The following is a 57671-nucleotide window of genomic DNA, read 5'->3' on the forward strand; positions in this document are numbered from 1 at the left end:
ACAGGTCCGTCAATCTGAAGTCCGTTGTTATCTACGATAACTACGAGGTTATCAAGCTTGCGGAATCCAGCAAACATAGCTGCTTCCCAAACCTGTCCTTCTTCGATCTCACCATCACCAAGAAGTGTATATGTTCTGTATTCTTTATTATCAAGCTTTGCAGAAAGTGCCATACCACAAGCAACAGAAATTCCCTGTCCAAGAGATCCGCTACTCATATCAAGACCAGGTAAATACTGCATACTAGGATGTCCCTGAAGTCTTGAACCAAGCTTACGGAGTGTTGTAAGCTCCTCTACTGGGAAATATCCGCGCTGAGCCATTGCTGAATAAAGACCTGGTGCTGTGTGTCCCTTTGAAAGAACAAAACGGTCACGATCTGGATCCTGTGGCTTCTTTGGATCGATGTTCATCTCCTCAAAATACAGATATGTGAAAATATCTGCTGCTGACAGTGATCCACCTGGGTGTCCTGCACCTGCTGCATGAACCGCTGTAACAATGCCCTTGCGGACTTCGTTTGCAATTACCTGCAATTCTTTGTTTGTCATAATTCCTCCACTTCCTTTACTTTGTATCATACCTCTAAAATTACATATTTCTACTAAATGCATTTAAAATGTATCACACTTGAAAATATGAGTCTATCGTATTTTTTGCCGAACTTTTCCTAAATGATGCTAAATAAAGTTCTGCTCTCGCTTCGCTCGACAGAACAAAGTAGTACTCTAAGCTCGAAAAGACCTCGCTAAGAGATTACTTTTGACCATAATATGCATTGGCACCGTGCTTGCGGTAGTAGTGCTTGTCCTGAAGCTCCTGAGGAGCTGGCTTAACATCTGGATTAATGACTTCGCATCTGTATGCCATCTTAGCAACTTCCTCTGTGACAACGGCGTTGTGTACTGCTTCATGTGCATCCTTGCCCCAGGTAAATACACCGTGGTTCTTGCAAAGAACTGCAGGAACAGCCACAGGATCTTTTTCCATCCTGTTAAACTCGTTGACAATGAGGTGGCCTGTATTCTCTTCATAAGCTGACTCTATCTCATCCTTTGTAAGACATCTTACGCATGGAATCTCACCATAGAAATAATCTGCATGAGTTGTGCCATAGCAAGGAATGCTTCTTCCTGCCTGCGCCCAGCTTGTTGCATAGGATGAATGAGTGTGAACTACGCCGCCGACTTCCTTAAATGCCTTGTAGATCTCAACATGAGTTGGAGTATCTGATGAAGGATTGAGCTTTCCTTCTACCTTGTTACCATTAAGGTCCATAACAACCATATCATCCGGAGTCATTGTATCGTAGTCAACGCCGCTTGGCTTGATCACGAAAAGTCCACTCTCTCTATCAATGGCACTTACATTTCCCCAAGTAAAAGTAACAAGACCATACTTTGGAAGTAAGATATTCGCTTCATAAACTTTTTTCTTTAATTCTTCTAACATATTAAATACCTCGCTAAGTGATTACTTAATACTATCAACAGCTGCCTTCTCAATTGCAAGACCAGCGTTGTAATCCTTCATGAATTCATTAAATCCTGCTACATCTGCAGCTACAGGTTCACAAGTCTCAACCTTACCGCTTGCAAATACCTTGTCAGAAAGATATTTCTCTAAAGTCTCGCCCTCAGCCTTCTGCATCATATATCCAGCAAGAATTGCCTGTCCCCAAGGACCGCCCTCTCCAGCTGTCTCCATGAGCTTAATTGGTGTATCAAGAGCTGCTGCCATAACTCTGTCACCAACTCCTCTGATCTTGAAGAAACCACCCTGACCAAAGAAGAAATCAGCCTTAACATTTTCTTCCTTCATAAGAATATCATTACCAACCTTAAGCGCTCCAAGAGCTGTGTAAAGATGTGTTCTCATAAAGTTTGAAAGATTGAACTTAGCATCTGGTCTTCTTGCGAAAAGAGGTCTTCCTTCGTTGAAACCAGTAATACTCTCACCTGAGAAATAGTTATATGCAAGAAGTCCGCCGCAATCTGCGTCACCTTCCATTGCCTTTCTGTAAAGAGTTCCATAAAGTGTGTCATCATCAACATCCTTGCCGATGGCACCAGCAAATTCTCTAAAGAGGCCAACCCACGCATTAAGATCTGATGTACAGTTGTTGCAGTGAACCATTGCAACCTCTTCACCTGATGGTGTTGTAACAAGGTCAAGCTCTGGATAAGCCTTTGAAAGACTGTGCTCAAGAACTACCATTGAGAATACTGATGTACCAGCTGAGATATTACCTGTTCTAACGCCTACTGAGTTAGTAGCAACCATACCTGTGCCAGCATCACCTTCTGGAGGACATACTGGAATACCAGCCTTTAACTTTCCGCTAGGATCAAGCTTCTTGGCACCTTCTGCAGTAAGTTCGCCAGCTCTTGCACCAGCTGGAAGTGACTTAGGAAGGATGTCCTCAAGCTTCCATGAAAGGTTCTTGTCAGCAATAAGCTCGTCAAACTGCTGAACCATCTTCTGGTTGTAATCGCAAGTCTTTGAATCAATAGGGAACATTCCTGAAGCATCGCCTACGCCCAGAACCTTCTCCCCAGTAAGCTGCCAGTGAATGTAACCAGCAAGTGTTGTAAAGAAATCAACCTTAGAAACATGCTCTTCCTTATTAAGAATTGCCTGATACAAATGAGCAATGCTCCATCTCTGAGGAATATGATATCCAAAGAGATCAGTGAGCTTCTCAGAAGCTTCCTCTGTTATAGTGTTTCTCCATGTTCTAAATGGAGCAAGAAGTGTACCTTCCTTATCAAAAGCCATGTATCCATGCATCATAGCAGAAAATCCCATAGCTCCAACCGTCTCAAGTTCAACGCCATACTTAGCCTTTACATCCTCTGTAAGCTTAGCGTAGCAGTCCTGAAGGCCGCCCCAGATATCATCAAGTGTGTAAGTCCAGATACCATCCTCAAGTCTGTTCTCCCAACCATGAGAGCCAGAAGCGATTGGATTGTACTTTTCGTCTGTAAGAACCGCCTTGATTCTTGTTGAACCAAATTCGATTCCTAAAAATGTCTTTCCCTCAGCTATAAGCCCTTTAACTTCTCCCATAATAATCTCCATTTCCTCTCTTTTTATTTTCTTTTATCGAATCCCTAAGTATCACGTCCTCAGAAAATTCGTAAGTTGCATTAAACGTCACTTTCTGCTCATGTATGAGTCTTATCATATTCTGAGCAGCTTTTTCACCAAGCCTGTGCTTGGGATGAGGTATTGACGAGATCATAACTCCGTCAACGCCCATTCTCGCTATATCTGAATCATCCATTCCAATTACCGACATGTCATCAGGAAGTTTCAAGCCATCCTCCGACAGTATCTGCATCAGCATGCCAGCCACCTGATCGTTGTAGCAAAAGACAGCTGAACAGCCCTTAAGTCTTTCTTTTACCCTGGAAAGAGCTCTTGCTCCGTCCTTGATATCGATCGTGTCGATGAAGTTCACGTGGTCATAGGTGAAAGGAAGCCCAAACTCCGTCATAGCCCTAAGATACCCTCTGTATCTCTCGCGCCCCTGACCATCATCTAGCTTCAAGATACATCCTATATCTTTGTGCCCGGCATTTATCAGCGCCTTGACCGCCTTATAGGCACACTCTTCATCATTTATAGAAACGTGTGGAAGATCCAGCTCCGGATAGAAGCTGTTTATGAAAAGAACCTTTATCCCCCGATCAACTATCCTTTTGTACAAGTCCATGTTGGGATTTGGAAGTGCACTCTTTACCGGCTCCATGATGATACCGGCTATATCTTTTCTATCTAATACATCAAGGAGTATCTGTCTCTCCTTGTTGACCGTGTTGTTGGTAAAAGAGATCTGAATTGAATAACCTTTTTCACTAAGGGTACTCTCTATGCCCCTTATGGTGCTAGGAAAGATGTAATCATCAACGTAAGTTGTAACTACTGCCACAACTGACCTAAGACTGTCATCTGCCCTCTGATCAGCCACGTAAGTTCCGCTTCCCCTGCGGCTCTCCAAAAGGCCATCTCCAGCCATGACTTCAATAGCATGTCTAATGGTCTGCCTGCTAAGATCAAACATCTCGCACAGCTCATTCTCAGACGGAATCTTAGATCCAGGCTTAAGAGTTCCATTATCTATATTTGAATTTATCCATTCGATTACGCTCTCGTACTTAGCCAAAAGTTGTATTCTCCCCTAAAACTTGTATTATTTTTGCACTTTTGTCAGCAACTTACTAATCCAAGCATAATCATCATAAATTCACGAGTTTTTAAAATCAATCAGTAATATATACAAATTTATAAAGTTGTATATGTACAAATTTTCTTATTTGTCTTTTCCAAGTCCATCATTTCTGGAATAGAAAAAGAGATACTGCTGCATCACGCCGTTGTATGGCGCGTATCCTTCAAAATCAAAGCCCTTTGGATACTTGGTTTCAAGCACTCTGTTGATCCATACATCTTTTGGAAAAGCATCAAGCCTGTGATATCCAAACAAGATCTCGCAGTTAGCAACCTTAACTCCAACTCCAAAAAGCTTTAAAAGTTCTTCCATAAGCTCCTCATCAGATAGCTTATCCCAAGAAGAAAGATCCACTAGACCACTTGCCACATCTTCTGCTGCCTTTTTTACATACTTATCTCTGTAGCCTAGACTACAGCTACTAAGCTTATCAAGAGAAAGAGCTGCTAATTTCTCCGGTGTTGGAAAAGAATATATCTTTCCCACTCTTTCATCTTCTACTATAAGGTCTCCAGCCATGGCGCAGAGCTTCTCAATAGATGCCTTGATAGCAGGAATATTTTTTCTCTGAGAGATGATAAAAGAAATAAGCATCTCCCATGGGTCCTGTCTAAGAATCCTGATGCCCTTGCCATACTCAGATGCATTATATAAATAGATGTCCTTCTTTTTACTAATGCGTCCTCTGATGTCAGCATAGCTTAGCTCAAGGTCAAAATAGCTCTTCCAAAAGCCATCGAATTCTTTTTTATCACAGCTAAATTCGTACTCGCAATTTCCAAGCTCTTTTACAAATACATGCTTATCTAGTGCTGCCACGCTAAAAGTCCCTGCCTCTGTTTCACACTCATTGAACCTGAAACACTGACCACTTTCTGCAATTTTCTTTAGATCAAAATCATCTTTTATAGTAATTTTCATTTTGTTCTTCCTTTTTGGATATCCATTCCATCTACGTAGCCTCTGTCCCATAGCATGATGTTAAGCTTCTGAGCAAGCTCCACCGCAGGCTGGGTAAAATACTGGTTGGTCATGACAACGCCCACCATTCTGCCATAGTAATCTCTTCCGGCATATATCTCCTGAACCGCCTTGACTCCTATGGGCTTATCATAGCATTTGCACTGAAATGCGTATGTAATGCCATCCTTCTCTGCCAGAATGTCTGCCCCAAAGTCGCCACTGCCTTTCGTAACCTCAACCTCCAGAAAGCCATTGTCCTTTAAAAGGTCTGCGCAGTAGTATTCAAAGTCGTGCCCCTCCATCTCATCCATTGGAAGAGGGCGAAGTCTACGCCTTTTTATCAAAAGAAATATGATCATCGATAGCAGTATGGCTGCCACAATTATTGAAACTATTATCAGTTGTTCTTTCATTTTTGTACCTTTATCCTTGCAAAAGTGCTCTCAGCCCTTAATATTACTATAGTTATCTATTATAGGATATAGTATAATCGTGAAGATGTGTAGTAAAAATACATGTATTTACAGGGAGAAAATATGGAAAAGGTAAAGGAATTCTTAAAACGAAAAGACATCGAAATCTCACTTAAGCGCTACGGTATTGATGCGCTTGGAGCAATGGCTCAGGGACTTTTCTGCTCACTGCTCATTGGAACTATCATCGACACAGTCGGTAAACAGTTCAACATACCATTTTTATTAAGCACAGTAGCCACTATCGCCGGTAAAGAATACACCGTCGGCGGACTTGCATCTGCAATGAGCGGACCTGCCATGGCTACAGCTATTGGTTTTGCACTTAAGTGCCCACCACTTGTACTTTTTTCAATGATCACTGTTGGATTTGCTGCTAACGCCCTTGGCGGAGCAGGCGGTCCTCTGGCAGTTCTCTTTGTCGCTATTCTTGCAGCAGAATTTGGTAAGGCTGTGTCAAAAGAGACAAAGATAGATATCTTAGTTACTCCACTCGTTACTATCGCAACTGGAATATTCTTCTCTTGGCTGATCGCGCCTCCACTTGGACAGCTTGCAATGTGGCTCGGAGATGTCATTATGAAGGCAACAGAACTTCAGCCATTCTTCATGGGAATTGCTGTTTCAGTTCTTGTGGGCGTAGCCCTCACACTTCCAATCTCTTCTGCAGCTATCTGCGCAGCCTTTGGATTAGTAGGACTTGCTGGCGGAGCGGCTGTAGCAGGTTGCTGTGCTCAGATGGTTGGCTTTGCAGTTATCTCATTTAAGGAAAACAAATGGGGCGGCCTAGTATCACAGGGCCTTGGAACATCAATGCTCCAGATGGGTAATATCATCAAGAACCCTCGCATCTGGATCGCACCTACACTTGCTTCTGCAATCACTGGACCTATTGCAACATGTCTCTTTAAGCTTGAGATGAACGGAGCTCCTGTTTCATCAGGTATGGGTACTTGCGGACTTGTAGGCCCTATCGGTGTTTACACAGGATGGGTAAACGGCGTACTTGATGGTACTAAGAGTGCTATCACAGCCTTTGACTGGATCGGACTTCTTATGGTATGTATCATTCTTCCAGCAATCTTCTCACTTGTGATCAACGCAGGTGTCAAGAAGCTTGGCTGGGTAAAAGAAGGAGATATGGCACTCTGACACAAAGTACAAAATAAAGCACAGCGCTCAGCGCTGTGCTTTTTACTTCACTTTTTGCGTTCTCAAATACTCTTTTTGTTCTGCTGTTAGTCTATAACTTTCAATAGCCTTCTGTATTGTCTTATTGTGAACCCACTTATCAAGTTTCTTTTCCTGGATATAAGGCAAGGCCTTCTCATACTGCTTGGCTAACGCTGTTGCAAAGTACCATGCAATCATCATGTTTATGTAGTATTCGTCTGACTTTATTTTTGATACAGCTTTAAGATACTTAGGATCAAAGTCTTCATCAAGAAAATGCTGCATCAGCATTCCTATGGCGAATCTTATGGTATAAGTTTCTTTTGACTTCATCCACTTTTCTATGTACTTTAGGAGCTCATTCTTATGCTTCTTGAAAACTTTTGGAGACATCTGATCACAGGTTGCCCAGTTATTTACATAGGGGAGGAACTTTTCGAGCTCTTCTATACACTTATCAAAATCTTTAATCTCTGAGATAATAAAGGCTTGAAGCTGATTCTCATCAAAGTACTTGTGAGGAAGGTCATTCAAGAACTCTTCAATACCTTCTCTTTTCACAAGCTCTTTTGCATACTTCCTAAGTTCTGGTGTACGCACACCTATAGCCTCAAACCCATCAACACCAGGAATGAGTCCACTCTGAAAATCTCTATATTTCTTGTCTTGTAATTCGAATAGTTTAGATTGAATTTCCGTAGTCATATATTTCATCTCCAATGGTCTGTTTTCTACATTCTTTTAGTCAGTTATACTTTCTTTCGCACTGTTGATAAGACCGAGAAGGCCCGTCTCCTTAATAAGAGCTATACCCTGGAATTCATCTCCGAGGACAATCAGATTGTCGCCTGTTTTAATATCGAAGATCTTTCTTGCTTTGGCAGGAATGACGATCTGACCCTTATCTCCCACTTTGACCATTCCAAAGATATGTTTTCCTTTCGGCGGTATAGCATATCCCAGGTTGTCCGAATCATTCTTTTCATATGAGATAAGGTCGTCCATGGATACACCAAAGAGGTCAGCCAGCATCTTACATCTCTTTATGTCCGGCAGCGACTCTCCGGTCTCATATTTTGAAAGCGTCTGTCTGGATACGCCTATCTTCTCTGCAATTTCCTCCTGTGACAGGTTATTAAGCTTTCTTAATTCCATAAGATTGTCTGCAAAACTCATACTTTCTTCTCCTTTTTTATTCCCAGAACACACCACCTTATGAAAGGTATGCGGCTCATGATTTCATACAGAAGGTAGGAGCCTGCGAATGCTGCTATTGCAACCAACAGATATACGATGACAGGGGCAAGGAACGGACATAATGTATGCAGATACCATCCGCTGACCGCTATCATCAGATAATGGAATACGTAGAGGCCCCATGATTTTCGGCACATCCACTTTGAGAAAGCATTCGTGAAATTTCCCCATTTTTTCATGAAGGCAAGTATACCGAGAGTTCCAAACCATGCGTATACATTGCACATGATTGTGTCCAGAACTACGTGATCCGGATAAGGCTGACCTTTATATAAAATCACAAAGGCTATGCAGGATGCGAAGGCAAGGATGCTTAATAACAGCCAGTTTTTACCAAGTCGATCCATCACGACCTCATGGGACAATACAAAGTAGCCGATCATAAAGCCCAGTCCGTAGATACCGAATCTGTATACCACAATTATCGGTGTGTTAAGTATCTGCGCCGCTCCATATACGGGTATAACAAGAAGTATAAGTGTCAAAAGATTTGCTTTACCACAGATATTATAGAATCTGTCTTTTTCAATCCTTCTGATCAGTACCAGTATCAGGCTGAAGAGCCAAAGCATCTGAATGTACCACAGAGGGCCTGAGCCACTGACTGCCATTATCAGGAAAAGGATTGGCCCCGGTACGTTGTTCATGGAATTAAATGCACCAGACATCAGCATGTTGTAATAGCCAAGAATCCAGCCGAAAACCAGAAGGCCGATTGTTGATGGTACAAGATACTTTCTCGTCCTTACGCTGATAAATTCCTTTTCTGTTCGTTTAATTAGTTCATAGCGGGCTGACATGCCGGATACCACAAACAGAAGTAACATGAACCAAGGATATACAATGTACTGATATATATCCTGGGGCTGATGTTTACTGAAAGGTCCGATGATGCCATGTTGTGTTACGCCGTTGAATATGTAGATTACATGATAAATGACAACCAGCACTACTGTTATCCAGCGAATATTATCTAAGTACACCTTCCTCATATTTCTACCACCTTTGCCAAATATTTTAACATTTTTCTCAATCATAAAAAAGTAAGCTCCACCTGTCTACCAAGCGAAGCTTACATGTTTTGCTATTTTTTGTTAAATTTGGTTGCGAACGCATAGACCGTTGTAATCTTCTCACAAAGTGCTTTAGCACTTTGTGAGAAGAACAACGGTCTCAACATGGTCATCTTTGTCCAAACCAATAGATATGTCCTCCGTGATAAGAGGAAGTCTGAACTTAACCGACTTTATCCATTGCCCTTCCGGTGTCTTGTCCTCATAAATGTTAACCTCACTGATAATCTGTTCTATAAAGTCTCTTCTTTCCTGTTGATCCATCTTATCAATATACTTATCAATATAGATGATCGCCTTATAAACATTATCTACAGACATTTTATCAGCAATAACGGTCTTTCTTTTTGCTCTTGCATCCATGATAAGATTCTCGAGTTCTTCAATCTTATCATAAATCTTGTAAAGACTGTTCTCCAGGTCAGCTTTTCTTCTGGTGTAATGCTTATCATCAACATCAAGATTATCAATGTCATTTAAAATGACATCTCTCTTACTATTGCATTGTCTGAGCCTCTTACCTAGCGTCTCGATTTCCTTATCCAGCTCCGATACATCAACTTTTGTGTTAATAAGCTTTTTCAAATTTGACGCAACTTTCTTGTTCTGAACCATTTCGGATATAATCTCTAAAACTGCACTATCAAGGGTTTCCTCATTAACCTGCTTCTTGTAATCACACTTATATCCGCGGTCTTTACGCCGATGCTTGCATCCATAGTAATAAAAATGCTTGTAAAAAGAGCCGTCGTTTTTACGTTTAGTACATTTATTAGCATACATACCGGCACCACATATAGGGCATTTTACTATACCGGAAAGAAGATGTATTGTTTCATCCTCCACGCGGTTATGGCGCTTGTATTTCTCTGCATTTCCTTCACGAATGATCTGCGCCTGCTCCCATACTTCATCAGTTACAAGTGCCTCATGCTTGCCGTCAACAAGGATATAGTCATCATGGTTTACCAGATGATACTCATTTCTCGTACCATGGACTTTTTCCATCCTTCTTCTGCCATAAGCTATCTTTCCACAATAAACAGGATTCTTTATTATTCTTTTTATCAGCGCTGCATTAAAAAGCGGACTTTTCCCATTTTGCCTGGGCATCTTGTTTATTCCATGATTATCCAGATACCTGGCAATTCCTGATGCACCCATTCCATGATTTACATTAAGATCAAAAATAGTTCTAATAGCAACCGCTTCTTCCTCATTGATCACAAGAGCACCATCCACAAGCTTATAGCCATATGGTGCAAAGCCGCCATTCCATTTACCCTCACGGGCCTTCTGCATACGGCCTTCCATGGTCTGAACACGAATGTTCTCACGTTCAATCTCTGCCACAGCAGAAAGAACCGATATCATGAGCTTGCCTGCATCCTTTGAGGAATCGATTCCATCTTCTACACATATCAGATTAACATCATAATCCTGCATTGTTTGTAATGAGCTAAGCGTATCAGCTGCATTCCTTCCGAAGCGTGAAAGCTTAAATACAAGAACAAAAGAAACGTTATCTTTGCCAGATTTTATATCATCCATCATGCGACCAAATTCTATTCTGTTCTCAATGGATTTTCCTGAAATACCTGCATCCTCATATTCACCGGCAATCTCGTAGTCGTTATATTCACAGAAAGCTTTCATTTTGGCCTTTTGAGCATCAAGAGAATATCCATCTACCTGAATTGTGGTGGATACACGAGTGTAGAGATATACTTTAATCTTATCTTTTTTCTTCATTAACTCACCTTACCTATCACGGAAGCTTAAGCGCCGGATTCCCCAATAAAGACTGCACAACCGGTTTATATTTCTGAATTCCAAAATCTTCGACTATACTTGTTATTCTTGCTCCTGCATCTTTAGAAGAGGCTCCACAAAGGAATACTCTTTCATCCTTGGTCCCATAATCCAGTACTATAAACCTGTCATGAAAGATGCCTCCTGTCTTTTGAAGAGAAATCTTTAGGCCCGGGTATTCCTTGCAAAAATCCTTAAATTCGATGTTGTGCAACTTATTTACACCCACATTATCACTGAAAACCTTGATATCAACACCAGGCGCAGCATTCTTCAGTAATACCAGTGTGCGAAGCCCAATATAGTTATCCACAAGATATATCGTTTTCTTTGCCTGACCATAGATAGAAGAATATGCCACATCAGCACTGGAATACTTTGTATTAAACATGAGCCAGCCATTGTCTTCATCATTTACAAAGCTGTTCATCATGTCTGCCAGATCAGATTTAGTCACAACCTCACCAAGCTGATCCATAACATCAGACATCTGCTTCTCAACAGATCCGAGATCCATGCGGAGCTTCTTGATTTCAAAAGCGTTCTCAGAAGTCTGCATTGAAAGCTGCATAACCTCGCGTTGGCCGATAAGTCTTTGATTACTAATAATGCAATCCTTCATAATTTTAAAAGTACGCACAAGAGCCTTGCTTTGCTTCGTTGCAAGTTCACCCTTCAAAACTGTCATAAGCATATACAACCCTTGCTCTGTAAAGACATGAGGATTATATCTGCTCTTTGCACTGATATTTGCGGTCGGAAATTTCGTCCGCAAATCTTCCGTTTCTTCTTCAGTAAGTTCAAACATAAAATCCGAATCAAACTTAACTATATTATTACGCACCTGCTCATTGAATCGTTTATTACTATATCCATATATCTCAGCCAAATCAGTATCCAGCATCACCTTACGCCCTCTAATATCATACAGTCGCTCCCTTAAGTATTGCTCAGTAACCTCTATCACAGCTATCTCTGATTTTTCCAGTTCAGCATTTCTCAGTTCGTTTTTCGTCTTTTGAGCCATAATTGTCCTTTCACAATTTGCGGTCGAAAAAATCGTCCGCAAAACATATATTATTTTTTTCACTCTAAACGTCTCAACACACGGCCAATCCCAAGCCTGCGAATATTGGTGTTTTTATATTATTCAAGGTGATTTTTTTGCACCTTGAAGGCTCGACATTGTCAATGCGCTTGAAGTCGAAAAAATCGACATCAAGTTCAGATATTCTCCAGATCCTCCAGCTTTTTAAGAGTCTTCAGATACGCCAGAACTCTCTTTTGCTGTTCCTCTCCAAGCTCATGGTATTCAACAAGAATCTCTTTATCCTCGAAACTAACTTCCATATCAGTATGTCTGGTATAGTCATCATCTATGCCCTTACCGGTAAGGAGCTGCTCGGGTGTTATATCAAGAGCATTGCAGATATCCATTATCTTATCGGCAGATGGATTGGTCTTTTTGGTTTTCCAATCACTGACGGTACTTCTTGAAAGACCAACCATCTTACAGAATGATGCCTGTGAAATTTCTCTTTCCTTAAGTATTTGGAATATTCTCTCGCTTATAGTCATACATCCTCCGTATATACGAATATATTATAATTCGCCACTACGGTTATGATATCATCACGCAAAAGTATATTCAATGGAATTATTATCTTTCTCATTGAGCAGTTTCTGCACTTCTCTGATATAAACTCTGTACTGCTTTTTTATTTCCTTCTGAGTCAGGAACGCATCCGGATCAGGAAGATCTTCCAGTTTTACATCATCAGCATATTTTGCAAAAATTCCTGCAAGAAATTCTGCAAAGCCAGCCATTTCACCACTTTCATCCATAGTCACGACTTTGTTATTCAGCATGCACTTTCCTCCCCTAAGTGATAATTCCTATCTTCCTTGATCTTGATAGAGGCCTTAGAAGCAAACGGTTTCCAATTTACATTACTTGCTCGAAGCAGATCATAAACATAAATCTTATTAGGTCTCCCTAGCCCGATATGTCTTCTTAGAATCAGCTCATAGTGCTCCAGCTCTTTAAGTAGTTCATTTATCTTTTTATTTCCCAAATGCATAAGCCTCATCATCTCTTCGATAGTGAAATAGATAAATACACAGCCGTATTCATCTCGCCAGTCTTCTCCATTGATTCTTGAAAGGCACAACCTGTCAAGAAGAAGCATGTACAATATCTTTGCTTCACATGTCATTTCTTTAAAATTAGAATCCTCAAATAGCTTCTTAGGTAACCTGTAAAAAAGTCTCGTATCTTCATAAATCTCTCTAAAACTCTTATCTCCCATTTGTTTAATCCTTTCTTTTTTCAATTCTTAAAAATATAAATACTAGTTGCGTTATTTCGAATTCGGTATAATTTGCGCAAGCAGGGCATCGGTATATACCGGATGCATTTTTGCTTGTTGGGGAGTATGCCCCAAGCCCTCAGAACCTCGCTTTGCTCGGAGCAGTTAAAGCTATATTTTTGCAAGTTTCCGCATAATTCCTTTTAGCAATTGGCATAACTCCTCCTGGCCTTCCTGTATGTCTTTAATATCATTCAGGTAAATGCTGCCGGTTTCATTTGCTTTTTTTGCATATTGGTTGATGTTGTTGGAAGTTATCCGAAATAGTCTTATAACCTCATTTAGTTCGCTAAGGTCCAGACGTATCACATAACCATCGATAGCCATTTTTCGAATATAAGCTGACATATTTATAATGCCTGCTTCCTTCATCCTACTTTTTATCAGCTCCCTCTCGTTTGGCTTTAGCTTAATATAAATACCATCTACATATTCTTTCATTTATTCCTTCCTCCTCTCAGGCATAGAAAAAGCGCCATACCTACAGTCTTTTTCTGACTATAAGTCGGCGCCTATAAAAATGTTTTCAATTGGTAGTGTTCCTATCCTCATCCCATCCATATCTCCTGATAAGATAAGATTAGTTTAATTAATTTCAGTTTTGTTATACTCAGTCTTATTACGTTGTCTTTTAAACACTTCTAGACTTGTCCATTGGACATTTCCAGAATTCTGTTTTTCAGACTTCTAGCATGTCCATATCGGAACACAGTAGTCTGTTTTAGACACGCAGTACCAAGTTATCCACAATTACTATGGTCCCCTCATAAGCGTAAGTCCTCCCTTATTTTTGTTAGATTTCCATAAATAGATTTGGTGATTATTACAATGAAAAATCGGGAAATTTTGCCCCATAGTTCACCCATGAAATAGCTTTTTTAAGTGAAATAACAAATTCGAAATTCTTTTGAAGCAATAAAAAAAGCCCAAACCACAAGGAGTTTGAGCTTTTAATCAATTTCTATTAAATTACCTTTTTCCGATTTTTGGGTATAATAAGCACGTCTCTAATATAGAATATGTGTTTGTTTTTGTCAAATATTTCATGCTAGTAAGGTTTATATTTTTCTTTATCAACAGCAACATATAAATCAATGCCCATCTTTTTCTCAAAATATTCTTTAAGATCAAGATTAGTCTGCCATTTATCCGGATCATATGAGCCGTAGCGGCTTTTAACATCGTTCATTCTATCAACGATGTCCATAACGCCTTCAGCACCTGCAATTGCGTCGCAGAGCTGGATGAGCTTATCATAATCATCCTGCACTGTTTTTTTTAGGTTAACACGAATCATTTCTGTGTCTTCTTCAGAAGCATCGAAGTTTCCTACGTAAGCCTCTATTTTATCCTGATTAAAAGAATGGGTGAGACAGATTCTGGCAACATCCTCATAACCTAGAGATAACATGTATTTATATCCTTCTGATACATGTCTTAAGTGAAATACACCAAACTTCCTACCTATATCATGAAGTAGGCCTAAAACATAAGCTTTGTCAGCATCCATTCCGCAGTGCATGGCTATCTTTTCTGCACAATGGGCAGTTACTCTGCTATGATCTACCCACTTTCCCGGGTTATCTTTTTGGGCATCAAGCAATAGCCTTTCTGCCTCATCTCTTGTTGGATACTTTCTCAAAAACTTTTTGCACATATCAAAATGCATTCCGGAGCAATTGTTTTCTCTGGCAATCACGTTTTCTATCTCATGGATTTTATACCACTTGTGGTCATCTACTTCATTAGATTCTGCAAAAGGTGCTTTTTTTACATATACGATGAAGCCTATCATAATAAGCCCCTTGGGCTCAAAATAATAGCTTGATACATACTGCCATTTTGTTACTATCTGTCCCGTCTCTTCCTTAACTTCCCTTGCCACTGCTTCCTCTATAGTTTCGCCTTCGACCATATATCCCGATACTACAGTCCATTTGTCTTCAGAAATATAGTTTTGCTTAAGAAGCAGGATCTCATTATACTCATTGACAACCAACACTTCTACAACAGGAAGTGGATTATTTCCGTATATTCTTTTACAAGACGGGCATATCTTGCATTCATCATCACCAAGTTTTATATCCTCCAATGCATGTCCACATTCAGCACAGTACTTGAATTTCATAAACATCCTCCAAATTTGATAATAATAGGTCCACATAGCACATGATAAAGGATGCCCTTAGGGCAGAGTCAAGATCATTATCTACACAACCATGGCACATGATTCTTGAACAAAACTCATACATTAAAAACCTCGTTTGTATCAATACACTTCGCAAATCTGCCAGGCCACATCATTTCATTATAGTATTTGTATGTAGGCTCAGCATCCATGTAATCATTATCACTGGTTGAATTGCAGTCCTTAGGTATGATGACTTTGTAACCTCTCTCCATAGAATCCGGCATAAGGGAACTTATATAGCTTGATCGGATTGCCAAAAAGTTCCATATCTTCGCCGTTAGCAGTTCCATCAATTATCGACTGTGCTCCATTAATAAGCTGTTCAATAAGGTCTGGGCTTACAGGGAAGCTTCCGTGAGATGGATACACTATGTCGAAGCGGTCTTTAAATTCCAAAATATGTATAAGACTCTTAACATAATCATTTATATTTCTCTGATTGCCAAACATGTAAATATTTCCATCCTGAATTGCATCTCCGCCTATCAGGACTCTGTCATTTACATCCAGTATTGCTATGCTGCCTGGAGTATGTCCTGGATTATCAATTATTTCAAGCAGTCGATTTCCAAGATCAATGGTGTCCCCTTCTTTTACCGGCACTATTCGGTCCACAAGCTCTGCGCCTTTCATGCTCAGATTTTCTCGTTCATCAAGATTCATGTAAAATTTGTCAAAAGAGCTGTTTCCTGATATATGATCTCTATCAGCGTGAGTATTTAAAAGCTCCAAAGGAAGTTCTGTAAGGGATTTAGCTATTTCTTTTGCATCCGGAGTATTCATGCCCGAGTCTATAAGAAGCGCTTTTTTCTCCCCAATCAAAATGAAAAATCTGACCATCCCGTCTTCTATTCTGTATGTCTTTTCATCGATTTTAATTATGTCTGCCATAGGAAACTCCTTTCTTTTGAACATGTATTAAAGATATTTCAAAATATCATTAGGCGCATATGCATGATTGAATTCATCAAGTTTATAGCAAGGAATATGTGGTTCAAAGGCAAGATCAGCAAAATACTGTGCCTGCAATGCTTTCATGCCAAGATCTCTTGCTGCAAATAGCTCTTTCGAACCACCATCACCGACATACAGACATTCACCTGCTGTAACTCCAAGTTCATCCATAGCTCTTTTATAAATCTCAGGATCCGGTTTGGTGATTCTCTGCTCATAGGAGAGCATTGCCACATCCAAATATGGGAAAATAGCACTTTCTCTGATAGCCTTTGCTTCATCAGAATAACAGTTGCTAATAAGTCCTATTTTTAGCCCCTTGTCTTTAAGCGTCTGTAAAAGAGCTATTGTTTCCTTGGGAGTTCGCTCAAAAATCCCCTCGAGGGTCTTTCTGCGCTTACCTGCTATCAACGTAACCGCATCTTCACTGTAACAGTCAAGCATCTCAAGAGTTCTTTTTATGCCTTCCTCGATTGTACAATTACCACTACTCCTGTCATGCTCTGTGATGTGCCACGCCTTTTTATACTCATCGATTTGAAGATTCATATCGTGAGCCATGTCCTCACTAAAATATGTATCACCGGAAAACATAGAAACAAGAGTCTCAAACATGTCGAATATCACTGCTTTAGTCATAATTTTCCTCATTTTGTAAGCTTCTCTTTTATCTTTTCCTGTTCATCACTGCCAATGCCTATTGCAGAAAAATACCCCTCTATTGTCCCGTGGCTCTCTTCTATCATTTTCATAAAATAAATCATATTATTTTCATTAGGGATCACAATATTCATATCAAGATCAGGGAAGTTTTTATGTATAAGTTCAAAGCGCTCTTTATTGTTTTCCTTGGTTCTCATATAATCATATACGATATCACTCTTTCTGACACCGCAGAGCCACAAAATAAGTGCACTGTTGACACCTGTTCTGTCTTTTCCCGCAGAACAGTTAAACATAACTCCCCAATTAGCATTTGCTATTGTCTTGAACACTTTACTTATGTTTTCAGAATGTGCGATTTTGTAATAACTCTCCGGAACCGCTTCTACGCTCTCTGGGATACCACTGCCTTCAGGAATAGGAATATCGTAATACTCAAAGCCTTCTACCCCTGCAAGGCCATGGGGCTTTTTCTCTTTTTCATCCAAAGATCTGGTATCGATTATGGTTGTAATGCCAGTGTTTTTCAAAAACTCTATATCTTTTTCAGATGGATAATTAGCAACGTCACTTCTTATAAGTCTTCCATACCTGGTATAGTTTTCTGTTCCATCTATTCTGTATCCGCCAAGATCCCTGGTGTTTAGCGTAGTCTCTAAAAGAGAGTAAGTTCTATTATCCCAAGCATTATCGTAGCTCTCAATAAGCTTCCCACCATTCATAAATGCATCCAGTTCTCTTATGCAGAGCTCAACTGCCTCGGAAATGTATTCATCAGCCATTTCTTTCGTAAAAAAGAAAATCTCTCCATCCACTTCTTTGAAATAGCCATACATAGAATCCATAAGCCATTTCACATCGAATGAGCAAAGATCATTTATGGGCTCACTATCAAAATTTACCGGAACGGTAATGTTGTTCTTCAAATTATACTTTTCAGCAACATAGAAATTTATAATGGAATAATCTTTGTGGAGTTTCTCGACATTACCTGGAATCATTGGATTCCAATAATACTTATCATAAACAAAATGCCTGTAACAGATATCCTGAACTAGATGAAGGTAATACCCAAGATATAAGTCATCCTGCCTCATCAGCTCTCCGAACTTATTTCTAAAGAATTCAAAATCATAAGACTTTTTATTGCGTCCCCAAATAAACTTGTTTACATGACCTGCTTTGCCTTTGCCCGCATCAGGAAGAATTGCCCCAAACTTAAGTCTATTCTCATCCTTGAAGGCATGGTGCTTAATAAGCTCGTTAGTAACAGCCAGATGTATAATGCTTGATGCCATTGTTTCCCCTTTATTCCCAATTATTCAAAACTTTTTTCTTCTGAAATATACTAATAATCATAACACGGAAGGCGCCAAAAACCTACATAATAGTCACATTTAAGCCTATTATTACAATGAAAAAAGAGGCACCTCAAAAATCTTGAAATGCCTCTTTTTTTCCACATTATAAATTTTGTCGTTATTACTACTTCACTTCTCCGGAGATACTTCAATCTCTACATGTTGCTTAGCGTCCTTGAGTTTGGACAATAAACATACCGTCTCAACATGCCCACTCCAGCTGAACATGTCGCAGGCTCTGACAGCCTTAAGCTCATAGCCGCCGTCAGCTAGTATCCTTAAGTCTCTTGCAAGAGTTGCAGAATCACAGCTTACATATACGATCCTGTCTGGCTGCATCTTGAGCATTGTTTCAAGGCACTTCTCATCGCAGCCCTTTCTAGGAGGATCCACAACAATGACATCTGGGTGAAGTGCTTCATTACTTGATACTCCATCGTAGCCGCCATTTTTGTAAAACTCTGGAAGTACTTCTTCTGCCTTACCACAGAAAAAGTCTGCATTTGAAAGACCATTTCTCTTGGCATTTCTTTTAGCATCTTCAATGGCATCAGGAATGATCTCTACACCAAATACATGTCCTGCTGTCTTGGCCATAGATAAGGTGATGGTTCCAATTCCGCAGTAGAGGTCCCAAACCGTTTCTTTTCCTGATAGACCAGCATAACTGATTGCCTGTTCATAGAGCTTCTGGGCCTGAACAGGATTAACCTGATAGAAGGAAAGAGGTGATATCTCAAAATCAAGGCCGCAAAGAGTGTCTGATATTGTGTCTCTTCCCCAGATTGTATGAATCTCGTAGCCCATGATGACATTTGTCTTCTCGGTATTGATGCTGACAGAGATACTTGTCATGCCCGGAATTTTACTGAGAGAATCCACAATTTTTTTCTGATTTGGAAAGTAATCCACATTTTTATCTTTTTTACCATCTCTGTAGTTGATAACCAGGCACACCATAATCTGCCCGCTGGTAAAGCCTTTTCTAATGAGCACGTGCCTTACAAGACCTTTTCCAGAAGCTTCATCATAAGCCTTGATCCCATTTTCTTCCATGTGTTTTAATACAATATCAAGGATAGCCTTATTTTCTTTTATACCAATATAGCAATCATCCACAGGTATGATACTGTGGGTTCTGCCTGCATAGTATCCGGCAACAAGTTTGCCACTTTTGTCAATTCCGATTGGGTACTGGGCTTTGTTCCTATATCTCCATGGCTCATCCATGCCGATAATAGGCTCAGTTATGCTATCGATAAAGTCTCCATCAAAGCCTCCAAGTCTTACGATATTGTTCCTTACTTTATTCTGCTTGAACTGAAGCTGTCTCTCATAGGTCATGTTCTGAAGCTGGCATCCGCCGCACTGCCTTGCGATAGGACACTTTGCTTCCTGTCTAAACTCTGAAGGCTCAATAACCTTTTCAAGATGGGCATAGGCATAGTTTTTCTTGGCCTTCATGATCTTGGCGCTTACTGTATCTCCAATTACCGCATCCTTAATAAAGAGGGTATAGCCGTCAATCTTGCCTATGCCCTCTCCGTCATTTCCTATATCTGTGATGTTTACTGTCAGAAGCTCATCTTTGCTGTACCTGACATCTTCTTTTTTCTTACTTCCCATTTATTCCTACCTGCATTACTCTTTCCAATGAAGCCTATGAAGCTCGCCCTCTGTCTCAAGTCCCTTGAATTCGTTCTGTCTAAGGGCTTCGTAGAGAACTATGGCAACTGAATTAGAAAGGTTTAAAGACCTGATATCATGTCCCATAGGAATTCTGATGCAGCTCTCTTCATTGTCCACCAGAATTTCCTCTGGAATTCCTGCGCTCTCCTTACCAAACATGATGTAGTCATCCATTCCAAAGCTAACATCTGTATATGAACGCTTTGCCTTGGTTGTAGCGTACCAAATCTTGGCTCCTGGGTGCTTTTCCTTGAAGTCCTCGTAGTCTATATATCTTGTGACATCGAGCTTTTCCCAGTAATCCATTCCGGCTCTCTTTATTTCTTTTTCATTGAGTCTGAATCCCAAAGGCTCGATAAGATGTAAACTTGTTCCTGTTGCCACACAGGTTCTTCCGATATTTCCAGTATTCTGTGGAATCTCAGGCTGATGTAAAACTATATGCATTCTTAAACTAACTTCCTTTATTACTATTATTCCTCATCATCAGCATCCATAACTGCTGACTTTGGAAGAGAAAAGATAAACTCTGTACCAACACCTGCTGTGCTGATAACGTTGATGTTCTCTTCGTGGGCCTTTATGATCTCTTTTACAATTGAAAGGCCAAGGCCTGTACCCTTCTTGTCCTTACCTCTTGAAAGATCCGACTTGTAGAATCTGTCAAAGATAAGCTTCTGGTCTTCTTTTGGAATTCCGATTCCGCTGTCCTTAACAGACACAAACACCTTGCTGTGCTTCTCTGTAGTCTCGATCTTGATTGATGAATCGTGATGGCTGAACTTGATGGCATTATCAACAAGGTTATAAAGAACCTGCTGAATCTTGTCTACGTCAGCATTTACCAGCATCTTGTCATCAGTAAGGACCAGCTCGATTGCAATCTTCTTGTTCCTGCAGGTGCCCTCAAAAGACTCTGCAACTTTCCTGATGACATGATTAATATCAAAATCAGATTTATCAAGAAGCATTCCCTTAGTGTTGAGGTTGTTAAGCGTCAAAAGCTCGTTGGTGAGCTTGGTAAGTCTGTCGGTCTCGTTAATGACAATTCCAAGGTATCTCTCATGCATCTCCTGAGGAATTGTTCCATCCTGCATTGCCACAAGATAGCCGCGGATAGATGTAAGGGGCGACCTGAAGTCGTGAGATACATTTGCAATGAACTTCTTTTGATCGTCCTCCTGCCTTGCAATCTCGCCTGCCATATATGACAGAGATGCCGCAAGATATCCCATCTCATCTTCTGATTCTACAGAGAACTCATAGGACATATTGCCGGCTGCGTACTGCTCTGTAGCCTTGGTGATCTTGCGAAGTGGTATATATACCAGCTCTGTGAAGAAGATCAGGATGATAAGAGACAGTAGGAAAAGAACTATCAGCATCAGGTAGGATATGTTAAGGAATTCATTGGCCTGCTCCTGAATATCAGAAACAGGTTCGTGAATAACTACATAAGCCTGAACCTTGTAATTGGCCGTTATAGGTGCAAATACACTTACCACATCTGAGTCAAAAGAGTCCCAGAAATTGCCGGTCGTGTAATATGAACCTCCAAGAACTGAAGGATCAAAGCCATTGATAACTATCTCATCCCCAGGCCCAAGATTTCTTGATGAATCAAGAACCAGTCTTCCTGATGGGTTTATTATCCATATGGGCTCATTATCCATATACTTGGACAATGTAACCATTTGAGTGTGTACTGTTTCAAGTGAAGTTTCACTGTTGTACAAATCTGCCGCATAGGTGTTGGCAATCTGCGTGGCAACCTGATACATGCTGTCTGTCTTATCTCTTCGTATGCGCTCATAGGTCATGCTATATACGAAAGTCGCAACCACTATAAAGCCAAAGACGGCAAACAAAAGGTACGCCAAGAGAAACTTCAGATAGAGAGTTCTCTTCATTTACTCCATTACCTCGAATTTGTATCCGATTCCCCAGATTGTAGCCAGTCTCCAACTTGCATGGTCATTTAACTTCTCACGAAGTCTCTTGATATGAACGTCGACTGTTCTAGTATCTCCAATGTATTCGTAGCCCCAGATCTGATCAAGGAGCTGCTCTCTTGTGAAAACATGGTTTGGTGATGCTGCAAGGAAATACAAAAGCTCCAGTTCCTTTGGTGGCATATCAACTCTCTCACCCATGTATGTAACAGAGTAGTTTGTCATGTTGATCTCAAGATCAGGATATCTTACAACCTTATCGTTAGATTCAGGTGCTTCCTGAGTCTGAGGCTTATATCTTCTAAGAACTGCCTTTACTCTAGCCACCAGCTCTTTTGAATCAAAAGGCTTCTCCATGTAGTCATCAGCACCCATCTCAAGGCCAAGAACCTTATCAAATACTTCGCCCTTGGCTGAAAGCATGATGATAGGCACCTGTGATCTTGTCCTTAACTCTCTGCAGACCTGATATCCATCAATACCAGGAAGCATCAGATCAAGGAGTACAAGATTTGGCTTAAATGTATCGAAAGTATTGATGGCAGTCTCACCATCGTTGCAGATTTTGGTCTCAAAACACTCTTTTACCAGATAAAGAGATATGAGCTCTGCGATATTGTTGTCATCATCTACAATTAATATCTTCTGCTTAGTTGCCATAATTTCCCCCAAAATATTATTTTATAAACGTTACTATTGTCACGCCTGCATCGCCTTCACCAAATTCTCCAAGCTTGAAGGACTTAACGTAAGGAACACCCTTAAGATACTGATGAACAGCCTGTCTGAGTATGCCTGCGCCCTTACCATGTACAACTCTTACATTGTTAAGGTGTGACATATAGGCGTCATCAAGGTATTTATCAAGTGCAGCAAGCGCATCATCTGAATTCTTGCCAATAAGATTGATCTCAGTCCTGATATTAGCTGACCTTGAAAGATCCATCTTGCCACCGCTACTACTGGTGTTTCTACCATAGAACTTCTTCATGGCAGCCTTGCCATCTTCATCCTGCACCAGCACAAGATCTCTGATATTGGCCTTGGTCCTCATGATACCGCACTGTACAAAGAGGTAACCATCCTTGTCAGGCTTGGAACTGATAGTTCCCTTAAGCCCCATAGACACGATCTTGACTGTTTCTCCAAGTTTAAGCTGAGACTCTTTGAGAATAGGATGTGTCTCCTTTGGCTTTTCAACCTTCTTGGAAATAGATTTATTCTTGTCAGAGATCTTCTGTCCAACGCTGGTCCTTGCTCTCTCCAGATCCTGCATTGTAGCATCAGGTCCCGCTTTTCTAAAGGTCCTGATAGTCTCATCAGCAACATCCTTAGCTTCCTGAAGGATATCTCTCGCCTCTTCATTGGCCTTTCTGATGATCTCATCCCTTTGTTTATCAAGCTTGTAGGTCTTTTCCTCAAGCTGAGTCTTAAGTTCTTCAACTTCCTTTTTGTACTGAGCTATCTCAAGGCTCTCGCTCTCGATAGTCTTACGGCTCTTCTCAAGGTCTGCAAGAAGATCCTCAAACTTTTTGTCCTCAGTTCCAATCTGCTCCTTGGCAGCTTCTATGATCCTGTCTGGAAGCCCAAGCTTGGAAGAGATCGCAAAGGCATTACTCTTTCCAGGAATTCCAATAAGGAGCTTGTAGGTTGGCTTAAGTGACTCAACGTCAAACTCACAGCTGGCATTCTTGATACCAGGTGTGTTGAGGGCATATACCTTAAGCTCGCTGTAGTGAGTTGTAGCCATTGTCCTTATCTTCCTCTCATGGAGGTCGTTAAGGATAGATATAGCAAGAGCTGCGCCCTCTGTAGGATCAGTTCCTGCGCCAAGCTCATCGAAAAGGCAAAGTGAATTCTCATCAGCCTTCTCAAGGATGCTGACGCAATTAGTCATATGTGATGAGAAAGTAGAAAGAGACTGCTCAATACTCTGCTCATCTCCAATATCTGCATAAACTTCTGTGAACACTGAAAGTTCTGACCTGTCACCTGCAGGGATTGCAAGACCAGCTTGTCCCATCAGGGTCAAAAGACCTACTGTCTTAAGAGTAACTGTCTTACCACCTGTGTTAGGTCCTGTGATGATCAGCATGTCAAAGTCGCGACCTGCGTATACATCGATAGGAACAACCTTGTCTTTATCAATAAGAGGATGTCTTCCCTTCTTGATATCAAAAGCATGCTGCTCGTTAAATACTGGTGTGATGGCATTTATCTCAAGTGCATATGAAGCCTTGGCAAATACAAAGTCAAGGTCAGTCATAATATCTGCGTTGTACTTGATAGAGTCTACGTGCTCAGCAACCTTGAGGCTGAGCTCAGCAAGGATTTTCTCGATCTCTGCTGTTTCCTGTAAGATCATTTCTCTTAACTTATTGTTGAGCTCAACAATTGCCTGAGGCTCAATGAAAAGTGTAGATCCTGATGATGACTGGTCATGAACAATACCATTTATCTGAGATTTATACTCAGCTCTTACAGGGATACAATATCTGTCACCACGCATGGTTACTACAGTATCCTGAAGGTAAGTTCTCATTGATCCGTTGATGATCTTGCCTAGCTGCTCGTGGATCCTGTCATTGGTCAGCATCATTCCGCGTCTGATATGCTTGAGGGCTGGGCTTGCATCAGAGCTCATCTCATCCTCTGAGATGATACATCTTCTGATCTCAGCTGATACAAAGGTAAGTGGCTCAAGCATCTCAAAAGATTCAGATAAAGAGTCTCTCTCCTCATCATCCCTTTGAGGTCTGCCGTAAGTCTTAACTCTGTTGACGTTATCAAGAAATGCTGCAAGCTTTAAAAGAGCTGCCATATCCAGCGCACTTCCGATCTTGAGTGCCTTTAATATTCCCTGAAAATCCTTATTGTCGCCAAAGTTTGTGCTACCTTTTTTAAAGATCCTTGAAATAGCATCCTTTGTTTTTTCCTGATTCTTTCTGATCTCTTTTATATCAGATGAAGGAACAAGCTCTCTGCAAAGTCTCTTACCTGGCTCTGAAGTCGCATGTTCTGTAAGTCTTTCAATAATCTTGCCGTATTCAAGTACGTGTAAAGCTTTCTGATTCATAATTATTTTCCTGTGTCTAAAGTTACATAATCATCCAAATTACAGTTTACCATCATAAGAGTTTCTTTGCTACTTCTTATGCGTAGTTACCATTTAAAAGATAGGGGCATTTAGGGAACTATGGTATAATATTGAAATGTATCAAGTAGTTTTATGGGGATGGGGTATTCTATGCCAACTAATCAAGAAGAAAACAAAAACGAAAATTTAGCTAATACGGATTTTATTAGTGAGAAGATAAAGCAAAGACCTATTAACAGGAAAAAGCTCTTAAGGCGCACTATCATTACTGTCACTTTGGCAGTGCTATTTGGTTTTGTTGCCTGCCTTACTTTCCTTTTATTGCAGCCACTTTTTAGTGACAAGCTCTATCCAGAAAAAGAGCCTGATCCAGTCACACTACCACAGGAATCTGCCAGTGATGAGCTCACTCCAGAGGAGATGTTTGCTGATGATGATCAGATTGCTGCAAGCGAAGCCCAGAGCTTTGAAGAAAGCCAGAAGGATCAGATAGATCAGGCTATCGCTTCTTATTCCTTTGACTCATCAGATTATAACAAGATGGTAAGGTCACTTAAGTCCGTAACAGATGCCGTTAAGCCTAGCCTTGTAAGTGTCACAGCTCTTTCAAATGACACTAACTGGTTCAGCGATTCCTATGAATCAAGCGGTTCTACATCAGGTCTCATAGTAGCTGACAATGGAACAAATCTCTTTATCCTTGTTCCATCAACTGCCGTTTCAGGTGCAGAGACAATCCGCGTAACTTTCTGCGACGGAGCAACTACCAATGCTGACCTCTGTCTTATGGACAGCATCACCAAGCTCGGTGTCATCTGTGTCAAAAGAGCTGCTCTTACTCAGGACACACGAAATACTATTGGGCCAGCTGATCTTGGAAGCTCAGCAGGTGGTAACCTTACAGGCTCTCCTGTTATTGCACTTGGTAGCCCTGTAGGCGTTCAGGACTCAGTTTCCTACGGCATCATCACTTCAGAAAAGAGCTCCATAAACCTTGTAGATACAAACTACAAACTCCTTACAACAGACATCTACGGAAGCGCATCAGCTACTGGTATACTTATAAATCTTCACGGACAGGTTATTGGAATCATTGATATGTCACACAATCAATCAGACATGTCCAACCAGATCAGTGCAATCGGCATCACTGAACTAAAGGGTCTTATCGAAGATCTTTCAAATCAAAAAGACAGAGCATTCCTTGGCATCCACGGCGCCACAGTTCCTAGCGACATTCAGGAAAGCCTTGGAATTCCAGCCGGCGCTTATGTAACCCAGACAGAAATGAGTTCACCAGCTATGCGCGCAGGCATACAGAGCGGAGATATCATCACATCTTTTGGCGGATCTCCTATTGATACCTATGAACATTTGGTTAGCAAGCTTGCAGGTTGCGAACCTAATGATATAATTACAATTACTGTTATGAGACAGGCTCCAAACGAGTACATCGATATTGAGATTGAAGTAACTCTCTCAGCCTCCACAACAGACAAGTAAAGAAGTATTAGAAACGAGGATTTTTTAAATGAAGTTCATTAAAGATTTAAAACCAGGCGATCGCATTGCTGACATCTACATGTGCAAGCACAAGCTCAGTGCCACTACCAAGAATGGTAAAGAGTACTATTCAGTTACTCTTCAGGACAAGACAGGCACAGTTGATGCAAAGGTTTGGGAACCTAACAGTGATGGTATCGACGAGTTTGATGATACAGATTACATTGATGTTTTTGGTGAAGTTACAAGCTTCAACGGCATGATCCAGGTTAACGTTAAGCGCGCCAGAAAATGCCACGAAGGTGAGTATGATCCATCCCTTTACCTTCCTGTTTCAAGCAAGAACATCGATGACATGTACAAAGAGCTCCTTGGAATAATCGGTTCCATCGAGAACCCATATCTCAAAAAGCTCCTTGAAGAGTTCTTCATCCACGATGAAAAATTTATTGATGTATTCCGTAAATCAAGCGCCGCCAAAACTGTACACCACGGCTTTATCGGAGGACTTTTAGAGCACACTCTTAGCGTAACTAAGCTCTGTGATTACTACTGCAAGTCTTACCCGGTTCTAAAAAGAGACCTTCTCCTTACAGCAGCTATCTGCCACGATATCGGTAAGACCAAAGAGCTTAGCCTCTTCCCAGTAAATGACTACACAGATGAAGGTCAGTTCCTTGGACACATTGTTATGGGCGCAGAGATGGTCGGAGAGAAAGCTCGCCAGATCGATGGCTTCCCAGAGATCCTCAAACAGGAGCTCCAGCACTGTATTCTGGCTCACCACGGCGAATATGAATATGGTTCACCAAAGAAGCCATCTATCATCGAAGCTGTTGCTCTCAACCTTGCAGACAACACCGACGCCAAGATGGAAACCTTCACAGAGCTTCTTGCAAACATCACAGCTCCAGGCTGGCAGGGATATAATAAGTTCTTTGAGAGTAATATCTACGATTCACGTATGGATTAATTATTTGAATTCAAAAAGGAATGTCGAAAACGACATTCCTTTTTTAGTGTCATTATAGCTTAGATATAAACCTCTCAAGTCTCTCCATTGCAGCCTTCAGATTATCAAGTGAGTAAGCGTAAGATATTCTGATATAGCCCTCACCACAGTCTCCGAATGCTGTACCTGGAACTACCGCAAGCTTTTCTTCCTTTAAAAGTCTTGTACAGAACTCGTCACTACTCATACCAAACTTCTTGATAGAAGGAAATACATAGAACGCTCCAAATGGTTCAAAACAGGTAAGACCTATTCTTTCGAATTCATTTAAGAGATATCTTCTGCGTTGATTGTACTGCTCACGCATCATCTTAACATCATCATCACCATTTCTTAGAGCTTCTACTGCCGCATACTGACTGGTTGTAGGAGCACACATGATAGCGAACTGGTGAATCTTGACCATCTGTTTCATGATGACTTCTGGTCCGCAGGCATATCCAAGCCTCCAGCCTGTCATGGCATAGGCCTTGGAGAAACCATTTATGAGGATAGTTCTCTCCTTCATTCCAGGAATAGAAACGATTGAAACGTGCTCTCCGTTATATGTAAGCTCTCCGTAAATCTCATCAGATATTACAAATAGATCTTTCTCAATGACAACCTTGGCAATTGCCTCCAGATCCTCTTTTGTCATTACAGCACCTGTAGGATTATTAGGGAACGGAAGAACTAATATCTTAGTCTTATCCGTTACTTTCTCCAGAACCTCTTCAGCTGTAAGTCTGAACTGATTCTCTTCCTTAAGCTCAATTGTAACTGGAACAGCATCAGCTAAAATAGCACATGGTTCGTATGATACGTAGCTTGGCTGAGGAATAAGAACCTCGTCTCCTGCGTCGACCATCGCTCTAAGTGCAAGATCAATTGCTTCAGATCCACCTACTGTTACGAATATCTCTTTTAATGGATCATATTCTACATTCTGTGTTCTCTTGATATAATTTGAAATTTCCTGTCTCAGCTCTTTTAATCCGGAATTGGAAGTATAGAAGGTTCTGCCCTTCTCAAGTGAATAGATACCCTCGTCTCTGATGTGCCAAGGTGTATCAAAGTCAGGCTCACCTACACCAAGGGAAATAGCACCCTCGGTTTCCTGAACAATATCAAAAAACTTTCGAATTCCAGAAGGCTTTATATCAACTACTTTCTTTCCTATTGGATTTCTCATGGTGTTATTATCTCCCTTGTGTCTTCATACTTCTTAGTAAGAATTGTTCCGTGGTCCTTATATTTCTTAAGGATGAAATGTGTGGCTGTACTAAGAACAGTATCAAGTGTCGCAAGTTTATTGTTTACAAATCCAGCTACTTCCTGAAGAGTCTTTCCTTCAAGGATTACCATAAGGTCAAATCCGCCGCTCATAAGGTATACGCTGGTAACCTCTGGATACTTGTAGATTCTCTCAGCAATGCTGTCAAATCCAAGTCCTCTTGTTGGAGTAACCTTAACTTCGATGAGGGCATTTACCTTCTCGATCGAAGTCTTGGACCAGTCTATCATTGTGTGATATCCGCAGATCACACCTTCTTCTTCAAGCGCTTTAAGCTCGTTCGCTACTTCTATCTCTTCCGCACCAAGGAGTACGCTAAGTTCATGTACATCGATACGGCTGTTTTTCTCAATTGTCTTTAAAATTTCTTCTCTTGTACTCATGTGTATAACCGCTCCTTTAAATATGTTGTGGTAAAGCTATTAGCCAAGCACCTTATGTATCTCATCTGCCTGTGGCATCTCCAAAAATCTGGCCTCATCAAGATTTGTAATGATCTTGTCTTTGCCCTTTTCAAGGTAGCCAACAATGACTGCTGGAATTCCAGCCTCTTCTAAATCTCTTACAAGTGCCTCGCCGTCCTCAGTCGCAAATAAAAGTGCTCCTCCTGAAGTCAGGACGTATGGGTTTATCTCAAAGAACTCACATACTTCGATAGTCTCCTGTCTTACCGGGATACATTTTAAATCGACTTTTAGTCCAGTTCCTGCGCGTTCTCCCATTTCCCAAAGTGCAGCATATATACCGCCACCGGAAACATCGTGAATCGCACTGACGCTGGACTTCATGGCGACTGCGGCCTCACTATTTATTCCAAGGAGCTTGGAAAGCTCCTCTGCATCATCTATAAATGGTTCTGGATACTTGGTAGCAAGCTCCGCTCGTTTCTCAGCTGCTAGCATTGCTGTACCTTCCATGCCTATCCACTTACTAACTACAAGTGCATCTCCCGCCTTGGGCTTACTCTTGTATAGATCCTTTATCATGACCTCTGTTCCTACGCAGGTTGCTGTAACTATTGGTCTAGTAACAGCTTCTGTAACTTCTGTATGGCCGCCTGCATAGGCTATGTCATTTATATTGCATGCGCTTATGGCATCTCTTACTATCTTTTTAAGTACTGCTTCTTCACTATCTTTATCAAGTAATATATTAACTACCACATGGTCAGGCTTTATTCCCTGGGCTATCAGAGAATTTGTCGCCTTCATAACAGCATAATATCCGCACTTTGATACGTTTGTCGTAATAGTTGCTGTTGCAGAAAAACTATTTTCAGATTCAGAAAAAGCGCAGTCTGCCCCTACAGCTGCGCTTGTCTTTTTATTTGATTCAGTTTTTATGAGCTTTATGATGGAACGCTTGAGAGCATTCTCTGTTATCTTGCCAATTCTCATATAACCGCCATATTCTAAGCAAATGTTTACAGTTTCTGATTATCCTTGTAATTCCTCTTCCTCTGCAGCTTGCTGGTCTCTAAGCTGCTGATTGGCTGCATCTACAGCATCCTGAGCTGCCTGTGCTGCCGCTGCTTCATTCTCAGTACCCTGAGCGTTCCTAGCTGCTCCAAGGGCTCCTGCTACAGCTTTGATAGTTCCCACATCTCCTGTTGAGATAGCTGTCTGTATCTTGGCCATGGCGCTTTCATCGGCACCAGCTGTTCCTATTGTGATAATTCTAGGAACCATCTTGTATGTACTACTATTAACAACTTCTCTGCTTACTTCCTGACCATTTTCAGTAACGATCTTCCAGAGCTGTGCCTTGTATCCAAGGTGTGCTGACTGTGTTCCCACATAGCCAAGTGACTGAGATGGGTCTGTTACATACTGGTCTGCAGAAGCAGGTGTTGTCTCTAATACTTCACTCTTATACTCTACCTTATGGCCTGGATCTCTTGTCTCAACACCATAGATAGTAAATGTAATATGCTTGTCTGATGTAGTATAGCCTTCAATATAGATAGGAGCATCTGTGCTGTTTACGAACTTAAAGTTCTTGCCGCCAGACTCTGCAATAGCTGCATCTGCAGAAGGCTCTACATAAGTTACGATCATTGAATGATTGTGTCTCTCCGTTACTTCAAGCTCAGCAAGAAGTACTGCGTTATAAAGAGTTGTTGATACCTGGCATATTCCGCCGCCAACACTCTCAACTACAAGTCCGTTAAGATATGAACCTGCTGGGAAATATCCGTTAGCTTCCGTGAAAGGAGTGATAGTATCAAGAACCGAAAACTCCTCGCCAGGATAAATTGTTGATCCATTGATATGTGCACATCCATTAGCTACGTTAGCACTTCTAGCTGCTCCAGATGTTCTGTAGCTTGTAGTGTAGGTTCCAAGTACGTCTCTAACTTTAGCTAGTTCTTCAGCGCTTCCTTTTGGAGCATCCTCTTTTACAGAGAGCTGAATAACTGTATTGTCTGCGTTCCAGTCATTTTTGATGAAGTCCTTGATGATTCCTACTGATTCTGCGACATCCACAAGGTATCCTGTCTGACCTTCTGTTACTTCAAAACCGTTCTCAGTCTTCTTAAGACCATAGTTTACTGTCTTTTGATCAAAATTCTTGCTGCACTTTGCAAGTACATCCTGCAAAGCCTCTTCATTATAACCATACTCGATATCAAACTTGTGATTGTTTCTCTCAAGGTCCTTCATGGCTTTGTATCTTTGAACGATGTTGCCTTCGTGACCAAGAGCATATGCTTCATCTGCTATGTCTGTATTATTCCATGTAATGCCGAGATCTGAGGCCATAACTGTTATAGTCTTGCCTTCACCGGCTGATAATGTAAGTTCGCTGCTGTTTAATTCCTGGAAATAAGCTTCGATAGTGGTATTTGCATCAGCAATTGTCATACCGGATACATCAATGTTACCGATATATACGCCATTTGCAATTGTGCCCTTATCAGATGCCTGCACATTTATAGCAGGGCATACTAAGATTGATAAGAAAAGGAGAAAAATTCCTCCAAAAAATTTTTTCATAATGCTTCCTCTGTGCTATGATGAAAATAAAAAAAATTACCCACTTTTACTGAAAGGATATTATAGATGAAATTACCCTTTTTAGCAAGTTTCATTATACTTGCAATCTTTTTCAATATCAGCATGCGTCGCGTTTCCAGAAAGGTCGAACAGAAGGAAGAAGACTTCTGGGAAAGGGAAAGAAAATCAAACGAAGTCAGAAGAAAGAGCCTTGAAGGACTTGAATATATTCACATCCCGTTCAATCTCCTCCCTTTTGATACAGCAGGCGACAATGAAGCACTGCAGAATGCAGAAAATGACCTGAAAGCATTGGCCTTCGAAAAGATAGTCAACTTTACTGGCATTTCAAATACAGACTTAAAGCTCGAGTATGGAACAGCTAACATAACTGCTCTTACTCAATACGATCAGAACTATACCACTCTAGTACGTGCCCTCCAGAACTGGGGCGAACTCCTCTACAATCAGGGCCGCTACGAAGATGCTGCCAAGGTTTTGGAGTTCTCAGTAAAGACTAGAACTGACGTAACAGCAACCTACAGACTTCTTGTAGATATCTACAAGACCAAGTTAGAGTTTAGTGAAGAAGAGATTGAAAAGAAGATAAACGGTCTTATTCCAATTGCCAAGAATCTTAACTCCCTTAGCAAAAGACCTATTCTCCAGCTTCTTGGTGTGCCAGTTGAAGAAAAGAAGAAAAAACCACCTCTTGTGACTTTCTAAAATATTCATCAAAACTAAAAGCCGCAATAGAGCATTTCTATTGCGGCTTTTTTAGATTCAAAGTGTACTTACAAAACGATCAAATGCAGCCTGACCTTCTGCTGTTCTCTTATATACTCCGGCATCTTCTAGTACATGCATGAAGACTTCTCCGATTTCCTTCTGGATAATATCATCAATGTTGTTCTCATCTATCACATCGTACTTAGTCTTAAATGCATCTACCCAGTCTGCATGCTTCTCAAGAACTTCATCTTTTCTGATATCTGCTCCCTCAAGGATTGCTTTTTTGAGGTCAGCCATCTCAGTCTTAAGTCTTGCTGGAAGTACTGCAAGTCCCATGACCTCAATAAGACCAATGTTCTCTTTCTTGATATGATGGAGCTCAGCGTGTGGGTGATATACACCAAGTGGATGCTCATCAGTTGTGATATTGTTTCTAAGTACCAGATCAAGCTCGTAGTTGTCTCCGCGCTTTCTGGCAATAGGAGTAATTGTGTTGTGAGGTGTTCCTTCCGTCTCTGCAAAGATAAATGCAGCTTCGTCAGTGTATCCTCTCCACTTATTAAGGATCACATCTGCAAGAGCGATGATCCTCTCAGTATCTGGACCAGAAAGTCTGATAACAGACATAGGCCACTTAACGATTCCGCTCTGAACATCTTCAAAGCCCTTAACTGTAAATGTTCTCTCTACAGGAGCCTTGGCCATAGCGAATGTATAATGTCCGCCCTGGAAATGATCATGACTAAGGATTGAACCTCCTACGATAGGAAGATCTGCATTAGATCCTACAAAGTAGTGTGGGAACTGCTTAACAAAATCAAAAAGCTTGCAGAAAGTATTGTGCTCGATCTTCATAGGAATATGCTGTGAGTTAAATACGATGCAGTGCTCGTTGTAATAAACATATGGAGAATACTGGAATCCCCACTTTGAATCCTGAATTGTTACAGGAATGATTCTGTGGTTCTCTCTTGCAGGATGATCGACACGTCCTGAATATCCCTCATTTTCCCAGCAGAGCTGACACTTAGGATAGCCTGACTGCTTGGCGTTGCGCGCTGCTGCAATAGCCTTAGGGTCCTTTTCTGGCTTGGAGAGGTTGATCGTAATATCAAGATCACCATACTCAGTAGGAGCGATCCACTTCATATCCTTTGCAATACGATAACGTCTGATGTAATCGCTGTTCTTGGATAAGTTATAGTAGTAGTCTGTTGCTTCTACAGGATCTTTTTCATATTTAGCGCGGAACTTACTGATAATAGCGCTTGGTCTCTCAACCATAAGTCCCATAAGCTTTGTATCAAAAAGATCTCTATATACAACGCTGTCGTTTTCAATAAGGCCATTTGCTGCTGCAAAGTCGTCCATATCCTTAAGAACTGCTTCAAGATATGAAGCAAGCTCTTTCTCATCTGAAGGTACTTCCCCTGCAAGCTTCTCAATATCTGCACTGACATAATCAGCACTATCAAGTCCAAGTGCGATCAAAAGAGAGTTAACAGTATAGATAACATCCTCTTTTTCAATAAGACCTGTGGCAAGACCATAGGCCACTAATTTATTTACTGACTCCTGAATATTACTCATTTCCAAATCTCCATGGTTTTATTAGATTACTTCTGGACCTGCTCCAATTTCTACTGTGTAGAATGTAGCTTCATAGCCAATCTTCTTAAGGTAATTCTCGCCAACAGTCTTCTTGAAGTTCTCAATAGCCTCGTCTTTGACAATAGAAACTGTGCAACCACCGAATCCACCACCAGTCATTCTAGAACCGATAACTCCAGGGATCTTCCAAGCTTCCTCAGCAAGTGTATCAAGCTCAACGCCTGTTACATCATAATCATCACGAAGTGACTCGTGTGACTGTCTCATAAGCTCACCAAAGCGTGCGATATCTCCGTCCTTAAGGACCTTAACAGCCTCGATTGTACGCTGATTCTCATATACAGCGTGCTTAGCCTTCTTCTGCATATCTGGATCTGTTAAAAGCCCTTTGTTTGCCTCAAACTCCTCGATTGAAAGATCACCGAGTCCCTTGATATCAAGCTTCTTCTGAAGGATTGAAAGGGCTTCTTCGCACATGCTACGACGAGCATTGTACTGAGAATCTGTAAGCTTGTGCTTCTTGTTGGTGTTAGCAACGATGATCTTGGCACCATCAAGCTTGATTGGAGCATACTCAAATGAAAGATCTGCTGTGTCAAGGAAGATAGCGTTGTTCTCTTTACCCATTGCTACAGCGAACTGATCCATGATACCGCAGTTACATCCATTGAAATTGTTCTCTGAATACTGACCAATAAGAGCAAGATCCTGATTGGTTACGTCAAATCCATAGAGATCTCTTAAGATGAATCCTGTTAATACCTCAAGTGAAGCTGATGAAGAAAGGCCTGATCCGTTAGGGATATTGCCGTAGATGACCATATCAAAACCTGCATCAAGCTTCATTCCTCTCTTCTCAAAAGCCCAGATAACACCAAGAGGATAGTTAACCCAACCTGCTGCCTCTGAAGGATTAAGTGCATCCTCAAGATTTGCTTCATATACACCAAACTTCTCCTGGTTTACTGAATAGAAACGAACCTTCTTGTCATTTCTCTTGGCAGCTGCGCCATATGTACCAATAGTGAGAGCACATGGAAATACGTGTCCACCGTTATAATCTGTATGTTCTCCAATAAGATTTACTCTACCTGGAGCAAAGTATGCTTTAACATTCTCATTTTTGCCATAAACCTTCTCAAAGCTGTCAAGAACAGCCTTTTTCATTTCCTGATCGATCATATAACCTCCTTGATCCATACAAACCATTAAGTGTTTTTGTGATATTATCTTACGATAGAGGCGAATTCTTTTCTATGCCTCATTGTTTCATATACCTGTCAAAATGTTAAATAAAATAAGTATAAAAAAAACGGAGTAGATATTTTTATCTACTCCGGAATCAATATTTCAAATAATTAGTTCTTTGCAGCCTCTAAAAGCTTATCCTTAAGCTGGCTCTCGATCTGAGCAAGCTCTGCCTCAGCTTCACGACGCTTTGTCTTGCCTTCTGTCTGGATCTTGAGTACTTCATCAAGAGTTGAGATAAGTGACTCGTTTGTATGCTTAAGAGTCTCGATATCAACAATTCCTCTCTCAGCCTCTTTAGCACTCTCTATTGTAGCAACCTTAAGTGCATCAGCATTCTTTCTAAGAAGCTTGTTTGTCATATCATTAACTTCTCTCTCTGCCTCAGCAGCCTGTGTTGCATGCTCGATACCGATAGCGATCACCATCTGGTTCTTCCAAAGAGGAATAGTGTTAACGATTGTAGACTGAATCTTCTCAGCCATTACTGTGTCTGAGCTCTGTACCATACGGATCTGTGGACCAGTCTGCATAGCGATTGTTCTTGTAAGCTCAAGGTCATAGATCTTCTTCTCAAATCTATCGCACTTGTTAGCAAAATCTTTTGCCTTCTCAGCATCCTCAGGAAGTCCTGTCTCTGCTGCCTTCTTCTGAAGCTCTACTAGTGTTGTGCTTCTCTCTTCCTCAAGTCTCTTCTTACCAGCAAGGATGTACATTGAAAGTTCCTTGTAGTAATTGAGGTTAAGGTCGTACATTCTATCAAGAAGCTCAACGTCCTTCATAAGAGTAACCTGATGTCTCTCAAGCTCATTGCTGATAGTCTGAACGTTTGTCTCTACCTTGCTGTACTTAGCCTTAAGAGATTCGAGCTTGTTTGCACCCTTCTTGAAAAGAGCTCTTAATCCTTTCTCATCCTCATCAATCTCAAAGTTCTTGAGCTGTGTAACGAGATCAGTGATCATGTCACCAACTTCGCCCATATCCTTGGTCTTAACGTTGTCGATTGCTTTTTCTGAGAAATCTGCAAGCTTCTTCTGAGTACCAACACCGTAGTTCATGATACCTGTTGAGTTTGTGATATCGATCTGCTTGCTGAACTCCTCAACCTGCTTGAGCTCCTCTTCTGAAAGCTGAGCCTCAAGAGCAACGTTCCCGTTGTCCTTCTTTTCCTCTGCAGGTGCCTCCATTGTTGCTGTAGCTGCCTGTGGCTCCTCAGCCCCAAATGATAATGATGGTGCAGCTGGTGCTGCATCGAACTGTAAATCTGCTCCCATGTTCTCCTCCTTAAATACCTTTCCTTCTATAATAATTTGATTTTTAATCCTGTTTGAGCTGCATAGCCATGCCCTGACCTTCTGTTGTCAGACCATCCTGTGCCATCATAGTCTTCATGACTGAGATGTCTGAAGAAATATCCCAAGCCATATCCTGGAACATGCTATCAAGAAGCTTCTCAAAGGCCTCGTTGATAGTATCCATTGCTGTGCTGATCTCAGCCTTGGTCTGCTGAACATTTTCACCTACACCTGCCTGCTTATCAAGTTCTACATAAGCATCCAGAAGCTTCTTGGTTGTAGGAAGATAATAATTCATAAGCTTATGAAGATCATCAGCGCTTCCTGGATTCTTTTTAACTTTCTCAAAGATCCTGTTCATGATATTCTCAAGACGATATAACTTGTCTGACATCTGCTCTGTATCTGGTATGATATCGTTTGTAGCTCGTACAAATCTGATATAATCTTCACCCTCAGCGATAAGTCCCTCAACGCCAGTAAGGTTAGCTCTTGTAGTAGCGTTAACTCCAAGTGAAGCCTTCTGCTGGTCAAGTTCCTTCTTTTCTCTGGCAAGTCTGTCCTTCTCAGCTCCAAGATACATCTGATATGCAGCATCAGTGATCATAAATGTTGTCTCTGTGCTGTCAAACCTGGCTCTAGGAAGATATCCTGCCTTGACCATTTCCTTAAGATCCTTGGTAACTTCCTTGTCAGTCTTAACTACCTGCTGAGCAAGTTCTGAAACCTTGAAGTATTCTTTATCCTTGATGATATTGCCAAATTTGTGGAAAAGCTTGGCAAGCTTGAGTCTCTTGATACCGCCAAAGAGCCATAACAAACATGCTCCCATTGAAGCGATACCAGTAACAAGCATCCATAACCACGCACCACCAAATATTGCGCTAAACACTATTCCGCATATCAAAAGTGGTAACGCTCCAAAAAATCCTACCAAAGATGAGAATACAATACTCAACACACCATCATATCTGCTGACTTTCTTGGCAAAAAACGGATAACTTGTCTTAACTGCGGCGGCTGGATTCTGATTATAGCTATATTTGTGCTGATAATACTCTTTGCGTCCGCTTGAATATATAGTCCTCTGAGGAATAGAAACAGCCTTGACTGCATCTGTTATCTCACTGGCAAGTTTGCTGTAATCATTTTTATTGATCGCATCAGAAACGCTTTGTAATATATCTTGTCCTGCTTTTACACTAGAATCTATGATCTCTCTAGTGATCTCTTCTGTATTTTTCTCCACCCTGAACCTCCAAAAAGCGTCAAAACAACACCAAAAACGCAAGTCTATTTTACAGTAATTATCCACAAAAAACAATGATAATGCGTATCTTTTCCACTTGAACACACTAGTAGTTAGTTGATAATATTGTTTTGTAGAATTTCTTGTAATTATAGCGAAAGGAACCAAAATGGAAAAGGCATACAAGCTACTTTTTAATACAGAGGAATCTGATGATCTTTACGTTTATTGCTGCGGATTGTCACAGACACTTCCTGGCCACAGCTTTGGCCCTGCACTTAAACCTCACTTCATGATCCATTACGTTATAAGTGGCAAAGGCTCTTTTTCCATTGGAGGCAAAAAGTATCCTCTCAAAGAAAACTATGGATTCCTCATTGTTCCTGAGGAGCTTGCTTACTACGTTGCTGACAAGTCCGACCCTTGGACCTATGTTTGGATAGGATTTGGGGGCAAAAGAGCTGAGCAGATAGTTTCACAGCTTGGCTTATCCCTTCAGCAGCCAGTATTTAAGAGCACTGAATCTGAGACCATCTATAACCTTGTAAAAGATATGATGGATCACAATACCTTTAGTGTAGAGGACGTTCTTAGAAGAAACGGCCTTCTTTCTATGTTCCTTTCTGTCATTGCGTCAGGCCTTTCCGTAACTCCAAAGAGCGATTCCGGAAGCGCCAATGATTACGTTAACAGGGCGCAGGCCTTTGTTAGGAGTAATTATTGTAACCCAATAAAGGTCACAGATATAGCTGATTATGTATGTATTAACAGAAGCTATTTATACACTCTTTTCCAAAATGCACTTGGTATTTCGCCGCAGCAATATCTAGCTAGTTATAGGATTGCCAAGGCAACAGAACTTTTGCAGCTTACAGCTCTTCCTATAGAGTCTATAGCTATTTCCTGTGGATACTCTGATCCACTTGTCTTTTCAAAGGCATTTAAACAAGAAAAAAAGATGTCCCCTACCGCCTACCGCAAATCACTTCCAAAGAGTGATACTGAAGCAGGAAGCAAGGAACATCTCAAGCAAGTCGAAAAACTTATAGAAGAAAAACAACAAGAATCACTGTAATTCTACTTTGTCCAGATGCCATACTTCATCGACATATTCCTTAATGGTTCTGTCTGATGAGAATTTGCCACAGCTGGCAGTATTTAGAAGCGCCATCTTTGCCCAGCGTTTCTTGTCCTGGTATGCATCTGAGATTCTCTTTTGAGCTTCCAGATATGATTCAAAGTCTTTTAAAATAAAGTACTGGTCTGCCTTGCTAGAATTGATAGTATTAAGAAGGCAGTTATACAGCGGTCTAAAGAGCTCTTTATCCTCAGAGAAGGTTCCATCTACCAGCATATCAAGTACTTTCTTGACGTTAGGATCGCTGTTGTAGATATCCATTGGATTGTATCCACCATTCTTTTCATATTCCATTACTTCCTGAGAAGTAAGTCCAAAGATAAACGCATTCTCTTCGCCAACTTCATTGACGATCTCTACGTTCGCTCCATCTAGAGTTCCCAAAGTAACAGCGCCGTTGAGCATCATCTTCATGTTACCGGTACCAGAAGCCTCTTTACTAGCAGTTGAGATCTGCTCAGAAACATCTGCTGCCGCAAAGATAAGCTCTGCATTTGATACTCTGTAATCCTCAATAAATACAACCTTGATCTTGCCGCCGATATCAGGATCATTGTTGATAACATCTGCAACTGAGTTTATCAACTTGATAGTAAGCTTAGCTGTGAGGTATCCAGCTGCTGCCTTAGCTCCAAAGATATAGGTCTTTGGATAGAAGTCTTTACTTGGATGAGTCTTGATGTCATTGTATTTGTGGATGACCTGCAGGATATTAAGAAGCTGTCTCTTGTACTCATGAAGCCTTTTAACCTGCACATCAAAGATAGACTTTGGATCTACCTTTACGCCGTTATGCTCTAGGATATACTTAGCAAGACGCTCTTTATTCTTGAACTTGATCTCCATGAACTCATTCTGAGCCTTCTTGTCATTTGCAAAGGCCTTTAGCTTGTCCATCTGAGACAGATCTGTGATCCATCCATCACCGATCTTATTTGTTACCCACTCAGCCAAAAGAGGATTTGCATGGAGCAGGAATCTTCTCTGGGTAATACCATTTGTCTTATTGTTGAACTTCTCAGGCATCATCTCATAGAAATCCTTAAGCTCTCTCTTTTCAAGGATTTCTGTATGAAGCTTGGCAACACCGTTAACAGAATGACCACCAACAATAGCAAGGTGCGCCATCTTGACCTGATTGTCATAGAGAATAGCCATGCTTCTGATCTTGGCCTGAACATCGATACCTGCAGAACCGGTATATTTTCTCATGATCTGATCTACAAATCTTCTATTGATCTCATCTACGATCTGATAGATTCTAGGAAGAAGTCTCTGGAAAAGATCTACTGGCCACTTCTCAAGAGCTTCAGCCATGATAGTGTGGTTTGTATAGCAACAAGTCTTGGTTGTTACATCCCAAGCATCATCCCATGAGAACTGATAATCATCCATGAGAACTCTCATAAGCTCTGCTACTGCAACTGTTGGATGAGTATCATTAAGCTGGAATACGGCCTTTTCATAGAACTTTCTAAGGTCGTCATGATTTTGCATATATTTCTGAACTGCAGTCTGAACAGATGCTGAGATAAAGAAATACTGCTGCTTTAATCTCAGCTCTTTTCCTGCAATGTGATTGTCATTAGGATAAAGGACTTCACAGAGCTGGCTTGCAAGATTCTCCTGCTCTACAGCCTTCTGATAGTCTCCCTTGTCAAAAGAGTCAAGCTGGAAGCACTGGATAGGCTCAGCATCCCAAATCCTAAGGGTATTAACCACGCCATTTCCATATCCGATAACAGGCAGATCATAAGGAACAGCCTTAACAACCTGATAGCCCTCTTGCTTAAACATAGTCCTTCCCATGTCATCTGTGTACATAGTTACATAGCCGCCAAACTTAACCTCTTTGGCATACTCATTTCTTCTAAGCTCAAAGGGATTGCCGTTTTCAAGCCAGGCATCTGGTACTTCTACCTGATATCCATCCTGGATCTTCTGACGGAACATTCCATATTTGTATCTGATACCACAGCCATAGGCCATATATCCAAGAGTTGAAAGAGAATCCAAAAAACAAGCGGCAAGTCGTCCAAGACCACCATTACCAAGAGCTGGATCCGGCTCCTGATCCTCAAGAACGTTTACATCGATATCAAGCTCTTCCAGAGCATCTTTTACTGCCTTGTATGCCTGAAGATTGATTATATTATTACCAAACGCTCTGCCCATAAGAAATTCCATAGACATGTAATAAACAATCTTAGGATCCTGCTCAGCTGCAGCTTTCTGAGTTGTCATCCAGTGATCAACAATGGCATCCTTTATGGCATAAGCTGCCGCCTGATACATCTCCTGCGGAGTTGCCTCTTCCATAGTCTTTCTATAGAGAGTTTTAACATTGTAAAGAACACTTCTTTTGAAAAGATCTTTGTCGAATGGTAGTGTCTTTTTTTTCATAAGTAAGCCTCCTCGTTACAATTGTACGTACACAATGCTATTTTACTCCAAATTTACACGCAATTCTATTAAATATGCGTAAAATCGTGCCACCATTCACAGTTTGGGGATAGCCGCTGGCTGGTTCACTGGGGCCGCGCCCTGCCTCTGCCTAGTCTAGCTAAGTGGGGCCGCCAGCCTAAAGTTTGTTTTTGAGAATCTCTGAGGATTTTTCTATGTTCATGAGCGTTATATTTCTTACTTTAAATTCTGTTTTTGAAACACTGTCTGAGTCTTTGATGCCATTTTTGCTGTAAAGTTTTGTTTTGCCCTCATCAAAAAAACGATACTTTTCTATGTGCTCATGCAGCTTTTGTTTTAATACGCATGCTCTTGCTAAACGCAAACCGCATGCGCTTTAAAAGCTACTTATGAGCACAAGAAAATGGCGTTTTTTTGACAATCGTTCAAACCCAAAACTTTACAGCTAAAAATGTGCCTCAAAGACGAGTTTGTTTCTAAGAATTTAAAGTAAGAAATATAATGCCATGAACATAAAAATCCAAAGGATGAACAAAAATAAACTTTAGGCTGGCGGCCCCACTTAGCTAGACTAGGCAGAGGCAGGGCGCGGCCCCAGTGAACCAGCCAGCGGCTATCCCCAAACTGTGAATGGTAACAAAATCGTATCTATGTCAACCACAGAAAAGAAGCCCCTACTAAAATAGGGGCTTCAAGATCACTCTAAACTGATAACTATGTATTGTCCTCATCTCCCGAAGAAGCTATGGCCTCTTTAAATCTGCCAAGAATGCTTTCGTCGTAATCTCCGCTATCAATGAGAACCTTGGCATCCTCTTTTTTGATGCAGATGTTTGTGGACGCAGAATATCGCGCACTAAGGCTATCCCAGGTATCGTCTCCAAAAAGCTCTCCACTATATACATCCGGACGATACCATGTACTTCTGTAATCCATACTATTCCAAATGATCACGCTCTTGTATGGGATCTCTGCGTACTGATGATCCCATGTTCCAGTGATGATGTCATATGCGGTCTGTTCACTACTCCATTTCTGAGCCTTGCCAGATAGTCCTACCAACGAGATTATGACTATTCCAATAGAAAGAGCTCCGAATATGCGTAGTCTCCTTTTGTCAAGGCCATTGTGGATAAATATCCCTACAAGCCCCATTACCAAAAGAACTGTAGCAGGAGCAAAGAATCGGAAGTAGAAAGTATCCATGCTGGAGCGATATCTAACCACAATAAAGATCACGTAATATATTGCTGCATTTATTATAAGTACCAGATTAAGTGTATCCTTCTTTTTGGCAGTAACAACGCAGTAGGTGATAAGTCCTATAACAAGAAATACGAAAAGAGCTGATATCTTGACTGAAAGGCTACTTATAACCTCTGGAACGTCCACAAGAAATACATTGAACACTTCTGTAACAAGACTCTTAAAAAGGTCATCTGTAAGATTAACATAATCATCCCACCAGGTTCCGCGGCTAACACCAGTTGGATAGCCATTAAGCTTCTTGTTCATTAAAAGATAGGAAAAAGCCACTATCACAAAACTGCATCCAGAGGCGAAGATACCAATAAGTTTACCTTTAAAGGCTTTCTTTTGACTTTCATCTTTTTCTCTAAGCATCTTAACAAGAATATATATCCAATAAGGTCCGACCATGAACCACAGATAGATTCCAAAATACCTCGTAAGGAACGCCATGATTCCTGTTAGTGCAAGGAATATATAATCTCTTTTGGCTGGAGCATTGTCCTTAATGATCCTGCTAAAGCATATGGAGAATAGAAGCAAGAACAGTACAAAGGGAATCTCGCTCCAGGTATAGTAGCACATGGTGATAAAGCCTATGTTAGTAAAAGCAAGTGAGTATATCCATGCCTTATCCTTATAAACAACATAAAGAACTACGAATGTTGCTGCAATAACGATCATTGCCACGATCTTGCTTGCAAGGTATGCATTCATTCCTGTGATTACCATCACTAGCGCGATCATTGCCGGATAAATAATTGGCCAGTTGGCAAAATGGCTCTTATATCCTGCAATTCCCTCGTAGGAAAAGCCATTTCCTGCTGCAAGATTAACCGCTTCTCTCATGTATCCGTCAGAATCTGCTGAAATATATACGCCATCAACGTAAGAAGCCTGATAAATCTTGAGGCAAAGTGTTATAAAAAGCAGCACCATGAATATTGGTGAGAAAAACTTTAAAGCTCCCTCTCCTGCCTTTAACCAGGTAAATACTGAAGGGCAAAGGAGATAGCATATAACTAAAAGAGCTATCAATATCACAAGAGGAATCGAGAAGTAAAATGCTTCTCCGTAAGTTACGCTCTTATCTGTAATCACATCAAAGCCAAGTGATATCCCAGGCTCATAACCATTGACCGCAAGAAAATATGGATCACAGCCATTTGCAGTAAAGGTAAAAGAGTATGTTTCTCCCTTTTCCATTATGAAAGAAGCTGGAACCTTGTACCACTCTCCAGAAGTCATAGCCAAAATATCAGCAGAAACTTCTGCAACCTGTTCTCCAGAAGCGTTCTGCACAAGGATAGCAAGTTCCTTGTCCTTACCATCTGAAGCGGTCTTATCATCAATATTTAGGAGCAGCACCTCTATACTACTGACTTCTAGAGTCTCTGCAGGATTACTGTATGTTCTGGTAATAGCTTCACCATCTGTTAAAGTAACATAGATTGGCTCAGATCCAAGCTTTGGAAGCTTTGTCTCAGACCTCTGTGCCCCTGGCATAGTTCTTCCAAGAAGGACTAATACAAAGGCACATATCATGGCCACTATTACACTTAAAAATATCTTACTTTTTTTCTGATCCATATAATCTCCAAAAAAGTTATTTATGAAAGAAGCTCTTTTGCAAGGTTCATAGCAAGCTCAACGGAAGCATCAGAATTATAGTGAGTATGTTCTCCCCACCTTCCAACGCCGTATACTCCGTTTTGTCTTGCAAATGATAAAATACATTTCATCTGCTCCGGCTTATCCAGGGTGTTTATAGGATAAGCGTATTCTGAAGTAAAGTTCACATGGCCCTTTTGGGCATGATAACGCTCAGACCGCGTTTCAGTCCAGTAGCCCTTAGCGCCGGGATAAAAGTTCTTTCGCACAAGGATCCTGTGATAATCTTTATCTTCGTCAGGGAAGTAGATCCACTGCGCATCAGTATCCATATCCTCTTCGTGATATGTGACTTCGATGGATGTGTGCTTTAGCCCTTTTACCGCATCCTTCACTTCTGATGGTGCATTTACTAGTTCTATACTATTCCAAGGAATCGTGCTGATGATATGCTCGGCATTTATCTCCAGGCCACCTTCCAAGGTAACTTTCTTATTTTCAAAATCAATATCCTTGACTATCTCGCTGGTCTTGACCTTATCTCCTAGAGCCTCGCCCATGCGGAGCCACAATTCACCATATCCATATTTCTTTGGGTAAAAGAACTGTGCGTGTCCAGGCTGTTTACCAAAAGCCTTTTTGTGTTTACAGGATTCCAATGTGTCTTCATAACTTACATCAGGAAGCTTATCAAGCCAGTAGATGCCAAGTCCCTGAAGATTATCCCCAAACATCTTACGATTGTACGGAAGCATGTATTCTTCTGCTATCTTTTCTCCCAGCTTCCAGGTGATCCAGTCCACAAACTTTTCAGGCTTTTCTTTTCCTGTGTTGCAGCCCGCCTTAGCTATGGAGTCAAGAAAGGCATTCTGCTCTTCTTCCGGGAGTTCCCAGATATTTGCTTCAAATGGATGATGTATCTCGAAGTTCCTAAATCTGATGCGGCTGTCTCTGTCATAGCTTTCCCACTCGCTCTGTGGCATATAGTTAAACAAAAAATCGCATACTGCAGGTCTTCTTACATCCAAAAAATGCCCACCTCCTATATCAAGAGGTGCGCCATCTACATCTTTGGAGCGGCAAAGACCGCCTACTTCTGCCTCTTTTTCTATTAGCAGAAGGTCTGTTTCCCCATTATTAAAAAGATAATTTGCTACAGTAAGACCTGTTGGTCCTGCCCCCAAAATAAGATATTTTACCTTCATCCCATTACCTTTTTCTCATTTTCTTTTAACATGAAAAGAATCTTAAGTGCTTCAGTAACTGATTTCATCTTAAGACTTGATGTGCTTCCTGTATAGTGGATAGGCACTTCTACAGTAGTATAATTTCTGCAGTAGTAACGCATCTCTGTCTGATACATGTGTCCTGTGGAAAGAAATGCATCAAGGTCCATGTTCTTTAACACATCTACCTGGAATGCTTCAAAGCCACTAGTCATGTCCTTTAGCTTAGTTCCAAGAACAGCATTTGAAAGAATGGTTCCGCCACTACTTAAGAATCTTCTGTACATAGGCTGATGATCTGTACCACCGCCAGTTGTAAAGCGTGATCCCCAAACGCAGTCATAACCTTCATCAAGCTTTTCAATAAACTGTGGAATTTCTTCTGGCTTGTGGCTTCCGCCGCCGTCCATCTCGATTATTCTCTCAGCGCCATCCGCCATAGCTCTTCTAAAACCTTCAAGGTAACAGCTGATGACCCCTCTGCTCTCCTTGTAGTATATGCACTTTACTCTGCCTGTACTCTCATAGCTTCTGATGATATCAGCAGTATTGTCTGTACTATAATCGTCAACCACAGGATATACCAGGAGATTATCACATGGTAATGCCAATATTCTATCCAGAAGGCTTGCCATTGTATCGCCTTCGTTGGCAACTGGCATTACTATTATTGTTTTTTTCATGTTCTTTTCCTTAAAAGAGAAGCCACCCTTGAGTGGCTTCTCAAAAATATTAGATATCAATTACTATTATATTCTTTCAACTCCGATTGTAACCTTCTCACCGTTGATATCCCATTCCTTAGCATTTGCTACATCTGAGCCATAAACGATCTCGTTAGCAAGAACCTTAGATGAAATGCTGTCTTCATGAGCCTTAACGATCTTGGCAAGCTTGTCATTTCCGTTGAGAGAAACTTTGATGTGATCCATAACTTCAAAGCCTGAATCCTTACGCATTGTCTGTACCTTACTGATAACTTCAAGTACAAAACCTTCATTAACAAGCTCTTCTGTAAGGTTAGTATCAAGAACTACAGTGATACCCCAGTTCTCCTGTGATACAAAGCCTTCTTTCTGAGCCATCTCGATAAGAAGGTCTTCCTTAACAAGCTCTACATCAACATCATTAACTGTGAACTTGATAGAACCATTTGTGTTGAGCTCATCCATTGTAGCGTTTCCATCAAGGCCTTCAAGATAACTCTTGATAGCACCAATATTCTTACCATACTTAGGTCCAAGTGTCTTGAGCTGTGGCTTGAATGTGTAGCTTGTGAAATCACGAACATCATCTGTAAATGCTACGTTCTTAACATTAAGCTCATCTCTGATGATTTCTGTATAGAACTCTCCTACAGTCTGCTCTGCCTTTACGTACATCTGTCCGATAGGCTGACGATTCTTGATGTTTGCTGCATTTCTAGCTGCACGACCAAGTACTACGATATCAAGTACTTCTTCCATGTCCTTCTCAAGCTTCTCATCGATGAGTGAAGCATCAACTGCTGGGAAGTCACAGAGGTGGATACTCTCTGGAGCATCAGCAAAGCTTGTGCGAACAAGGTTCTGATAGATTTCTTCTGTCATGAATGGAACCATAGGTGCTGCTGCCTTAGCAACAGTAACAAGTGCTGTATAAAGAGTCATATAAGCAGAGATCTTGTCCTGCTCCATTCCCTTAGCCCAGAATCTCTCTCTTGAACGACGAACATACCAGTTAGACATTTCGTCAACAAAGTTATCAAGAGCCTTTCCAGCTTCTGGAATTCTATAGTTGTTAAGGTTCTCATCTACAGCCTTAACACAGCTGTTGAGCTTTGAAAGAAGCCACTTATCCATTACTGTGAGCTTATCGAGCTCAAGCTTGTAGTTAGCAGCATCAAAGCCATCGATATTAGCGTAAAGTACGAAGAATGCGTATGTATTCCAAAGTGTTCCCAGGAACTTACGCTGTCCTTCCATAACAGCGTCACCTGCGAAACGGCTAGGAAGCCATGGTGCACTGTTTGTATAGAAGTACCATCTGATAGCGTCAGCGCCGTACTTCTCAAGAGCATCGAAAGGATCAACCGCATTACCCTTTGACTTACTCATCTTCTGTCCATTCTCATCCTGAACAAGACCAAGAACGATAACATTCTTGAATGCAGGCTTGTTGAAAAGAAGTGTTGCCTCTGCATGAAGTGAGTAGAACCATCCTCTTGTCTGGTCTACAGCCTCTGAAATGAACTCTGCAGGGAACTGCTTCTCGAAGAGTTCCTTGTTCTCAAATGGGTAGTGAAGCTGAGCAAATGGCATTGCACCTGAATCAAACCAGCAGTCAATAACCTCTTTTACTCTGTGCATCTTCTTGCCGCACTTAGGACAAGTGATCTCAAACTTATCAATATAAGGTCTGTGAAGCTCTGTTGTCTCAGCAGATGGATCTCCTGAAAGTTCAGCGAGCTCTTTTCTAGATCCTACTGAAAGCTGGTGGCCACAGTCATCACACTCCCAGATGTTAAGAGGAGTTCCCCAATATCTATCACGTGAGATACCCCAGTCCTGAATATTCTCAAGCCAGTCACCGAAACGTCCCTTACCGATTGACTCAGGAACCCAGTTGATCTCTTTGTTGTTGCGGATGAGATCATCCTTAACTTCTGTAACTTTGATGAACCATGATGAACGAGCATAGTAAAGAAGTGGTGTACCACATCTCCAGCAGTGAGGATAATCGTGCTCCATCTTTGGTGCTGCAAATAAGAGTCCTCTCTTATCAAGGTCTTTTAATACCTCTGGATCTGCACTGATAGCCCCCTCATCCATCTCTTTCTGAGTTGGCTTACATCTCATTCCAGCAAATGGAGTCTCAGGCTTAAGACGACCTTCTCCATCAACCATCTGTACAAGTGGTGCGTCATATTTACGTCCAACTCTGGCATCATCTTCACCAAATGCAGGAGCGATATGTACGATACCTGTACCATCTGACATAGTTACGTATGTATCGCAATAGATGAAGAATGCCTTCTTGTGCTGCTTTGCAGTTTCATCTGCTGCGCACTGGTAAAGAGGCTCATACTCTTTGTACTCAAGATCTGTACCAACGTATGTCTCGAGAACTTCGTATGCCTTCTGTCCTTCTGAATCCTTATCAAGTAATGTGCCGAGTACTTTATCTGCAAGTGCTTCTGCAAGATAATAAACATTTCCGTCTACTGCCTTAACCTTGATGTACTTCTCATCTGGGTTTACGCAAAGGCCGATGTTGGAAGGAAGTGTCCAAGGTGTTGTTGTCCATGCAAGGAAATATGCATCCTCGTCCTTAACCTTGAAACGAACGATAGCTGTACGCTCTTTTAAGAGCTTGTAGCCCTGTGCTACTTCGTGTGATGAAAGAGGTGTTCCACAACGTGGGCAGTAAGGTACTACCTTAAATCCCTTGTAAAGAAGTCCCTTCTTCCAGATCTCATTAAGAGCCCACCACTCTGACTCAATGAAATTGTCATCATATGTAATGTATGGGTGCTCCATATCAGCCCAGAAACCTACTGTGCCTGAGAAATCTTCCCACATTCCCTTATATTTCCATACAGATTCCTTACATTTTTTGATGAAAGGCTCCATACCGTATTCTTCGATCTGCTCTTTTCCGTCGAGACCGAGCATCTTTTCTACTTCAAGCTCAACAGGAAGACCGTGTGTATCCCAACCAGCCTTACGAGGAACAGTGTATCCCTTCATAGTACGGTATCTTGGAATCATATCCTTAATAGCACGTGTGAGAACGTGTCCGATATGTGGCTTACCATTCGCTGTTGGAGGGCCATCATAGAACATATACATCTCACCCTTGCTGCGTGTGTCTACACTCTTTTTGAAGATATCTTCTTTTTTCCAGAATTCTTCGATCTTCTTTTCTCTGCCGACAAAATTCATGTCAGTTTCGACTTTGTTATACATTTTCAAGCTCCTTTCTTGTGAAACAAAAAAGCCTCGTCCTTGTAAAAAGGACGAGGCAAAATATCAATCTCGTTGTACCACCTGTTTACACATACGCGCAAGCTCATCGCTTGTTGAATACGCTTTCCGTTAACGCCAGAACCTACGTCAGGATCTACTCATTTCAACCCCGCAGCTCAGAAGTGATTTTCAATAAGTTTCTACTCGCACCGCCTCGCACCAACCGGCGGCTCTCTGAAAGCTTTCATAAACTATCTACTGTCTTCGTCACAGCTTTTACTCATATTGCACACATTCTACTACGGATAATTAAAATATGCAAGGGATATTTACAGTGTGGTTTAATCTTCAAGAGCTTTATAAACACATGCCGCAAGAGCTGCACCAACAAGCGGTCCTACAATAAATACCCAAAGAGCTGCAATAGGCGCTGTGTTTCCGGTAAATGCAGCAACAAGCGCTGGTCCAAAGCTTCTTGCAGGGTTAACGCTTGTTCCTGTAAGACCAATGCCAAGGATATGAACAACTACAAGAGTAAGGCCTATAACAAGTCCGCCAAAAGAGCCGTGATTTGCCTTCTTGGAAGTAACACCCAGGATAGCTATAACAAAAATAAATGTAAGAACTATTTCAACTATAAGTCCTGCTATAGGGCTTCCGTTTACACCAGCAAGTCCGTTTGATCCAAAGCCCCCAGTCTTATCTTCAACACCGCCTGTTCCAAAGATGAGCGCCAGGATTCCAGCACCTGCCAAGGCTCCAACGCACTGAGAAATAACATAGCAGATAAATTCCTTAATCTCCATTCCACCAGTTAAAAGAACTCCCAGTGAAACCGCTGGATTAATATGACATCCAGAAATGTTACCAATAGAATACGCCATTGCCACGATTGTAAGACCAAACGCAAGAGCAGTTAAAAGATATCCTGATCCGCTTGCAGCGTCACACCCAACCAGCATAGCAGTTCCGCAGCCCAATACTACAAGGGTTGCTGTTCCAATACATTCTGCAACATATTTTTTCATACCAAACCCTCCATTTAGTAAAAATTATTAGTAACAAGTGTATTATATACCTTGCTGTCTTAATTTTGTTATATAAGTTATCAATTTTATCCACATATTTGAATGGTCAAAATCGCCTATATTCTGGAGGATTTTTACTAGAATAAGGTTAATATTCTTTGTAATATGATTATGGAAAATATTCTATATATTATTTGGGGAATTCATTATGTTAAATGACTTTGACTTTTTATTAGACTACAGAGCTACTGACACAGAAGCTGAAATATTCTGGGACTTGCCCCTTGATGCAGATCCAGATTGTGAGTACCTGGTTGTTAACAATTCTGCTGATGAAACTATTAAGACCAGAAAAACTCACGCTTCTCTCTCTGGCTTAACACCAGAGAGTCAGATAGACATTTCTGTATATATCGTTTATCCAGACAAAAGAGCTGACCATAAAAATGATCCTGTTCTCTTAGGACAGTTCTCTTTGCAGACAGCTAAGACCAAAAAGAAAATAGATATAACTGCTGCCCCTTATAACGCAGTTGGGGATGGCAAGACCAATAATACTGATGCCATTCAGGCTGCTTTAGATGCCTGTGACAAGGACAGCTTCATCTATATTCCTGCTGGAACTTTTTTGACCGGAGCTTTGAACGTTCACTCTGACACTGAGATATATCTTGAAGAAGAAGCTCTTATACAAGGAACAGAGAATCCAGAAGATTATCTTCCAAAGATATGGAGCAGATTCGAAGGTCACGAAATGGAGTGCTATAGAAGTCTTTTAAACCTAGGCGAACTTGATCACGCCGCTGACTACAACTGCAAAAATGTAGTGATCCGCGGCAAGGGTTCTATCATGGGCGGAGGTGCTGCACTTGCCAAAGCTATAGCAAGAACTGAAGGAGAAAGACTTAGAGATTACATAGCTTCTCTTGGAGACAAAATAAAAGAATATGAAAAGCCTGAGACAATTGCCAGCAGATTCAGAGGCCGCCTCATCAACATGAGCAACTGCCAGAATATATGGATCCATGGTCTTACTTTGGGATACGGTCCTGCATGGAACCTGCATTTCATCTATTCAGATAACATCGTAACAGATCACTGCATCATAAAGTCAGAAGGAATCTGGAACGGTGATGGCTGGGATCCAGACTCCTCCACCAACTCTACCATTTTTGCCTGTAACTTCTATACCGAGGATGATTCTGTTGCTATCAAATCCGGCAAGAATCCTGAAGGGAACGTAATAAACAGACCAACCAAACATATTCGAGTTTTTGACTGTATAACGAACTTTGGCCACGGCTTATGTATCGGAAGTGAGATGTCTGGAGGCGTAGAGGATGTCCGACTTTGGGACTGTGAAATGGGTCCAACCTGGTCAGGAATAGAAATAAAAGCCACCAAAAAGCGTGGCGGCTACGTCAAAAATATTCTTGTCAGAGACATTACTGCTTCTCACATTCAGATGCATTCTGTTGGCTACAACGATGATGGTGAAGGTTCAAAGGTTCCTCCACTTCTTAGTGATTGCCACTTTGAAAGAATGCACTTACTAGGTAGATTCCTTGATAATAATGCCGGCAAGAATGAATGGCACGATTGCCCTTCTATCCTTCTTTGCGGATTTGATGTTCCTGGATATGAGATCAAAAACGTTTCCTTTAAAGATATCGAAATGGAAGCTCCCGCAGAGGGCATAGATTCTATCCTCACGGAGTATTGTAAAGATATTACCTTCGAAAACATGAAAACTGTTCCCCGGAAATGATAAGAAAGCAGATACCGATCTATAGTCGATATCTGCTTTTATTTTTCATCAGATAATTAAAGAAATGACATAAGCTTTTCTACATCTTCTTTTGTTGTAGCCCAGTCTGTTGCAAGTCTGATGACTGTGTGGCTATCATCGTACTTCTCCCAGAAGCCGTAGCGGATATTCTTATCAAGCTCTTTTAACTTGTCATCGTCAACAACGATGAACTGCTGATTGGTAGGAGAATCAAGGAATATCTTGTACCCCTTCTCTTCCAATCCCTTTCTCAATAGCTCTGCCATTTCAATGGCATTTTCGCTGATTTTGAAATAAAGGTCATCCGTAAACAATGTATCAAACTGAAGTCCCAGGAGCCATCCCTTTGCAAGAAGCGCTCCATGCTGCTTGATAACAGGAATAGGGTGCTTGGTAGTAACGCCCTTTGTGAAGACTACTGCTTCTCCAAACAGCGCTCCCACCTTGGTTCCGCCAATGTAGAATACATCCACAAGCCTTGCGATATCCTGAATTGTCACATCAGTTCTTTTACTCATAAGCCCATATCCAAGTCTTGCTCCATCAAGGAAAAGAGGAATCTTATATTCCTTACAAACCTCAGAAATAGCAGTAAGCTCAGCCTTAGTATAAAGAGTGCCATACTCAGTAGGGTGTGAAATATAAACAGCACCAGGAAATACCATGTGTTCGTGATTAGCATCACCATAGAATTTCTCAAGGAGCTTCTTTAAGTCAGGAGCTGCGATCTTGCCGATATTGTCTCCGTACTTCTTAGTATCTTTTTCCTCACCAAGATTTGGAATAGTGAGAACCTTATGTCCAGCATGTTCAATAGCTCCCGCTTCGTGAGCAGCCACATGACCAGTCTCTGCTGCAACTACGCCCTCATATGGCTGAAGGAGCATGTCTATTATGGTCTGGTTGGTCTGGGTCCCTCCCACAAGGAAGAACACATCAGCATTTGGCTGTCCGCAGATCTTTTTGATCTTGTCAGCAGCACTCTTGCAGTATCCGTCTGTACCATAACCATCGATCTGCTCAAAGTTTGTCTCCTGAAGGCGCTGCAAAATCTGTGGATGCGCACCCTTTGTATAATCACTAGAAAATGAAATCCTGCTGTCCATACACTTATCCTCTTATTTTTTAGTTAAAAGAAACTGCGGAAAAATCTATTACTTCTTCTAAAGTCTTCACAACCAGTTCAAGTCCAGCCTTATCCTCTTCATTGAATCTATTAAGACTAGGACTGTCTATATCAAGTACACCTACAACCTTGCCATCCTTGTGGATTGGCACAACGATCTCAGAATTGGATGCGCTGTCACAGGCGATGTGTCCTGCAAATTCATGAACATTGGCCACCAGCTGTGTTTCATCATTTCCAGCTGCAGTTCCGCAAACGCCCTTTCCAAGCTGAATTCTGATGCAGGCAACCTTTCCCTGAAATGGTCCCAGTAAAAGAGATCCCTTATCCATAAGGTAGAATCCTGCCCAGTTAAGGTCTTCCATGTTGTCATATAAAAGAGCTGAGGCATTGGATAATACTGGAATGAAATTTGGCTCATCCTCTGCCAGAACTTTTATCTGCGCTGCAAGTAACTTGTAATCTGTCATGTCTGATACTCCTCATTCTTAAAAAAAGTGGATATGAACTTTTGATCCATATCCACGATTCTAACATTGTTTTATCTTGCACACAATCTATTTTTAGTTTTTCTCAGATGTCCACTTTTCAAACTCTTCGTCGGTACATTTTACATAATGGTTTCCATCTACCAGGTGCTCAGTTCCCTTGTTGTAATCAAGTCCTGAAGTCTTGTAATCATAGCTTATGGCTTCACGGCTCTTTTCAAGCTCAGGATTAGGAATAGGAATCGCAGACAAAAGACTCTTGGTATATGGATGGATAGGATTATTAAAGATCTCATCCGTTGTACCAGTCTCAAGGAGGTGTCCTAAGTGAAGAACTCCGATCCTATCTGAAATGTACTTGACCATTGAAAGATCATGGGCAATAAACAGATACGCTGTTCCAAGCTCTTCCTGAATATCCTTCATAAGGTTTACGACCTGGGCCTGAATACTAACATCCAAAGCAGAGATACATTCGTCAGCAATTACGAGCTTTGGATTTAGGATAAGGGCTCTTGCAATGCCTACTCGCTGTCTCTGTCCACCAGAAAACTGATGGGGATAGCGGTCTGCATGCTCCTTGGCAAGTCCAACCTTATTAAGGATTGCTTCTACTTTCTCATCTCTTTCTTCCTTGCTCTTGCAGACATGATGGATATCCAGAGCTTCGCCTATTATATCCTTGATCTTCTTTCTAGGATTAAGTGAAGCCATTGGATCCTGGAAGATCATCTGCATCTGAACTCTCAAGTTCTCTTTGGTATCTCTGTTCATCTTGCCAGAGATATCCATTCCATCAAAGGTGATCTTACCTTCTGTCGGATTATAAAGTCTTATGATACTTCTTCCGATTGTAGATTTTCCTGAACCGGACTCTCCAACAAGGCCATAGGTCTCGCCTGGATAAACCTTAAAGCTTACATTTTCCACAGCTTTAACTGTAAATGTCTTACTTACAGGAAAATACTGTCTAAGTCCCTCTACTTCAAGGAGAGGCGCTGCATTATAATTTGCTGCCATTTGCCTGTGCCTCCTTTTTCATTCTCTCAATTCTTGACTTAAGTTCTGCCGGCATCTCAACCTTTGGTGCTCTCTCATCAAGAAGCCAAGTTGCTGCTGAGTGAGTCTCCGTTATCTTGAACATAGGTGGCTCAAGCTTGTCATCAATCTCAAGAGCATAGGCATTTCTTGGAGCGAAGGCATCACCCTCTTTTTCATGTAAAAGATTTGGTGGTGAACCCGGAATTGTATAAAGTCTTTCATCGTCAGTTCCAAGATCAGGCATGGCTGACAAAAGTCCCCAGGTATATGGATGTCTTGGATCATAGAAGATCTCGTTGATATTACCAACTTCTACGATCTTGCCTGCATACATAACATTTACATAATCAGCAACCTTAGCAACTACTCCAAGGTCATGGGTGATATAGATAACTGCAATATCTCTTTCCTTCTGAACCTTTTTGATAAGCTCCAGGATCTTGGCCTGAATATTAACATCAAGAGCAGTTGTTGGCTCGTCGCAGATCAACAGATCCGGATTACAGGAAAGCGCTATAGCTATAACGACCCTCTGTCTCATACCACCAGAAAGCTGGTGTGGATACTGTTTCATTCTCTTTTCAGCATCCTCGATGCCAACTTCCTTCAAAAGCTCTACTGATCTTTTGTAAGCATCCTTCTTATCGATCTTGTAGTGCCAGATCATGCCTTCCATGATCTGCTTTCCGATGGTCATTGTTGGATCAAGGCTGGTCATGGGATCCTGGAATACCATCGCGATCCTTCGGCCATTGATGTGCTTTCTGATCCACTTTTTGTCCTGCTTTAGGATGTCTGCTTCTTTCCACTCAGCCGTCTCATCCTGATCAGGGTTGTAATCGATTCCACCCTTGTTGTCGCGGTATCTGTAGATGATCTCTCCGGAATTGACCTCAGCGTTCTTGGCAAGAATACCCATTGCGGCACGCATGGTTACTGACTTACCTGAGCCTGACTCACCTACTATGGCTACAGTCTCGCCCTGATAAAGGTCTATGTTTACTCCGCGGATAGCATGGACCTTTCCAGCGGTAGTCTTAAAGGTGATGTCAAGATCTTTGACATCAAGTATTTTTTCTCTTTTCTTTTCTTCACTCATGTCTAGGTCACATCTCCTTTAACTTTGGATCAAGTGCTTCTCTAAGTCCATCAGCCACAAGGTTAAAGCTCAGCATCAAAAGAGCCATCACGATGATAGGTGGAATTATCTGATAAGGATGTGTTGTAAAGCTGTTAAATCCTTCAGAAATAAGTGATCCCAAAGAGCATCTTGGTACAGGGATTCCAAGTCCTACGAATGAAAGGAATGCCTCTGTGAAAATAGCTGTTGGAATTGAGAACATAACCTGTGTAATGATAGGTCCAATAATATTTGGAAGAACCTCACTAAATATGATGTGCATGTTTCCTGCGCCTAAAGTTCTGGATGCAAGGACAAATTCCTGCTCTTTTAACTTGAGCATCTCAGCTCTTGCGATCCTGCTCATTCCAACCCACTCAGTAAGCATAAGGGCTATGATGATAGTGATCATACCTGGCTTAAACACAAGTAAAAGAAGCGTTACTATTACAAGTCTTGGAATACCGTTGGCAATCTCCAGGATTCTCTGAAGTACCATGTCCACTTTACCGCCAAAATATCCAGAGATAAGACCATAGCTCATACCAATGATCATATCGATGATAGCTGCTGCAACAGCGATAATAAGTGAAACCTGTGCTCCAGACCATGTTCTTGTCCAGATATCTCTTCCAAAGTTATCACTTCCAAACCAGTAAAATGTATCTGGAAGCTGCTTTTCAAAGTAATAGTTTACGGTCTTTGTTCCTGATGTAGTCTTGATGTTTTCATGACCATCAAAAAGACCTGTGTACTCAATAATTGGAATTCTTGGAGCGAGATTTTTTTGATCAAGGTTCTGACCTGAGTAGGTGTACTCATTCATCACTGGTCCAACAAAAGCAAAAAATGTGATTATAAGCACAAATACAAGACCGATCACAGCACTCTTTTTGCGCCAGAATCTTGCTACAACTTCTTTCCAGAAATCCTGTGATGCAAAATTCGTATCAACAAAATCATCTGCTGTTTTTCCTTTTAACTTAAAATCCGCTTCAACGGGAACATAGGAGTCAGATTCTACGACATGTAAGTATGAATCTTTATCAAAAGCTGCTTCTACCATATTAATCTCCCTCCTTTGCCACACGGATTCTAGGGTCGATCACGCCGTAGAGAATATCTACTACAAGCATGATTCCTATGTACATAGCTGAATATATGAAGCTAAGTGCTATAACAACGTTATAGTCATTAGACTGGATTGCGTTTACTAAAAGTGATCCAACTCCAGGTATAGAAAAGATCTTTTCAACAACTAATGAACCTGTCATAAGATCAACAACAAGTGGTGCTAAAACTGTA

The 57671-nt window shown here is 41.2% G+C and carries 51 protein-coding genes and 1 other annotated feature (2 of these 52 running past the window's edge); of the genes, 6 read left to right on the plus strand and 45 right to left on the minus strand.

Annotation, left to right across the window (positions count from 1 at the left end):
* From bhn_RS13880 to bhn_RS13905, 6 genes are all read right to left on the minus strand, one after another.
* Nucleotides 1-551: the 5' portion of a transketolase gene (locus bhn_RS13880; protein WP_071177249.1), read on the minus strand. 280 nt of this gene lie to the left of the window's left edge; the window shows 551 of its 831 coding nt (coding positions 1-551); its start codon is at nt 549-551; its stop codon lies beyond the left edge, outside the window.
* A gap of 205 nt (nt 552-756) precedes the next feature.
* Nucleotides 757-1452, minus strand: a complete 696-nt coding sequence (locus bhn_RS13885; RefSeq protein WP_071177250.1) for an L-ribulose-5-phosphate 4-epimerase — start codon at nt 1450-1452, stop codon at nt 757-759.
* A gap of 21 nt (nt 1453-1473) precedes the next feature.
* The gene (locus bhn_RS13890) at nt 1474-3069 is read right to left on the minus strand and encodes a xylulokinase (RefSeq protein ID WP_330393220.1); all 1596 of its coding nucleotides are present in this window, start codon (nt 3067-3069) and stop codon (nt 1474-1476) included.
* Complete coding sequence (locus bhn_RS13895; RefSeq protein ID WP_083386011.1) at nt 3056-4168, minus strand: GntR family transcriptional regulator; 1113 nt, start codon at nt 4166-4168, stop codon at nt 3056-3058. Before bhn_RS13895 ends, bhn_RS13890 begins: the two co-directional genes overlap by 14 nt.
* Nucleotides 4169-4315: 147 nt before the next feature.
* Entirely contained in the window at nt 4316-5155 is an 840-nt protein-coding gene (locus bhn_RS13900) for a DNA-3-methyladenine glycosylase family protein (RefSeq protein WP_071177253.1), read from the minus strand.
* Nucleotides 5152-5610, minus strand: coding sequence for a restriction endonuclease (locus bhn_RS13905; protein WP_071177254.1), 459 nt, complete (start codon nt 5608-5610; stop codon nt 5152-5154). Before bhn_RS13905 ends, bhn_RS13900 begins: the two co-directional genes overlap by 4 nt.
* 123 nt (nt 5611-5733) lie before the next feature.
* Between bhn_RS13905 and bhn_RS13910 the strand changes: the two genes are divergently transcribed.
* A complete protein-coding gene (locus tag bhn_RS13910) occupies nt 5734-6822 on the plus strand; it encodes a PTS transporter subunit IIC (RefSeq protein WP_071177255.1) in 1089 nt (362 codons plus the stop codon).
* Nucleotides 6823-6864: 42 nt separating this feature from the next.
* Here bhn_RS13910 and bhn_RS13915 read toward each other — a convergent pair whose 3' ends face one another.
* The 19 genes from bhn_RS13915 to bhn_RS14000 all read right to left on the minus strand — a co-directional run bounded on the left by bhn_RS13915 (nt 6865) and on the right by bhn_RS14000 (nt 25240).
* Nucleotides 6865-7548, minus strand: coding sequence for a DNA alkylation repair protein (locus tag bhn_RS13915; RefSeq protein ID WP_071177256.1), 684 nt, complete (start codon nt 7546-7548; stop codon nt 6865-6867).
* A gap of 36 nt (nt 7549-7584) precedes the next feature.
* Nucleotides 7585-8019: a helix-turn-helix domain-containing protein gene (locus tag bhn_RS13920; RefSeq protein ID WP_022774247.1), complete on the minus strand. Its 435-nt coding sequence runs from the start codon at nt 8017-8019 to the stop codon at nt 7585-7587.
* Complete coding sequence (locus bhn_RS13925; RefSeq protein WP_193399760.1) at nt 8016-9137, minus strand: acyltransferase family protein; 1122 nt, start codon at nt 9135-9137, stop codon at nt 8016-8018. Before bhn_RS13925 ends, bhn_RS13920 begins: the two co-directional genes overlap by 4 nt.
* A gap of 108 nt (nt 9138-9245) precedes the next feature.
* A complete protein-coding gene (locus tag bhn_RS13930) occupies nt 9246-10925 on the minus strand; it encodes a recombinase family protein (RefSeq protein ID WP_071177257.1) in 1680 nt (559 codons plus the stop codon).
* Nucleotides 10926-10941: 16 nt separating this feature from the next.
* Entirely contained in the window at nt 10942-12012 is a 1071-nt protein-coding gene (locus bhn_RS13935; RefSeq protein ID WP_083386013.1) for an ORF6N domain-containing protein, read from the minus strand.
* A gap of 197 nt (nt 12013-12209) precedes the next feature.
* On the minus strand, nt 12210-12563 hold the full coding sequence (locus bhn_RS13940; RefSeq protein ID WP_071177258.1) for a helix-turn-helix domain-containing protein: 354 nt from the start codon (nt 12561-12563) through the stop codon (nt 12210-12212).
* A gap of 54 nt (nt 12564-12617) precedes the next feature.
* Nucleotides 12618-12854: a hypothetical protein gene (locus bhn_RS13945; RefSeq protein WP_071177259.1), complete on the minus strand. Its 237-nt coding sequence runs from the start codon at nt 12852-12854 to the stop codon at nt 12618-12620.
* Nucleotides 12848-13294 (minus strand): replication initiator protein A, encoded by a 447-nt coding sequence (locus tag bhn_RS13950; RefSeq protein ID WP_071177260.1) that lies wholly within the window; start codon nt 13292-13294, stop codon nt 12848-12850. Before bhn_RS13950 ends, bhn_RS13945 begins: the two co-directional genes overlap by 7 nt.
* A 171-nt stretch (nt 13295-13465) precedes the next feature.
* Complete coding sequence (locus tag bhn_RS13955) at nt 13466-13795, minus strand: plasmid mobilization protein (RefSeq protein WP_071177261.1); 330 nt, start codon at nt 13793-13795, stop codon at nt 13466-13468.
* A 607-nt stretch (nt 13796-14402) separates the two neighbouring features.
* On the minus strand, nt 14403-15482 hold the full coding sequence (locus bhn_RS15975) for an NUDIX domain-containing protein (RefSeq protein WP_083386015.1): 1080 nt from the start codon (nt 15480-15482) through the stop codon (nt 14403-14405).
* A 116-nt stretch (nt 15483-15598) separates the two neighbouring features.
* Entirely contained in the window at nt 15599-15769 is a 171-nt protein-coding gene (locus tag bhn_RS15505) for an amidase (protein WP_236845935.1), read from the minus strand.
* A complete protein-coding gene (locus bhn_RS13965) occupies nt 15726-16436 on the minus strand; it encodes an MBL fold metallo-hydrolase (RefSeq protein WP_071177262.1) in 711 nt (236 codons plus the stop codon). Before bhn_RS13965 ends, bhn_RS15505 begins: the two co-directional genes overlap by 44 nt.
* A 27-nt stretch (nt 16437-16463) precedes the next feature.
* Nucleotides 16464-17138 (minus strand): HAD family hydrolase, encoded by a 675-nt coding sequence (locus bhn_RS13970; protein WP_071177263.1) that lies wholly within the window; start codon nt 17136-17138, stop codon nt 16464-16466.
* 8 nt (nt 17139-17146) lie between these two features.
* Nucleotides 17147-18460, minus strand: a complete 1314-nt coding sequence (locus tag bhn_RS15510; RefSeq protein WP_083386020.1) for a tyrosine-protein phosphatase — start codon at nt 18458-18460, stop codon at nt 17147-17149.
* A gap of 192 nt (nt 18461-18652) precedes the next feature.
* Entirely contained in the window at nt 18653-20149 is a 1497-nt protein-coding gene (gene rlmD / locus bhn_RS13980; protein ID WP_071177264.1) for a 23S rRNA (uracil(1939)-C(5))-methyltransferase RlmD, read from the minus strand.
* Nucleotides 20150-20164: 15 nt separating this feature from the next.
* Nucleotides 20165-20659, minus strand: coding sequence for a tRNA (uridine(34)/cytosine(34)/5-carboxymethylaminomethyluridine(34)-2'-O)-methyltransferase TrmL (trmL, locus tag bhn_RS13985; protein ID WP_071177265.1), 495 nt, complete (start codon nt 20657-20659; stop codon nt 20165-20167).
* A gap of 26 nt (nt 20660-20685) precedes the next feature.
* A complete protein-coding gene (locus bhn_RS13990) occupies nt 20686-22122 on the minus strand; it encodes a HAMP domain-containing sensor histidine kinase (protein ID WP_071177266.1) in 1437 nt (478 codons plus the stop codon).
* The gene (locus bhn_RS13995) at nt 22123-22824 is read right to left on the minus strand and encodes a response regulator transcription factor (protein ID WP_071177267.1); all 702 of its coding nucleotides are present in this window, start codon (nt 22822-22824) and stop codon (nt 22123-22125) included.
* Nucleotides 22825-22840: 16 nt separating this feature from the next.
* Nucleotides 22841-25240, minus strand: coding sequence for an endonuclease MutS2 (locus bhn_RS14000; RefSeq protein ID WP_071177268.1), 2400 nt, complete (start codon nt 25238-25240; stop codon nt 22841-22843).
* Between the two features lie 171 nt (nt 25241-25411).
* Between bhn_RS14000 and bhn_RS14005 the strand changes: the two genes are divergently transcribed.
* Nucleotides 25412-26764, plus strand: coding sequence for a S1C family serine protease (locus bhn_RS14005; protein ID WP_071177269.1), 1353 nt, complete (start codon nt 25412-25414; stop codon nt 26762-26764).
* A 28-nt stretch (nt 26765-26792) separates the two neighbouring features.
* The gene (locus tag bhn_RS14010) at nt 26793-27737 is read left to right on the plus strand and encodes a 3'-5' exoribonuclease YhaM family protein (protein WP_071177270.1); all 945 of its coding nucleotides are present in this window, start codon (nt 26793-26795) and stop codon (nt 27735-27737) included.
* Nucleotides 27738-27789: 52 nt separating this feature from the next.
* Here bhn_RS14010 and bhn_RS14015 read toward each other — a convergent pair whose 3' ends face one another.
* The 4 genes from bhn_RS14015 to bhn_RS14030 are packed head-to-tail and all read right to left on the minus strand — an operon-like array spanning nt 27790 to nt 32045.
* A complete protein-coding gene (locus bhn_RS14015; protein ID WP_071177271.1) occupies nt 27790-28947 on the minus strand; it encodes a pyridoxal phosphate-dependent aminotransferase in 1158 nt (385 codons plus the stop codon).
* Nucleotides 28944-29432 (minus strand): Lrp/AsnC family transcriptional regulator, encoded by a 489-nt coding sequence (locus tag bhn_RS14020; protein ID WP_071177272.1) that lies wholly within the window; start codon nt 29430-29432, stop codon nt 28944-28946. The genes bhn_RS14015 and bhn_RS14020 overlap by 4 nt, the downstream gene beginning before the upstream one ends.
* A gap of 39 nt (nt 29433-29471) precedes the next feature.
* A complete protein-coding gene (locus bhn_RS14025) occupies nt 29472-30446 on the minus strand; it encodes an AIR synthase-related protein (RefSeq protein WP_071177273.1) in 975 nt (324 codons plus the stop codon).
* Between the two features lie 39 nt (nt 30447-30485).
* On the minus strand, nt 30486-32045 hold the full coding sequence (locus bhn_RS14030) for a VanW family protein (protein ID WP_071177274.1): 1560 nt from the start codon (nt 32043-32045) through the stop codon (nt 30486-30488).
* A gap of 66 nt (nt 32046-32111) precedes the next feature.
* Here bhn_RS14030 and bhn_RS14035 point away from each other — a divergent pair, with 66 nt between their 5' ends.
* Nucleotides 32112-32771, plus strand: coding sequence for a tol-pal system YbgF family protein (locus bhn_RS14035; protein ID WP_071177275.1), 660 nt, complete (start codon nt 32112-32114; stop codon nt 32769-32771).
* Nucleotides 32772-32828: 57 nt separating this feature from the next.
* Here bhn_RS14035 and galT read toward each other — a convergent pair whose 3' ends face one another.
* The 4 genes from galT to bhn_RS14055 all read right to left on the minus strand — a co-directional run bounded on the left by galT (nt 32829) and on the right by bhn_RS14055 (nt 38180).
* Nucleotides 32829-34367, minus strand: coding sequence for a UDP-glucose--hexose-1-phosphate uridylyltransferase (galT, locus tag bhn_RS14040; protein WP_071177276.1), 1539 nt, complete (start codon nt 34365-34367; stop codon nt 32829-32831).
* Between the two features lie 21 nt (nt 34368-34388).
* On the minus strand, nt 34389-35570 hold the full coding sequence (locus tag bhn_RS14045; protein WP_083386024.1) for a galactokinase: 1182 nt from the start codon (nt 35568-35570) through the stop codon (nt 34389-34391).
* Nucleotides 35571-35746: 176 nt separating this feature from the next.
* A complete protein-coding gene (locus tag bhn_RS14050) occupies nt 35747-36910 on the minus strand; it encodes a toxic anion resistance protein (protein ID WP_071177277.1) in 1164 nt (387 codons plus the stop codon).
* A gap of 43 nt (nt 36911-36953) precedes the next feature.
* On the minus strand, nt 36954-38180 hold the full coding sequence (locus bhn_RS14055) for a 5-bromo-4-chloroindolyl phosphate hydrolysis family protein (RefSeq protein WP_071177278.1): 1227 nt from the start codon (nt 38178-38180) through the stop codon (nt 36954-36956).
* Nucleotides 38181-38349: 169 nt separating this feature from the next.
* On the opposite strand from bhn_RS14055, the gene bhn_RS14060 reads away from it, so the two are divergent.
* The gene (locus bhn_RS14060; RefSeq protein WP_071177279.1) at nt 38350-39255 is read left to right on the plus strand and encodes an AraC family transcriptional regulator; all 906 of its coding nucleotides are present in this window, start codon (nt 38350-38352) and stop codon (nt 39253-39255) included.
* On the opposite strand, the gene bhn_RS14065 is transcribed toward bhn_RS14060, so the two are convergent.
* The 6 genes from bhn_RS14065 to bhn_RS14095 form a co-directional block, all read right to left on the minus strand.
* Nucleotides 39247-41721, minus strand: coding sequence for a glycogen/starch/alpha-glucan phosphorylase (locus bhn_RS14065; RefSeq protein WP_071177280.1), 2475 nt, complete (start codon nt 41719-41721; stop codon nt 39247-39249). The genes bhn_RS14060 and bhn_RS14065 overlap by 9 nt on opposite strands.
* 735 nt (nt 41722-42456) lie before the next feature.
* On the minus strand, nt 42457-44580 hold the full coding sequence (locus tag bhn_RS14075) for a glycosyltransferase family protein (protein WP_071177282.1): 2124 nt from the start codon (nt 44578-44580) through the stop codon (nt 42457-42459).
* A 20-nt stretch (nt 44581-44600) separates the two neighbouring features.
* On the minus strand, nt 44601-45806 hold the full coding sequence (locus bhn_RS14080) for a protoporphyrinogen/coproporphyrinogen oxidase (protein WP_071177283.1): 1206 nt from the start codon (nt 45804-45806) through the stop codon (nt 44601-44603).
* On the minus strand, nt 45803-46510 hold the full coding sequence (locus bhn_RS14085) for a glycosyltransferase (RefSeq protein WP_071177556.1): 708 nt from the start codon (nt 46508-46510) through the stop codon (nt 45803-45805). The genes bhn_RS14080 and bhn_RS14085 overlap by 4 nt, the downstream gene beginning before the upstream one ends.
* A gap of 66 nt (nt 46511-46576) precedes the next feature.
* Nucleotides 46577-49774 (minus strand): isoleucine--tRNA ligase, encoded by a 3198-nt coding sequence (gene ileS / locus bhn_RS14090; protein ID WP_071177284.1) that lies wholly within the window; start codon nt 49772-49774, stop codon nt 46577-46579.
* A gap of 43 nt (nt 49775-49817) precedes the next feature.
* Nucleotides 49818-50054: a binding site (T-box leader), on the minus strand.
* Between the two features lie 61 nt (nt 50055-50115).
* Entirely contained in the window at nt 50116-50802 is a 687-nt protein-coding gene (locus tag bhn_RS14095) for an MIP/aquaporin family protein (RefSeq protein ID WP_071177285.1), read from the minus strand.
* A gap of 208 nt (nt 50803-51010) precedes the next feature.
* On the opposite strand from bhn_RS14095, the gene bhn_RS14100 reads away from it, so the two are divergent.
* On the plus strand, nt 51011-52570 hold the full coding sequence (locus tag bhn_RS14100) for a glycoside hydrolase family 28 protein (protein ID WP_071177286.1): 1560 nt from the start codon (nt 51011-51013) through the stop codon (nt 52568-52570).
* A 56-nt stretch (nt 52571-52626) separates the two neighbouring features.
* Here bhn_RS14100 and bhn_RS14105 read toward each other — a convergent pair whose 3' ends face one another.
* The 6 genes from bhn_RS14105 to bhn_RS14130 all read right to left on the minus strand — a co-directional run.
* Entirely contained in the window at nt 52627-53697 is a 1071-nt protein-coding gene (locus bhn_RS14105; protein ID WP_071177287.1) for a threonine aldolase family protein, read from the minus strand.
* A gap of 19 nt (nt 53698-53716) precedes the next feature.
* On the minus strand, nt 53717-54187 hold the full coding sequence (locus bhn_RS14110; RefSeq protein ID WP_071177288.1) for a GAF domain-containing protein: 471 nt from the start codon (nt 54185-54187) through the stop codon (nt 53717-53719).
* Between the two features lie 93 nt (nt 54188-54280).
* Nucleotides 54281-55225: an ABC transporter ATP-binding protein gene (locus bhn_RS14115; protein WP_071177289.1), complete on the minus strand. Its 945-nt coding sequence runs from the start codon at nt 55223-55225 to the stop codon at nt 54281-54283.
* Entirely contained in the window at nt 55209-56345 is a 1137-nt protein-coding gene (locus tag bhn_RS14120; protein WP_071177290.1) for an ABC transporter ATP-binding protein, read from the minus strand. The genes bhn_RS14115 and bhn_RS14120 overlap by 17 nt, the downstream gene beginning before the upstream one ends.
* Before the next feature lie 7 nt (nt 56346-56352).
* Nucleotides 56353-57432, minus strand: coding sequence for an ABC transporter permease (locus tag bhn_RS14125; protein WP_071177291.1), 1080 nt, complete (start codon nt 57430-57432; stop codon nt 56353-56355).
* Nucleotide 57433: 1 nt separating this feature from the next.
* Nucleotides 57434-57671 carry the end of an ABC transporter permease gene (locus bhn_RS14130; RefSeq protein WP_071177292.1) on the minus strand. Its footprint extends 698 nt past the window's final position, so 238 of the gene's 936 nt are visible here — the last part of the coding sequence; its start codon lies beyond the right edge, outside the window; it ends in the stop codon at nt 57434-57436.

Source organism: Butyrivibrio hungatei (assembly GCF_001858005.1).
Taxonomy (GTDB): domain Bacteria; phylum Bacillota; class Clostridia; order Lachnospirales; family Lachnospiraceae; genus Butyrivibrio; species Butyrivibrio hungatei.

Coding starts and splice junctions, on each gene's coding strand:
- bhn_RS13885 (WP_071177250.1), bottom strand. CDS start 1,452: ATGTTAGAAGAATTAAAGAAAAAAGTTTATGAAGCGAATATCTTACTT.
- bhn_RS13890 (WP_330393220.1), bottom strand. CDS start 3,069: ATGGGAGAAGTTAAAGGGCTTATAGCTGAGGGAAAGACATTTTTAGGA.
- bhn_RS13900 (WP_071177253.1), bottom strand. CDS start 5,155: ATGAAAATTACTATAAAAGATGATTTTGATCTAAAGAAAATTGCAGAA.
- bhn_RS13905 (WP_071177254.1), bottom strand. CDS start 5,610: ATGAAAGAACAACTGATAATAGTTTCAATAATTGTGGCAGCCATACTG.
- bhn_RS13910 (WP_071177255.1), top strand. CDS start 5,734: ATGGAAAAGGTAAAGGAATTCTTAAAACGAAAAGACATCGAAATCTCA.
- bhn_RS13915 (WP_071177256.1), bottom strand. CDS start 7,548: ATGACTACGGAAATTCAATCTAAACTATTCGAATTACAAGACAAGAAA.
- bhn_RS13920 (WP_022774247.1), bottom strand. CDS start 8,019: ATGAGTTTTGCAGACAATCTTATGGAATTAAGAAAGCTTAATAACCTG.
- bhn_RS13925 (WP_193399760.1), bottom strand. CDS start 9,137: ATGATTGAGAAAAATGTTAAAATATTTGGCAAAGGTGGTAGAAATATG.
- bhn_RS13930 (WP_071177257.1), bottom strand. CDS start 10,925: ATGAAGAAAAAAGATAAGATTAAAGTATATCTCTACACTCGTGTATCC.
- bhn_RS13935 (WP_083386013.1), bottom strand. CDS start 12,012: ATGGCTCAAAAGACGAAAAACGAACTGAGAAATGCTGAACTGGAAAAA.
- bhn_RS13940 (WP_071177258.1), bottom strand. CDS start 12,563: ATGACTATAAGCGAGAGAATATTCCAAATACTTAAGGAAAGAGAAATT.
- bhn_RS13945 (WP_071177259.1), bottom strand. CDS start 12,854: ATGCTGAATAACAAAGTCGTGACTATGGATGAAAGTGGTGAAATGGCT.
- bhn_RS13950 (WP_071177260.1), bottom strand. CDS start 13,294: ATGGGAGATAAGAGTTTTAGAGAGATTTATGAAGATACGAGACTTTTT.
- bhn_RS13955 (WP_071177261.1), bottom strand. CDS start 13,795: ATGAAAGAATATGTAGATGGTATTTATATTAAGCTAAAGCCAAACGAG.
- bhn_RS15975 (WP_083386015.1), bottom strand. CDS start 15,482: ATGAAATTCAAGTACTGTGCTGAATGTGGACATGCATTGGAGGATATA.
- bhn_RS15505 (WP_236845935.1), bottom strand. CDS start 15,769: ATGCCGGATTCTATGGAGAGAGGTTACAAAGTCATCATACCTAAGGAC.
- bhn_RS13965 (WP_071177262.1), bottom strand. CDS start 16,436: ATGGCAGACATAATTAAAATCGATGAAAAGACATACAGAATAGAAGAC.
- bhn_RS13970 (WP_071177263.1), bottom strand. CDS start 17,138: ATGACTAAAGCAGTGATATTCGACATGTTTGAGACTCTTGTTTCTATG.
- bhn_RS15510 (WP_083386020.1), bottom strand. CDS start 18,460: ATGGCATCAAGCATTATACATCTGGCTGTTACTAACGAGCTTATTAAG.
- rlmD (WP_071177264.1), bottom strand. CDS start 20,149: ATGGGAAGTAAGAAAAAAGAAGATGTCAGGTACAGCAAAGATGAGCTT.
- trmL (WP_071177265.1), bottom strand. CDS start 20,659: ATGCATATAGTTTTACATCAGCCTGAGATTCCACAGAATACTGGAAAT.
- bhn_RS13990 (WP_071177266.1), bottom strand. CDS start 22,122: ATGAAGAGAACTCTCTATCTGAAGTTTCTCTTGGCGTACCTTTTGTTT.
- bhn_RS13995 (WP_071177267.1), bottom strand. CDS start 22,824: ATGGCAACTAAGCAGAAGATATTAATTGTAGATGATGACAACAATATC.
- bhn_RS14000 (WP_071177268.1), bottom strand. CDS start 25,240: ATGAATCAGAAAGCTTTACACGTACTTGAATACGGCAAGATTATTGAA.
- bhn_RS14005 (WP_071177269.1), top strand. CDS start 25,412: ATGCCAACTAATCAAGAAGAAAACAAAAACGAAAATTTAGCTAATACG.
- bhn_RS14010 (WP_071177270.1), top strand. CDS start 26,793: ATGAAGTTCATTAAAGATTTAAAACCAGGCGATCGCATTGCTGACATC.
- bhn_RS14015 (WP_071177271.1), bottom strand. CDS start 28,947: ATGAGAAATCCAATAGGAAAGAAAGTAGTTGATATAAAGCCTTCTGGA.
- bhn_RS14020 (WP_071177272.1), bottom strand. CDS start 29,432: ATGAGTACAAGAGAAGAAATTTTAAAGACAATTGAGAAAAACAGCCGT.
- bhn_RS14025 (WP_071177273.1), bottom strand. CDS start 30,446: ATGAGAATTGGCAAGATAACAGAGAATGCTCTCAAGCGTTCCATCATA.
- bhn_RS14030 (WP_071177274.1), bottom strand. CDS start 32,045: ATGAAAAAATTTTTTGGAGGAATTTTTCTCCTTTTCTTATCAATCTTA.
- bhn_RS14035 (WP_071177275.1), top strand. CDS start 32,112: ATGAAATTACCCTTTTTAGCAAGTTTCATTATACTTGCAATCTTTTTC.
- galT (WP_071177276.1), bottom strand. CDS start 34,367: ATGAGTAATATTCAGGAGTCAGTAAATAAATTAGTGGCCTATGGTCTT.
- bhn_RS14045 (WP_083386024.1), bottom strand. CDS start 35,570: ATGATCGATCAGGAAATGAAAAAGGCTGTTCTTGACAGCTTTGAGAAG.
- bhn_RS14050 (WP_071177277.1), bottom strand. CDS start 36,910: ATGGGAGCAGATTTACAGTTCGATGCAGCACCAGCTGCACCATCATTA.
- bhn_RS14060 (WP_071177279.1), top strand. CDS start 38,350: ATGGAAAAGGCATACAAGCTACTTTTTAATACAGAGGAATCTGATGAT.
- bhn_RS14065 (WP_071177280.1), bottom strand. CDS start 41,721: ATGAAAAAAAAGACACTACCATTCGACAAAGATCTTTTCAAAAGAAGT.
- bhn_RS14075 (WP_071177282.1), bottom strand. CDS start 44,580: ATGGATCAGAAAAAAAGTAAGATATTTTTAAGTGTAATAGTGGCCATG.
- bhn_RS14080 (WP_071177283.1), bottom strand. CDS start 45,806: ATGAAGGTAAAATATCTTATTTTGGGGGCAGGACCAACAGGTCTTACT.
- bhn_RS14085 (WP_071177556.1), bottom strand. CDS start 46,510: ATGAAAAAAACAATAATAGTAATGCCAGTTGCCAACGAAGGCGATACA.
- ileS (WP_071177284.1), bottom strand. CDS start 49,774: ATGTATAACAAAGTCGAAACTGACATGAATTTTGTCGGCAGAGAAAAG.
- bhn_RS14095 (WP_071177285.1), bottom strand. CDS start 50,802: ATGAAAAAATATGTTGCAGAATGTATTGGAACAGCAACCCTTGTAGTA.
- bhn_RS14100 (WP_071177286.1), top strand. CDS start 51,011: ATGTTAAATGACTTTGACTTTTTATTAGACTACAGAGCTACTGACACA.
- bhn_RS14105 (WP_071177287.1), bottom strand. CDS start 53,697: ATGGACAGCAGGATTTCATTTTCTAGTGATTATACAAAGGGTGCGCAT.
- bhn_RS14110 (WP_071177288.1), bottom strand. CDS start 54,187: ATGACAGATTACAAGTTACTTGCAGCGCAGATAAAAGTTCTGGCAGAG.
- bhn_RS14115 (WP_071177289.1), bottom strand. CDS start 55,225: ATGGCAGCAAATTATAATGCAGCGCCTCTCCTTGAAGTAGAGGGACTT.
- bhn_RS14120 (WP_071177290.1), bottom strand. CDS start 56,345: ATGAGTGAAGAAAAGAAAAGAGAAAAAATACTTGATGTCAAAGATCTT.
- bhn_RS14125 (WP_071177291.1), bottom strand. CDS start 57,432: ATGGTAGAAGCAGCTTTTGATAAAGATTCATACTTACATGTCGTAGAA.